The following is a 57,671-nucleotide window of genomic DNA, read 5'->3' as shown; positions in this document are numbered from 1 at the left end:
CAAGCCGGAATCGCTCATTTCGTTCGTTCAAGATCGTTTGGGTCATGATCGCCGATACGCCATCGATGCGGACAAGATCCGAACAGAGCTGGGGTGGACACCTAAGTATGATTACCAATCCGGCATAAAATCCACGATTCAGTGGTATCTGAATCATCAAGCTTGGATTGAACATATTCGCTCAGGCGCTTACTTGGGAGGTCGCTCATGACAGCTGCCAAGCAGGATGAACTGAAGATTCTCGTCACAGGCGCTAACGGTCAGCTGGGAATGGAACTCGTGGAACTGAATGTCCGGCCGGGAATACATATTCTTGGTTATGGGCGAGACAACCTCGATATTACAAACTCGGAGCAATGCGCCGATGTCGTGAACGCCTATCGCCCGGATGTCATTATCCATTGCGCCGCCTACACGGCGGTGGACAAGGCGGAATCCGACGCGGATGAAGCGTACCGAATCAATGCATGGGGCACGCGCAATGTCGCTATGGCCGCGAAAGCATGCGGCGCCAAGTTCTGCTACATCAGCACGGATTATGTGTTTGATGGCAAAGGCAATGAGCCGTACGAGATCGAGGAGCCGACCAATCCGCAAACGGTCTATGGGCAAACGAAGCTCGCCGGCGAGTTGGAAGTTGCGGCGCTGCTCGATCGCTATTACATCGTTCGCACGTCGTGGGTGTATGGGAAATACGGGAATAATTTTGTCCGTACCATTCTCAAGCTGTCGAGTGAGCGAGATCGGCTGAAGGTCGTCCACGATCAAATCGGATCTCCTACCTATACGCTTGATCTGGCTGGTTTTCTGATCGAGCTTGTTCAAACCGACAAGTACGGCGTCTATCATGCCTCCAATACCGGGAGCTGCTCATGGTTTGAATTTGCGCAAGAGATTGTACAGAGCAGGGACATGGCCAGTGCGACCATCACGCTTGTGCCTTGTTCGACAGCGGAATTTCCGAGACCTGCGGCCAGACCGGCATATTCCGTCATGAGCCACTCCGCGATCGAGCGGGCCGGTTTGCAAGACCTAAGACCATGGCGGGATGCATTGGCGCACTATATGAAGCATTCGTAAGGAAAAGTGCCCATGTGGCACTTTTTTTGGGTTGATTGATAGCGTTAATGTTATGAAAACGCTTAAATTAAAGCGTTTTCAATAGAATGATGTAGATTTATTATATTTTTTAAGGATTTTTAAAGATTTTAGAAGGAATTCGAGCGAATTTGTCGTATTATTAATTTTACCTAAAGAAGAAGGGCTGTCGCTGTCTGCTTGAAGCGAAGTTGATTTCTTCCCTAGCTATGCCGTTATTTCCATACTGCGTTTGAAGAGGAGCTTAAAGTTATGGACGTTCGATCCTTCCAATTAGCTGATTATCGGCCCGTTACGGAACTGCTGGAGACTGTGCTGTCAGAAGAATGCTATGAACAAACGATGGAGGCTTTCGGCCGCCAACTATCATGGGACAGTGAGCTGGTACTCGTTGCTGCGGTTGAAGATGAAATCGCAGGCATCATTATCGGGACGATAGACAAGGGCAGAGGTTACTATTACCGTATTGCCGTGCATCCGAATTACCAACGTCAAGGATTGGGCAAAGAGCTGATTCGCTCCCTGCGTGGACGATTTGAGCAGCGGAATGTAACGAAAATCATGGTGACGGCCGACGAACATAACGAGCCGATTCTTTCGCTTTATGAATCATTGGGTTATGCTACAACGGACTTTTTCCGTTCCTTTCAGAAATTAAGCATTGTTGCCGGTTAAGCGACAATTCGATTCAAGCACTTATAAATAAGCAATTATGGACAAGCATATCTAAGGCGTCATTGATTTTGGCGTACAGATATGCTTTTCTTATAGTAAGAAAGTACCTCGCTAGGAGTATTACGCTTATGACAACGTACCGTCCTTGTGTTATCAAGAGTTTCAAGAATAACGGCCATTTGCACCGGATGTGGCTGGAGAATTGGCAGGTGCCGGCAGAGCTGCTGGCAAGCGAGCATGCGGCGGAATCGATGCATGTGTTCATCAACAGACAGACACCTATCCAAGAGGCGGACGGCAAGCAGTGGATTAGCCGAGTGCCTGCGGTATCCTTCTTTATCCCCGGCGAGTGGTTCAATGTGGTTGGTCTGCTCGAGGATCATGGCGTTCGCTACTATTGCAATGTGGCCTCCCCCCTTTTCTTCAAACATGATGTTCTCACTTACATTGATTACGACCTCGATGTTATCGTGCCCCGCGGAGGGAAAGCGCAAGTCGTCGATCAAGAAGAATATGAGCTCCATAAGATTGCCTATCACTATTCGGAAGAAGTTAACCGAAAAGTAATGGAGGGGCTCGGTGCGCTGCTGAAGCGGATCGAGAACGGACAAGCCCCTTTCAACGATGACCTTATTCTTGGTTACTTTGAGGCGTGGAACAAACATATGGGCGAGGTGTAGCAGCTATGAACGTCAATCCCGGTTCGGATACGGAGTCTTCGCAGCGTGCGGAGCAGACAGAATTCGGGCCGCGCAAACGGCCTGGCTCCCCGAAGGTTAAGGTGAAAGCAAAGGCTGCAAGGACTTCCTCTTCTTCTGCGAACAAGGAGTCGAAGGCGCTGTCACCATGGGTTGCTGAATTGCGCAGCTGGTTTATCACACTGGCGATTGCCGCTGTGGTCGTTCTTTGCTTGAATGTATTCGTGTTTAACCTCTCTACGGTCAAAGGGCAGTCCATGGAGCCGACCTTGTATGAGAAGGAATGGCTGTTTGTGAATAAGGCTACTTACTTAATGGGCTCACCTAAGCAAGGTGATGTGGTCATTCTGAAGGACCCATCAAACGGAATCGAACATAAAGAATATTTGGTTAAACGGATTATTGGGATGCCTGGCGATTCGATCGAAATTCGCGAAGGGCAGCTGTATCGCAACGGGAAGCTCGTAGTAGAGTCTTATACAGACATCGAAATCGAAGATTCGGATTATGGACCGGAGACGGTCACAGCCGATCATTATTTTGTGATGGGCGATAATCGCCACAATAAGGCGAGTCGCGACAGCCGGTCGTTTCAGGCTGTGCCGCGGGATATGATTCTTGGCCGTGCAGATTACATTCTGTGGCCGATCAGCAAATTGAACCATTTGTAGGTTTAAAAGGAGACTCCGAGTTGGACGGGAGCAACATGAACAAGATCGACTGGCAACAGTTAAAAGCCGAGATGAAGGACGCTGCGGCGAGTCTTGGCATTGACAAAATCGGAATCGCTTCCGCGGAGCCGTTCACTGAGCTGAAGCAGCGGCTGGTGCGGCATCGGGAGCTAGGCTATGAGTCCGGCTTCGAAGAGCCGGACCTTGATAAACGGACGGAGCCTTCGCTGTTATTCGAAGATCCGAAATCCATTATTGCGATCGCAATCGCGTATCCATCGAAGCTTCAGGATCCACCGAAGTCCGAGCCGGGAGCAAGGCGCGGTTTGTTCTCGAGATCTTCTTGGGGAGATGACTATCACGGCGTCCTGCGCGAGCGGCTGCGACGGCTGGAAGCTTGGCTGCTGGAGCGCGTGCCTGAAGGACGCTTCTTAAGCATGGTGGATACGGGAGCACTCTCTGACCGTGCGGTAGCGGAGCGGGCCGGCATCGGCTGGCTTGGCAGCAACTGCTCGATTATTACGCCGGAGTGGGGCTCCTGGGTGTACTTAGGCGAGATGATTACGAATTTGCCGCTCCCGCCCGATGCACCTGTCACGGAGAGCTGCGGCAGCTGTACGGCTTGTATCGATGCCTGTCCGACGGATGCGCTTGTAGCGCCGGGGCAGCTGAATTCACAGCGCTGTATCTCTTTCGTCACGCAGACGAAAGGTGTCGTGACGGATGAGCTGATGCGCAAGATCGGCAATCGGCTCTATGGCTGCGATACATGCCAGGTTGTATGCCCCGAGAACAAGGGGAAGAATGCCACGCACCATCCGGAGCTTATACCCGATCACGACAAAGTAAAGCCGCTTCTGGTACCGCTGCTCACGATTGGGAATCGGGCATTCAAGGAGCAGTACGGCAACAGCTCCTCAGCTTGGCGCGGGAGGAAGCCGATCCAGCGCAACGCGGTCATCGCGCTCGGCAACTTCAAGGATGCAAGCGCTGTGCCTGCGCTTGCGGATATGCTCCGCAGCGATACGCGCTTTGAGCTGCGAGCAACTGCTGCGTGGTCGCTTGGCCGAATCGGCGGCGAGGATGCGGCGGAGGTGCTTCGAACGGCCGCGCTGCGCGAGCAGGAGGAAACGGTTCAACAAGCGATCAAGGACGCGCTCATGAGCATGACAGCTTCGACGTAAAGATATGGGGAAGAGGTAGACATCATGAAATATGTCGATATCGAAGCGGTTGAACCAGGCGATATTCTCGGCAAGACGATCTACGCCGTCAACGGGGCAGTGCTGCTTTCCTCGAAAGTGCAGCTGACGGTCTTTATGATCAGCACTTTAAGACGCATCGGCGTCACGAATGTCTATATTAAAGATGCCGGCATGGAGATGGAAGAGCAAGAGGAGATTCTGTCGGAAGAAACCAAAGTCGGCATCATTAAGCAAATGTCCGAGACGATGGATTCGATTCGCTCCGGTAAAGATTTGAACTCGCGCGCGATCAGTTTAACGATTGAAGATTTGCTCTTCGATGTGATTCGCAATAAGGATGTGCTCGTTCAATTGAACGACATCCGTACGCGGGATAATGCGGAGTACATTCATGCGATGAATGTCTGCATGCTCTCGGCGCTGCTTGGCGTCAGCTTGCAGCTGAATCAAGTGCAGCTGAAGGAGCTGGCGATCGGTGCGCTGCTGCATGATCTCGGGAAGCCGGACCTTGAGGCGAATGGGGAGAATGACGAGCCCAAGCGTCATACATGGAGAGGCTTCGAGCTGCTGAAGGCCAAACGCGAGTTTAGCCTTCTTATCGCTCATGTTGCGTTTCAGCACCACGAGCATGTCGATGGAACAGGCGAGCCGCGCGGGCTGATAGGGGATCAAATTCACCTGTACTCCCGCATTGTAGCGGTGGCCAACACCTTTGATAACCTGCTTACCAGCGGCGGCGAAGGTGCCGCTGGGCTCCTGCCGCATGAAGCCTGCGAGCAGATGATGGCGATGTCAGGGACGAGCTTGGATCACGAGATCCTGGTTCATTTCATGCGGATCGTCTCGATCTACCCGAACGGCGTATCGGTTAGGCTCACGACGAAGGAGACCGGTATTGTCGTCGGACAGCACCGCGGACTGCCGGGCCGGCCAATCGTACGGGTCCTTCAGCGTGAGTCGAATGACAGCGTCGAGAGCCGCGAGATTGATTTGGCGAAGCATACGACGGTATTTATCGAACAGGTGCTGGGCTGAACTTGGCCGGGCGGTTATAGAGCGACAATGCGAACCTAACCTTGTTTTCTGAAGGTCAGGTTTTTTTGTGTTTGAGGATCGGACAGGCTTGGCGAAAGTAGTTATGCACGTTGAGTGCGGAGGCGAGTGCGTGGGGGCGAATGCGCCGATGTGAGTGAGTTGCGCAATATGGTGGTGGTGTACGGAGAGTATCGGGTGCGTACGAGGTGAGGAATGTCGGATGGGAGTTCAAACGAGGATTGCTCTAACGAATCGTACAGGGCTTATTTGCCTCAAAACGCCATTCAAAAATTTCTAACGAATCGTAGAGGTCTTATTTGACGGTTTGCGGTTATTTGGGTGCCGAATTTGCCCAAATAAGGTTTCCACGATTCGTTAGATTCTCGAAGCCTGAGAAATCGGCCCGATAAGGCTTCTACAATTCGTTAGAATCCCGTTGTACCGAAATTCGGCCTTTACAGATTGTTTGCGAACGCATGGTCCTACATGCTATTATAAGTTGCAATATACTTACAGATAAGGACAAGGTGAGATGACAATGTGGACGGTCATTATTTCGATCATTACGCTCATAGTCGGCGCTGTTGGCGGCTTTTTCGCGGGCGTATACTACTTGCGCAAGCAGCTGGAGAAGATGCAAAACGATCCGGAAATGCTGAAAAAGATGGCAAAGCAAATGGGCTACAATATGAATAACCAGCAAATGCAAAAAGCGCAGCAAATGATGAAGAACCAGCAATTTACGAAGGGGAACAATCGCCCGGGCGGACGGAGATAAGAAGGAAGTACCGGCGATTGGTTCACAGGAAAGGAGACGTTGCAGATATGGCGGGCAGGAAAGATTACGTCAACTCAGCCGTTTCATCGAATCGGGAACAAATTGAGCATCACGTTCGTGAAATATTGAAGCTCATCGGAGAAGACGTGGAGCGCGAAGGTTTGCTGGAAACACCGGCACGCGTAACGCGGATGTATGAGGAGATTTTCGCGGGCTATGAGGTAGATCCGCGCGAAGTGCTGGGCGTTACGTTTGACGAGCAGCATGAAGAACTGGTCATTGTACGCGATATCGTATACTACAGTCAGTGCGAGCACCACATGGCGCCGTTCTTCGGCAAAGCGCATATCGGCTATATTCCAAGCGGCAAGATTGCGGGTTTAAGCAAGCTTGCACGTCTGGTTGAAGCGGTGACGCGCCGTCTTCAAGTGCAAGAGCGTATTACCTCGCAGATTGCGGATATCATGGATGAAGTGCTGCAGCCGCATGGCGTTATGGTCGTCGTTGAAGGCGAGCATCTGTGCATGTGCGCGCGCGGCGTGAAGAAGCCGGGCAGCAAGACGGTGACTTCGGCAGTCCGCGGCGACTTCCGTACAAGCGCGGCGCTCCGTTCGGAGTTCCTGTCGCTGCTCAAGCAGTAAGGGCACATTCTTGTAATTGGATGAAGCATTCGTCCCAAACCGGCACAAGCCCCCAACAGGCATGTGCCGGTTTTTGTTTATGCGGATAGAAATTGCGGTCCGCATGCCGGTAAGCTAAAATGCTCTTTAGATTGTACAAGGGCGGTGATCTTGCTTTGGATGATAGAACTAAGAATGATGAGCACAAGGTATACGCCTCACTGGAAGGCTTGGTATTTAAGCTTCGAGATATCGCTCATATTAAGCAGCACATGAATGACCGGGATCTTAAGCTTCAATTTATCGAGAAACATATGATGCTCGTCATGGCCAGCGGTAAAGGCCGTCTTCATATAGATGGACATTTCGTGGAACTTCGGCAAGGCAGCGTGTATGTACTAAAGCCCGGCCACCTTATTGAAGCCACTTTTGATTCGCTTGATGAACGCGGGATTTATGAATTGGGATTCGATGTTTTCAGTGAAGATCCTACATCTACGCACGCGATACAGAAGGTCAGACGGAACAGTCCATTTCCGCTGCAAGGGGAGGTTAACGTTTCATCGCCGGTATCCGTGCATCATGCATGCCGGACAATTGACGAATACATGAAGAGCGGAGAACCTTTAAAGCGTTTCCGGAGCCAAATTCTGTTCCAAGAATTGATCGAAACCATTCTGGGAGAGGCGCTTCTCGTACAAGAAATCGGCTTGGACGCAGCTTTGGAATATGCCAAAAGCTATATCGAGCAGCATTTTCAACAGGAACTGACAATCGATCATTTGGCCAAATTGGTAGGGATCAGTTCGCGTCATTTTATGCGATTGTTCAAAAAGAGGTATGGCAGCGGCGCGATTGATTATTTGACTTTCTTCCGAATCAAACAGGCGCAGCAGCTCATTCGCAGAAACGGACAAGATCGGCTCCGAGATATTGCACGGCATGTCGGCTATCAGGATGATATTTATTTCCGGCGTAAATTCAAGCAGATCTCAGGGATACCGCCTGCGGCATTTATGAAGAACAGCAGAAAGAAGATCGTCGCTTATCATAATGCGAATATCGGGCAACTGATTGCCCTGCAAATCACGCCTATCGCCGCTCCAGCGGAACATCCATGGACGGATTACTATAGAAGAAAATATGAGACGGATGCCGTAATCCCGCTCAGCTCGGTCGAACGGGTAAAGAAAGAGGAAATTGTTCTTGCCGCCCCTGACTTCATCATCGGGATCGACATCCATGCTTCAGTCGAGGAACAGAACGGGATGAAGAAAATCGCGCCGGCGTTTTTCGTGCCTTGGATGGAGAATGACTGGCGCATGCATTTGCGATTAATCGCGAAGTTTCTTGATATGTCCTCCATTGCTGAGATTTGGCTGAATAATTATGATCGCAAAGCTAGCTTCGTAAGGGACGAAGTCCGGGATACGGTGAAAGATGACCGTCTTCTCATCCTGAGAATTAGCGGAGAGGGCTGCACCGTGCTGGCCGGCCGAAGTCTGGCCACGGTATTTTACGATGATCTGCACCTGCTGCCCGCGCACGGCGTAGACCGCATGAAACCAAACCAACAAGTAAATTCGTCGCAGCTAGCGGTATTCGAGGCTGACCGAATCTTGCTCGTCGTGGACGAGGATTCTCTATCCCAATCAACGTGGCAAACACTAGCCAACTCCGAAGATTGGAACAGGCTGGAGGCGGTTGGGAATAATCGCGTAGCGTTCATTCCCGCTTATCCTTGGATTGAATACACGGCGTTCACGCATGAGCTCATGCTTGACGAAGCGCTCAAACTTTGGCGGAATCGTGCATAAGTTTATGTCGTTATCATCAATATTCCGAAATTGAAAATTCATTTATACTCCTAATAGATGATAATGATAATCAATTCTATTTAGAGATTATCATATTGAAAAAAGTTTTTTCAGGAGGAGCACCAGAGAGATGAAACGAAATGTACGTTGGGTCAGAGGATTAGTTATCGTGTTACTCATTATGGTAAGCACGGCTTGCGGAGCGGCTAACACATCGACCGATAAGACCGATACGGCAGCCGAGAATGCTGGTAATACGAGTAATGCGAGTAATGAGAGTAATACAAGTAACACAAGTAACGCAGGCGATACAGGTAATACGACTGCAGATGAAGCAAATCAACAGCGCGTGGTGAAAACCTTGAAAGGGGACGTCAGCATTCCGGCCGAGCCTAACAAGATCATCGGCCTATCCGTCGTTTATCCGGAGTTCCTGTACGCGCTCGGCGTAACGCCGATTGCCGTTCAAAACTATCATTTGGATTTTCCTTCCTACTTGAAGGATTCCTTTAAAGATACGCTCAAAATGGGCATTGCAAGAACACCTGATTTCGAAGCCATCTTAGCGTCCAAGCCGGATTTGATTATTGCACCTACATGGTGGTCCGATAAAGATTACGGTCAGCTATCCAAAATCGCCCCTACCGTGCTTCTGCCGCAGCGGGATAATTGGCGCGACGAATTACGGGATATTGGCGAAATCCTCGGTAAAAAAGAACAGGCCGAAACGGTCATTAAGGATTTGCAAGTCAAAGAAGAGGAAGCCAAGAAGAAGCTCGATCAATTGGTCGGCGATGAGACCGTGCTCTATATGGAGATTATGGATAAGGAAATCTTCATTTACGGTGAAAAAAGCGATCGCGGCAAGTTTATTCATGTAGGGCTTGGCCTAAGCTCGATTAAAAATTTTCCGCAAAGCGAAAACAGCCTTTCGATTTCACTGGAGAAAATTCCTGAATACAATCCGGATCATATCATCTTGCAAATGAGCGACGATGCGAATCAAGCCGTTCAAGATCGGTATAAAGAAATGATGGACAGCTCGTTATGGAAAAACATGACGGCCGTAAAGAAAAACCAGGTTTATCTGATGGGGAGCAAGGAATGGTTTAACCTTGGCATGTCTCCGCTCGCAGATAGCAACGCCATTGACGAAGTCGTTCATGCTTTCGAAGATAAACAAAAATAAAGGGAGGGTATGCAATGAGTACGATGGACTTGGGACAACTCGAGGAGAAGTTTTTTCTGACATCAAGGGAGGCGGAGAAAACCGTGCTCATCATGCCCGCGGCAGATTTATTAAACGAAGACAAGCTGCTGCATGTATTGAACGCATATGGTCCGCTGCTGCAAGCGCAAGAACGGCCGGAAACGGCAGCGTTCTTCATCAGCTGGTATGCGGGCGTCTGCGGCGCGTTGCAGCATATGCTGTTTCACTGGACTGACGCCGTCTTAGACGTGTCATCCTCCAATTTGACCCTTCAATTAATTGCCGAATCCTCCTATCCTCAGTTTTCATTTCAACTCAACACTATCCGATACACAGAAATGCCAAATGCGGACCGCGACGTTTGGCTGAAGAAAACGTTGGATGCTTTTTACAGGGAACAAGTAACGCCTATGATCCAAACGCTGGCGCGTCTGGCTCGAATGAGACCGATTGAATTATGGGGGCAAATTGTAAACGCCGCTTATGATCAAATGGAGGAGGAACTGAGCGAAGTCACGGACGAGGAACGCAGACAGGCAATTATTCATCACTACCAGACGCGGCTAACCGATATCGATGCCAGCGCATTCGGACTTCCGAGAAATCCATTTGCAGCGAAACGCAGCTATATCGACGATCCTGCGGATGCCAACAAAAAAATGGCATTGAGGACGGTGTGCTGCCTTGCCTATTGCCTTCCTCATCGCCTCGAGCGGACATTCAATTATTGCTATACGTGCCCGCGTCTGAAAGAGAAAGATCGCGCATTAATGAAAGCGAATGGTCAGTACTGACCATTCGCTTTTGATTGTCTATTATGTTCTCGAACCTAAGCGGCGGAGGTGGATTTGCGAGCGGCATCTACTTGGCTAAGGAACAGAGCAGCGCGCTGAATATATTCCTTCGGATGCGTGCGGAAGAGCATCTCATGCATGCCGCCTTCCACGATCCACTCGCGCGAGAGCGAATTGTACTGGCTTGCAGATACCTGCTCCGCGGTGGTCACCGGAGCTATAGCGTCGGCTGTACCATGCATGATGAAGAGCGGCATGTCATAGGTCGTTTGCAGCACTTGCTCGACAGGCAGTTGATTAAAGTTTACGCCCGTGAAGAAAGGGAGCATCCATTCGATGATCGGGATGGACGGGTACTTAGGCAAATCCATGTATTGGCGTACGTTATTGTATAAGGAATCCGAGCTCGGAAGAAACGTGCTGTCGAGGATCATGGCATCGATGCTGTCCGTCGAATCCGTTTGGAGCGCTGCCTGAAGCGCAGTGCCGGCTCCCATCGAGAAGCCCCAGACGACGACCTCGTCAGCGCCCTGCGACCGCGCATAGTTGACTGCCGCCAGCAATTGCTGCGACTCTTCCTTGCCCCCGGTTGCCGGAGAACGTTGTCCGGAGGAGGCGTAGCCGTAATCAAACATGAATACATTATAGTGCAGCCGATTCAGCAGGGCGGCCAATTCATACATGGGCACCCATGTTTCCTCACGGTTCGCGCCATAGCCGTGGCTGAATACAACCGTTCTGTCGGAATGTGTTTCCGCTCCGACTGCAGGGATATACCAGCCGTGAACGGTAGTGCGGCCGCTTTTACTTGGGAAGGAGACATCGCTGTAATCGAGCCCTTGAGCAATCTTCGGGTTAGAATATAACGCAGGTACATAGGGATGTGCGATTACCCATGCGACATAACCATGAAAGGCAAGCGCAGTGAACAGCAGCAGGGCTGCCAGGGCTGAAAGTACGGCAAGCGCAGCGTGTTTGCGTCGTGTGCGTGTTCCGGCAAGCGCCCGTTCGGGAGCTTGCGGCGAAGGCAGCATAGGGGGAAGCAGTCCGGGCGTAAATCCGCCGGCTGCGGGTAGTGCAGGACTCATTGTTGTTGTGCTCATGGTGGAGGCCCCCTTAAGAAGAGTGATTATAATGACAATTGCTTATTGAATTATGAAAGCGCTTAACTAGTTCTATATTCCTATGGTATGGCGCGCCGCCATGGCCTGTCAATGCGTGTCGACGTAATGTTAGCGTCCTGTAACATGGCTGTAAAATAAGTCGATTCGGATGCCAAAGCTTTACCGGGCTGCCATCCTTACGTTATACTGACTGTAACCAAGTTTCACTCAGTGAAACTATAGCGAGGAGCCAACCTACTATGGCCGAGGATGGAAAATCAACGGTTCGTGCTGTCGAACGAGCACTGGATATATTGCTATGCTTTACGGTTAAGAAAGAGTGGGCGATGACGGAGCTTGCCGATAGCGTCGGGCTTCATAAAAGCACCGTACATCGCATGCTCGCCACGCTGGAGGAACGAGGCTTCGTGGCTCGCGATGCGGCTTCGGATCGCTATAAGCTCGGGCTTCGCATCTGGGAACTGTCGGCTAATATGTCGGGGGCGGACGACCCAGCTGTGATTGGACTGCCGGAGATGGAGCGGCTGCGCGATATGCTGGGGGAAACCGTCAGCTTGTATTTGCGCGACGGCAATGAGCGGATCCGCATTCAAGCGGTCCAGAGCATCCAGGCCATACGCAGGGTGGCTCCTATCGGAGCCAGATTGCCGCTGTACGTCGGCGCATCAAGCAAGGTGCTTATCGCCTTCGAGGAGCCTGCCAAACGCGAAGAGCTGCTTGCCGACGCCTCGTGGCCGACTGCCTTCGATCGGCATCAGTATCGGGAGCAGATGGCGGAGTGGCAAAAGCTCGGCTACGCGATGAGCGTGGAGGAGCGCGAGCAGGGGGCGGCAGCGGTAGCTGCGCCGGTCTTCTCTCGCACGGGCAAGCTGGTCGCTGCGTTGTCCGTATCCGGTCCGGCCAATCGGCTCACGACCGAAATCATGCGCAGTCAAGCGCCTGCTGTTATCGAAGCGGCCCGCCGGCTTGGCGTCATGCTGAAATAAACAAAATAAGAGTCGAGCCGAGGGCTTCTGCCTTCGAGCTTGACTCTTTTTTTTGCGCAAGGAACCTATGGAATGACGGTATCTGAGTAACCGGCGAAGATACAGAACGTACCCGGCGACGTATCCATCCATACGCCGATATAGCCGCCCGGAGGAACGCTGACGATGTCGATATAATCGCCGATGAGCGGAACCGGTACAGGACTGCTGGCATTCGGGTTGAACGAAACGTTGGTAATCCGGGTATTCGTGAAGGTTTGACCGCCGTTAATCGACCGGGCTACATACACGTCGAGATCGAAGCCATTCACCTGATTGCTGTAGTAGATGATGTTGACGACCCCTGTCAGTGGATCGACATCAATGGCGGGGAAGAAGTTCTGCGAATTGGCCGGCGCGCCCGTAATGCTGACCGGCGTCGTCCAGTTATTCGTGTCGGGGGCACGTTTAGACATGAAGATATCGGCATAACCAAGACGGTTATCCTGCCATACGGCATAAGCTTGGTTCGTGAAGGGTCCTACTGACCGATCGGTTGAAATATTGGCAAAGGTGAGTACGCGGAAGTTGTAGCCGACAACGGGCAGCGGGGAAGGGACAGGGACGACGTTCGAGACGACAACGGCGTTGGGAAAGGAAGCGCCGCCGTCAAGCGATTGACGAACGATGAAGTTAAAACTTGGGTCAACCGTAACATAGGCGACATCGACAACACCGACCAGATCGACGGTAATATCGGGCCGTTCTACTTGATCGGCTTCGTTCGAGAGCAGCAAAGGCTGATCCCAGGTAGCGCCGTTATCTCTGGAACGATTGAAGAAAGCAACCGAGTTACCGCCGTTATCCACGTTGAACTGACGGTTATAGGTAACATACATATTGCCGATAAACGGACTTGCCTGCGAGGCATCGACCGTGCAGTTCGTTTCATCGTTGTTGATATACGAACCAAAGCCAGGGCTGACAACCACGGGAGCGCTGAAGGTCGCACCGTTGTCAACGGATTTGTAGACGACGGTTGTACCATATTCTTCGCCGGGGAAAACATGTGCCGTTACGATAAAGATATTGGGAAATCCATACGACACAACAGGAGCTTCGGCACCATTAAAGCCCGGTGGCAAAGGGAGCAGGCTGTTGACCCAACTGAATCCCCCGTCTAGCGAACGGTACAGACCAATCAGAGGGGGACCTGAAGACTCGTCGACGGCAACCGATATCATAATGCCCGGGATGAGCAAATTGACAGCGACGCTGGGTTCGAATTTCGGGTTTCCTGATGGCGTGACTTGAAAGTTGAAATTGGCCACGATTTTCCTCCTTTTAATTCGGAATATTTCCATAGTGTATTCTACGAAAATAAATGTACAATGTTCGTTTAACTATCACGATTAATATGAAAATATGCGATTGTCAGTGTATTTTTTCCCAATCATTCTGCATGTCGTACGAATAAAATGTAATTAATTGACATACAGGAGGTGAGGACATGCCGTTTTCATCAGGATTGATTCATAACGATTTACCGACGCCTGCTTCAGGTGTTGTTATAAACGCACGGAATATCACCAGCACGACGGCTCTGGTGTTGATCGAGGTCTATGTTGTACCTCCGACGACGAATACGCTCACGCTTATCTATCTAACCGGCTACATGTTGCCCGGGAAATCGAGCGATTCCCGTCAGTTTAATATTTCAGGCGACATTGCCTATGAAATACAGGTCAATGCGTCCGGGGTACTTTCAGAGGTTGTTTTTACGGCTTTCGGGGTTGACGAATTTGGTACACCCGTCGATGGCCAGCAAATGCTTGCGCTGGATTGGCAGGAAATTTCGGCTTTCTCAACAACGCCATAGTAGAAGGTTCATACAATTAGAGATGGGAATTTAGCGAAATGGCGCTGAATTCCCATTTATTATGAAAAGGCTATCGCCTCAAGGGATAGCCGCACAAGCAAACGGGTGCCATGGAAATACAATAGTACAGAATGGTGCATTGGAAGGAGTGACAGTATGATCGACTTAGGGGTTGTCATGCCACTATACAAACAGAAACCCGCGTTTCTTGCAGCGGCGCTGGGATCTGTGCTTAAGCAGACGTTCCAGCAGTTCAAGCTAATTATTGTCATTGACGGAGCGCCCGAAATGGAACCGCTCGTCCGCATGCTCATTCAAGGCGATAAGCGAGTGCAAATCGTTTCCCATGTTTACAATCAGGGAGTCGCCAAAGCGCTGAACACCGGTTTTCAATATTTTTATGACATGCCCAATATCGCCTATCTAACTTGGGTGTCCAGCGACAACATCTACTATCCGAGATTTCTGGAGACGCTTCGCAATGCCTTAGTGAAAGGACCGCAAGAGCTTGGCCTTGTTTACAGCTCGTTCCAATCGGTCGATAACGACGGCAACACGATCTATGATGAGAAGATGCTTGCCGTCCAGCGCCAATATCAATCGCAGCCGATTGAGAAACTGCTGGATTCCTCTCTCATCGGTGTCTCCTTTATGTATAAATCGATTTATGCCAAACAGATTGACGGTTATGAGCTTGTGCCGGTAGAAGATTATGATTACTGGCTGCGTATCACCGAGCATTGCAACATCAAGTATATTCCTGTGGAGCTTCTCGATTATCGGGTGAACTCCACGTTTAGTGTATCAGCAACGCTGCAATCGACTTCCCAGCACCGCATATGGCGGTACGCGTATCATTTGGCGAGACATCACGCCAGGATGCGCAGGGGGATTGCCCCCTACATGACGATACTATTTCCGGTGAAGGAGTCCAGCCCGGAGGTCATCGCGCGAATCGAGAACCTCTACGAGCAAACCTTCAGTAACTATACATGCTATATCCTGGATCTCTCTCCGGACATGAGGGTAACCGCTGATCTGTCTCATATTTCGCATCCGACGACGGATTTCAAATGGTTCCCGAATGCCAACGTGGCAACAGCTCTGCTTCACGCTATCCAGATGGTTCATACGCCTTACAGCTACATCCTCGGACCGCGCCTGTTTAATGACTTAATGGAGCTTACGGTGCTGCACAATGAGATGGAGAAAGCCGCTCCCGAACTCATGTCCAACTACTACACCGAGGATGGCAGCGCGGTCGGTTATCGGCATTCCAGTACCCATAGCGGTAAAGCCGGGATGTACGACGAGCTGTTCCGCAGGCAAAGTCTGGTCGACTATGTGAAGGCTAACTTTGCTCAAATGAGTGATCCGGGATGAAACTTTTATTTACCTTCTTTAATCCCAGCGGCGGCATGGAAACACTCAATCGGATCCGCTGTCATGCCTTCATGAAAATGGACGTGGAATGCCACTTGCTCTATTCCTTGGATGGCGAGGGGCGCAAAAACATTAAAAACATTCCGACGTTCGTGATGAATGACGAGGCTTCCATCGCCAAGCTGATCCAGAAGCAAAACTACGATGCTATCGTCGTATGCACAGATGTGACAATGTTGCTGGCCATCAAGAAGGCCGGTTTTAAAGGACATCTTATCTTTGAAATTCAAGGGCTCGGAACGCTGCAAACCGCCAGCGCGGTGCTCACAGACATATCGGCCCGCGTGCTGCAGGCGGCAGACGGCGTGCTGTACCCGCAGACGAGTCATCTGCAGGAGCTGATGATGGCGCATCTGCACGGCATCCCTCATTTCTGCTTTGACGACCCGCTGGATACGGAGGGGTTCGGCTACAGCTCTTACCCGCCGAAGCCGTTTCCGATCATTGGCTGGGTTGGCCGAATTGAGGCGAATAAGAATTGGCGGGAGTTTCTTCTCATCGGTTCCCGCATGCTGCAAAACCATCCTGAAGGGTATCTGTGGATCTTTGGCGATACGACACTGGGCGATCCGGTGGAGAAGGAGCATTATGACAGATGGGTTAACGGCCTGCAATTGCAAAACAAACTCATCGCTTATTCGAACATTCCGCACGAGCAAATTGCAGACTATTTCTCGGTCATTGGGGATTCGGGGGGATTTCTCTGCTCGACCTCCATTCTGGAAGGCTTCGGCTATGCGGTAGCGGAAGCGATGCTCTGCCGTTGTCCGGTGCTGACAACGGATTCGGACGGTATCCGCAGATTTCTGATTCATGATGTAACGGGGAAGCTGTATGCGCGCGGCAACGTCAATCAAGCCGTCATCCAAGGCGAATCGCTAATGAAGGACACTACGCTTCGCAATACCATTCGCAAAAATGCCGAGAAGCATATCAAACAGCATTTCTCTTCCGAGAAATACACCACTAACTTTATGAACATGCTAAAGAGCTTATCGCAGCGAAAGCCGAGGTTTTAGCATTATAAATAGATTGAACTACAAAATAAGCGGGTCCGCTCCATGAGGAGCGGACCCGCTTATCGGTTATTGCCGGAATTACTTGTTGTTTGCTGCGATCATTTGACGGAGAACGGTTTGAAGAATACCGCTGTTCCGGTAGTAATCGACATCCACCATGGAGTCGAGACGAACGATAGCCGGGAATTCGAACGTTGTTCCGTCTTCGCGAGTAGCGACTACTTGAACCGTTTGACTTGGCAGCACATCGTTGCTCAGTCCCACGATATCGAATGTTTCGCGGCCTGTGATGTTCAATGTTTTCCAGCTCGTTCCAGCTTGGAATTGCAACGGCAGTACGCCCATGCCTACCAAGTTGGAGCGGTGGATACGCTCGAAGCTTTCTGCGATAACGGCTTTCACGCCGAGCAGGAACGTACCTTTTGCCGCCCAGTCACGGGAGCTTCCTGTTCCGTACTCTTTACCAGCGATAACGACAAGGTTCTTGTTGTTCTTCTGGTACAGCATGGAAGCATCGTAGATCGACATGACTTCTTCGGTTGGCAGGTAAGTCGTTACGCCGCCCTCTGTGCCCGGAGCCACTTGGTTACGAATACGAATGTTGGCGAATGTGCCGCGCATCATAACTTCATGGTTACCGCGACGGGAACCGTAGGAGTTGAAATCGACTCTGTCTACGCCGTGTTTGATCAGGTATTCGCCTGCAGGGCTGTCAGCTTTGATGTTACCAGCCGGCGAAATATGGTCAGTCGTAACGGAATCGCCAAGAAGCGCGAGTACGCTCGAACCTTTGATATCTTCAATGTCGCCGATGTCAGCGCCAAGGCCTTCGAAGAACGGCGGGTTCTGGATATAAGTGGATTTATCATCCCACTCATAGCTTTCGCCAGTCGGTACATCGATTGCGTTCCAACGCTCATTCTGCGTAAATACGTTCGCGTATTTGTCGCGGAACATGTCAGGGCTCATCGCTGCGGCAATGGTATCCGCGATTTCTTTGGATGTTGGCCAGATGTCTTTCAAGTATACAGGCTCGTTCTTGCTGTCGTAACCGATTGGATCGGAGGACAGGTCGATGTTCACAGTACCTGCAAGAGCGTAAGCAACAACAAGCGGCGGAGATGCCAGGTAGTTGGCTTTCACTTGTGCGTGAACGCGGCCTTCAAAGTTACGGTTACCGGAAAGAACAGCCGCAACCGTCATATCGTTATCCGCGATCGCTTTGCTTACTTCATCCGGAAGCGGACCGGAGTTACCGATACAAGTTGCGCAGCCATAGCCTGCAACGTGGAAGCCAAGTGCTTCAAGGGACTCAAGCAGGTTCGCTCTCTTCAGGTACTCGGTAACAACCAGGGAACCCGGTGTTAGGGAGCTCTTCACGTAAGCCGGTTTCTTCAAACCGCGCTCAACGGCTTTCTTCGCTACGAGTGCAGCACCGAGCATAACACTTGGGTTGGACGTATTCGTACAGCTGGTGATCGCTGCGATTACAACTGCGCCCGTACCCATTTTGCTAACTTGGCCGTTCGTGTGTTTCACTTCAACGAACTCTTCGATCTTGTTGTCGCTCAGACCGTAGCCGCCTTTGTCGATCGGTGTGCGGATAATGCTGTTGAACGCTTCTTTCATGTTCGTCAGCTCAACGCGGTCTTGCGGACGCTTAGGACCTGCAAGGGAAGGTACGATTGTGGACAAGTCCAGCTCTACGATGTCGGAGAATGCAGGCTCCGGCGTATCGTCTGTACGGAACATGCCTTGTGCTTTGTAGTAAGCTTCAACGAGTGCGATTTGTTCTTCTTCACGGCCGGTAGCACGCAGGAAGTTAAGCGTTTCGCTGTCAACCGGGAAGAAACCGACTGTAGCGCCATACTCAGGAGCCATGTTGGCAACTGTTGCGCGGTCAGCGAGGCTGATGTTGGACAAACCAGGGCCGAAGAACTCGACGAATTTGCCAACTACGCCTTTCTTACGAAGGATTTGCGTAACTGTCAGGGCAAGGTCAGTCGCTGTAGCGCCTTCTGCCAAGCTGCCTGTCAGACGGAAGCCGATAACTTCCGGTGTAACGAAGTAAAGCGGTTGGCCAAGCATACCTGCTTCTGCCTCGATACCGCCAACGCCCCAGCCGACTACGCCAAGGCCGTTGATCATCGTAGTATGGGAATCCGTACCTACAAGGGAATCCGGGTAAACGACAGTTTCGCCGTCAATGGATTTCGTTGCTGCAACGGAAGCCAAGTACTCTAGGTTAACTTGGTGAACGATACCCGTGCCCGGTGGCACTGCGCGGAAGTTCTCGAATGCCGTTTGCGCCCAACGCAAGAAGCGGTAACGCTCTCCGTTACGTTTGAACTCGATGTCTGTATTGTATTCAAGTGCTTCAGGAGTACCGAAAGCATCAACCATAACCGAGTGGTCGATTACAAGGTCAACCGGAACGAGCGGGTTGATTTGTTTCGGGTCGCCGCCTGATTTCTTCACGGTATCGCGCATTGCTGCCAGATCGACTACAACCGGTACGCCGGTGAAGTCCTGCAGTACGATACGTGCGGGGATGAAAGGAATTTCTTTGTCTTCGCGGCCATCAGCCCAAGTTGCAAGCTGCTTGACATGTTCTTTCGTGATTGCGCGGCCGTCGAATTGACGGACAGCTGCCTCAAGAAGCACTTTGATGGAGAAAGGGAGCTTCGAGATTTTTCCCAGGCCTTGCTCTTCCAGACCGCCCAAACGGTAGTAAGCATAAGGCTTACCGCCGACTTCAAGCGATTCGCGAACGGAGTATTCGTTTTGATGTGTCATTTGCAATTCGCGCCTCCTTGGCATCCATAATCATTTTGTGGTTTCACTGTGTGAAACACAATTTCAAAAAACATTTGATACCCTAAGTATAGCGTTTTTTATTCCATTTAGAAAGTCCAAATATCACCTTCCGGTGAAGATGTTTCGCCCGTTTTTACATGAATTCGCCCGCCTGCACATATAATGAACCAACTTTATCGGTCCAAGGAAAAATACGGCTATAGTTATGCATGAACCGTTCACGCACGCATCCGGTGTTCGGTTCCGTGCTGTCCTAATGGCAGAACAAGGAGGGGAACCAGCGTGCCGCGAACGCGAATATGGGTCGGAAGCAACAAACCTGCAGCTCCCGCAAAAAGCACGGTGCAGAGCCGGGCGACTCTACTGGGAGCGGAACCGAGAAGCAGCGGCAAGCCGAGCCGCAGCCGCGAGCCTAAGTCGGAGTCGCCATCCCGGGTGTCAGCGCAGCAGTCTCAGCCGGAAGGCTGGAAGGCTGCTGTTCATCGCTACGTCAAGCTGTACAATCAGGCCGAGATCGACCGCTATGCGCCGCCGTTCGAAGAGATCATCCGCGACGAGGATCACTTGCATCGGTTTACGCAGCGGCTGGACCGGCTGCGTGAGCAGGAGCTGCTTCGCGGCGTTCTTCCTTCGCGCAGCGAAACGAGCGCCGAGCTTATCCGGATCAGCGAGTCCAGCTCGCGGTCGGAGGTGGTGGTGCTTATTGAGCTGCGCATCAAACGAACAATTGATCATAATGGACGTACGTATCAGGAGGAACGCTGTGATCGTGAACGGCTGTGGCTGAGCGCCGAGGGAGACGAATACGTAATCTCCCGTATTGAACCAATCGTCTCGGAGCGGCGGCCGCGCTACAGCTCGTCCGATGCTATCCTTGCCGCTGAGCTGATGCAGGAGCGGGAAGCTACTGCCGGCAGTCAGCAGCAATCCATACCTTATATAAATTATGATGTTTTGCCGTTTTTCAAACATACTCGGGCAGGTGTCAGATATAGGAGGGATTTGGCGGCCGCTTATGCCGATCGTTGGTGGAACGAACCTAATCCCGCGTACGAGAATTTTGAGGTGAATTGCACGAATTACGTGTCCCAATGCCTCTTTGCAGGCAGCGCACCGATGAACTATACTGGTAAAAGGGATTCCGGCTGGTGGTACCGCGGCTTCAGCGGCGGCCGAGAAAATTGGAGCTACAGCTGGGCTGTATCCAATGCGCTGAAGACTTATTTGTCGGCTCCTCACAGCTCTGCTTTGCGAGCGACTGTCGTCGATTCCGCCGATCAGCTTGCCCTTGGCGATATTATCACGTATGACTGGAGCGGCGATAACCGTTTCCAGCATAGTACGGTTGTGACTGCATTCGATGCAGCCGGCATGCCGCTTGTGAACGCCAACACGGTTGCAAGCCGTCACCGATATTGGGATTATCAGGATTCCTATGCATGGACGGAGCAGACGAAATACCGTTTTTTTCATATTGCGGATGAGTTTTAACCTGCGCATTAACCCAGGAGAGTATGACAACCCATAAGCATGGGAATTTTAACATAACCGGAGGACTGAATCATGGGGGAGAAAGTGCGCGTAGGACTTGTTTACGGAGGGCGCTCAGGCGAGCACGAGGTCTCTCTACAAACCGCTCTTGCGGTCATGAAAGCTTTTGACTACAGCAAATACGAAATTAAACCTTTCTATATCGGAAAAGACGGCGAATGGCGCGCAGGGGATACACTGCTGGCTCCGCCAAGCGCTCTGGAGCAGCTGCGACTTGCCGGAGGCGACGCGATCATCGGTACCGGAGCACTTATGCCGGTATTCGGAGGTCAGTCTCCGGAGATTCCGGATGCTTCGATCGACATCTCCTCGGTAGCCGGGGCAGTGAAGATATCTTCCGTGGGCCAACAAGTCGATGCGGTTGAAACGGCTGACGAGGGTCAGATCGACGTCGTATTCCCGCTGCTGCACGGTACCTTCGGGGAGGACGGCACGATTCAAGGTTTGTTCGAGATGGCGAACATTCCATATGTCGGCGCGGGCGTTCTGGCATCGGCAGTGGGCATGGACAAAATCACGATGAAGAAAGTTTTCGCGCAAGAAGGCTTGCCCCAGTGCGTGTACCGCTACTTCAACCGAACGCAGTGGCAGAAGGATTCGGACTTTTACATTATGGAAATTGAAGTTGCACTCGGCTATCCTTGCTTCGTGAAGCCGGCGAACCTTGGTTCCAGCGTGGGCATTTCCAAAGCCCGCAACCGCGAAGAGCTGATCGCGGCCGTGGAGTACGCGCTTCGTTTTGACCGTAAAATCATCGTCGAAGAGTTTGTAGATGCGCGTGAAATTGAAGTGAGCGTGCTTGGCAACGATGAGCCGCGTGCTTCCGTCGTCGGCGAAATTACGTCTTCAAGCGAGTTCTACGACTATAAAGCGAAATACATCGATGGAAAATCGATGATGCATATTCCGGCCAACATTCCGGCTGAAGTATCGGATTCCGTACGCGAAATGGCGCTTCGTGCGTTCCTTGCGATTGACGGCTCCGGATTGTCGCGCGTCGACTTCTTCCTGCGCAAGGAAGACGGCCAGCTGTTTATCAATGAAGTGAATACGATGCCGGGCTTTACGCCATACAGCATGTATCCACTGATGTGGAAGGAAAGCGGCGTTCCGTATACGGAACTTCTCGATACCCTGATCGCGCTTGCGATCGAGCGTCATGCAGAAAAGCAACTGATCGATTATAGCGGAGGAACGCCGGCTTAAGGGCTGGTTTTCCCCGTTTTTTTGTAGTCATTACATAGGTAGGCTCGCGTTGGCGAGGCTAGTGTGAAGCGACCGCCGGGCTCGCTGGGCTGCAGCCTACGTACAAGCTCACAGCGACCGAGGATTATACCACACTTTATTAACTATTGGAGGTTTGTTCATGGGATTCCAAACCGAGTTTAACTCCGTATGCAAATTCAAATCCAAGCAAGAGCTGTACGAGCTGCTGGAGTACGGCCGGGGCAAAATGGTAAAGAGCGGCTTCCGCGTATACCCAACCGGTCAGAAGGTTATTGCTTACACGCCGGAGAACGAAGCGATCGCAATCGTGAAAATCCGCGTGTCCATTGCCGAAATTAATTTTCAAGGCGAGGAAGTTACGGAAGTGGAGATGGAGCTTGTTCGTAAGCTGACGGAGGAAGAAGCGCGCGTGCAGACGGCGCTGGCTTATGAAATGTTCTTCGGGGATCAGGCATGATTGTTCGCTTCGGCTTCGTTGCCATGAGCGTATTGCTCGATAACGCTTCTCCTTCGCGGACCATGACGTATGCGACATTTTCCAAGCTGGATGATCGCGAGGCTGCGCTTCGCAGACTGGAGCGGATCGCGGAGGATAATCTTCGCACCACGCTACGCTTAATGAGGCACTGCGTCGGTCATGATGTGTTTGTGTACCGCATGACCTCGAAGATCATTCCGCTTGCTACCCATGATGCGCTGAAAGATTGGAACCCGTATCCGCCGCTGGAGCAAGCTTTTGCCGAAATCGGGCAGTATGCGAAGGAGAAGGGGATGCGGCTTTCCTTTCATCCGGACCACTTCTGCGTATTCAGCACGCCTAGACCGGAGGTGCTGGCGAAGTCCAAGGAGGATTTGGAGTATCACGTTCGGATGCTGGAGCATATGGGACTCGACGAGTCCGCCAAGTGCAACATCCATGTCGGCGGTGCATACGGGGACAAGCCTGCGTCTGCGGAGCGGTTCGTGCAGCAGTTCGGTCAGTTGGACAATCGGATCCGCAACCGGGTCACGCTTGAAAATGACGACAAAACGTTTACCGTCCGTGAAACGCTCGGCGCTGCCGAAGCGGTCGGAACGCCGATGGTGCTGGATATCCATCATCATGCGGTCAACGACGGGGGCGAAACGGACAGTACGCTGTATGGCGAGTTGTGGCCGCGCATTCTGCGGACATGGACGGGGCCGGACGGACAGCCGTTGGCATTGCCGCCAAAGCTGCATGTATCCAGTCCGAAGAGCGAGCGCGATCCGCGCGGCCATGCCGACAATGTCGACGTGGGCCCGCTGCTGCGATTTCTGCGTGAAACGGCCGGCTCGATCGATCAGCTGGACGTCATGATCGAAGCGAAGCAGAAGGATGCGGCGCTGCTGCAGCTCATGGCGGATATGCGCCAGCTGGAAGCCGAAGGGGCAGGCATTCGTGTCATCAACGGCGGAAGTATCGAGATAACCTAAGGGACAGGAAAAGCTTGATCTTTTCAGTGCCTTAGGTTATTTTTGGTTAAGGAAGCGCTATCATTTCTGGAGAATTTCCTAAGGTGCAATCACACCCTGGTCAATCATCATGGACTCACAAATATTCTCGAGAGGATTGTGAAACGATGAATGGATTATTAGCAGGGAAAAATGTGCTTGTTATGGGTGTGGCGAATGACCGCAGTATTGCCTGGGCGATCGCTCAGTCGCTTGCTGCGCAGGGGGCTCGCCTAGCTTTTACATACGAGAATGAGCGCGTAGAGGAGCGGGTACGCAAGCTGGCGGAGACCATTCCGGGTTCTTTGTTCCTCCAATGCAATGTTACGGTGGATGAAGAAATCGAATCGCTTGCGGTTCAACTGAAAGAGTCGTTCGGCGTGCTGCATGGCTTGGTTCACAGCATCGCATTCGCGAAAACAGAGGAGCTTGACGGCATGTTCGTCGACACTTCGCGTGCCGGCTTCGCGCTGGCGCATGACATCAGTGCTTACTCGCTTGCGGCTGTAGCTCAGCGCGTATATCCGCTGATGACCGAAGGCGGCAGCATCATGACGATGACGTACCTCGGTGCCGAACGCGCGCTTCGCAACTACAATGTCATGGGCGTGGCGAAGGCGGCTTTGGAAGCTTCCGTTCGTTATCTCGCTGCAGATTTGGGGCCGCACAACATTCGAGTCAACGCGGTTTCGGCAGGTCCAATCCGGACGCTGGCTGCCAAAGGGATCAAGGATTTCAACTCGATCCTTCGCCAAGTGGAGGAGAAATCCCCTCTTCGCAAAACGACGGAAGCAGCAGAAGTCGGCGATACGGCAATGTTCCTGCTCAGCCATCTGTCCCGCGGCATTACAGGCGAAATCATTTATGTGGATAACGGATACAATATCGTCGGGGTATAAGGTAGGCGCGTAATAGAGAGGCGATTCTTGAGGGAAGTCGGCGGATGCCGAGTTCTTTTCGGGGGTCGTCTTTTCTTGTTTTATGTGAGGATTGCGATACAAAATGTATTTTATTAGGTGCTACTAATGGCTGAATAAGAGAAATTATTAACATAGACTGCCAATGTTCGTGTTGTAACGACATGAAAATGCTACTATTCCTCGAGAAAATGCTGTGAATATGAGGATTTATGGATCAATATAAAATATTTTTACGTAAAACACCTTTCGACATCCTTTTATGTGTGAAAATTGTATGATTATGGAAGAGAGATCTTATTGGCTTTCGGGCAATTAGCCCTAGTTTCCTTGCTGTAGTGAATATAAATGACATAATGGAGGGGTCGAACGGTTATGTTATACGCTGCAAAAGACGAAGCCAAAGAAATAGAATGGGTAATCATATTGCTCCAATCCCAAGCTCTAGGTGAAACCATTGAAAAGGTGAAACAGTGTATGGAGAAATGTAATAGTAATCGTGTGAACGACTCCGATAAGCAGGCAAATTAGCGGTGGAAGTCGAGTTTGCGATTTCTAAGTCTGGGGGATAACAGAAAGCCGCTGTTATTCGTGATTATTCGACATTTTAAGTCTGGTAAGCTCGGTGAGTAGTAGCAAACAAGCAGTTGAATTGGAGAATTTGAATTCAGTTGCAAAAAAGCATCATTCGACACATTCTTGTATACAACTTGTATCTTTTCCCTGGGAGAAAATATGAACTGCTCTTAAGTGAAATTATGGATGAATACGAAATGCGATTATTCAAACGCAGAGCGACTGTAGACGCTAAAACCTCGTATTGCCATGGCTTTGGCAGTAGGGGGTTTTCTTTATGGGATCACTGCTGGCATTTGTAATGTTAATTAGAGTAAAATAGGTAAGATGTTGAACTTGACTTTGAACGAAACTTTGCACAAACACTAACGTATAGTAGTAAAGCATTTATGAACTCATAGGAAAGTAGCGTGGTTTAACCATGAGTGAGCAGGTTGTCGGAGGTAAGAGCTTTACCGCTGTCGCGATTAACTGTGCAGCGAAGGCCGGAGAATGGATTAAGACGAAGCTTGGCAATCATACAAGCCTTTCGCTAAAATATTCAGCACAAGACTTGGTTACGGAAGTGGACAAAGGCGCGGAGACGATGATCCGCAATTTGGTGATGACGCATTTCCCTCAGCATTCTTTTCTGGGTGAGGAAGGCGTGCAGCCGGGACCGGAGGCATCGACTAAGGCGCTGCAAAGCGTACGAGATGCAGAGTATCTGTGGATCGTAGATCCGCTGGACGGAACGACGAATTTCGTACATAGCTTCCCGTTCTTCTCGGTATCGATTGCGCTTGCGCATAAAGGCGAAGTTATCGTTGGCGTGGTGTATGATCCCATTCGAGACGAGTTGTTCGTGGCCGAGAAGGGCAAGGGCGCTTATGTGCGCGGTCGCCGCATGGGGGTTTCCGCGGAGGAAACGCTGCGTGACAGCTTGATCGCGACAGGCTTCCCGGCGGATCAGCAGTATGCGCTTCCGCTCAATATGAAAGGGCTTCAAGCGTTGGTACCGCAGGTGCGGAATATTCGTTCCGGCGGCTCGGCGGCGCTGCATATGGCTTATGTTGCATCCGGGCGCCTCAGCGGTTTCTGGGAGATCGGCCTGAATTCATGGGATTTGGCGGCGGGCTCGCTGCTGATTACAGAATCCGGCGGACGGGTAACAGATGTAAAAGGCAGTCCATATGATCTGGGTGTACGCCATGTGGCAGCTTCAAACGGACATATTCACGACGAGTTTGTGCAAGCGCTCCAGCAAGCGGAATCAGGCAGCTAAGTTTCGAGAACGTCTCTGCAACCGTCAAGTATGACGGGAGAAGAGGCGTTCTTTTGCATATGATAGCGTAGGGAGCTTTCATGAGGGGAGGCGGGCAGGATGTTTATTGAGCTCGATGTGCACGGAGACGTGCCGCTTCAGGAGCAAATTGCGCACCAAATCATAGCGGGCATTGCCTCCGGAACACTGAAGCCCGGCAAAACCTTGCCTTCGGCAAGGCGGCTGGCTTCGGATCTAAGGGTAAAATCAACGGTTGTTCATAAAGCTTATCATACGCTGATGGAGGAAGGCTTTCTGCAGGAGCGGTATGATGGCAAATTAGGCGTACTCATCCCTGCACTTAACGAAATGCCGCGCGTGACGGACGGCTACAAGGAACGGCTTGCAAAGCAGCTGCGTGCATTAGCGGCGGAAGGCCGGGCCAGAGGGATGACGGAAGCTGAATTCAGCAAAGCTTGTCTGAACATATATCGAAGCGATTTGACGAGGATGGGAGATTCACTGGAATGAGCACGAATCACAAACAGTCGGTTGCACCCGGCTGGTATTTGCTTCAAGTGGCCTTAATTGCGGTATCGGCCATATCCGCTGTATTGCTGTGGGATCAAATTCCCGATAAGCTCGCGGTGCATTACAATATTACCTTTCACCCCGACCGCTATGCTGCGAAGGGTTTCGGTCCGGTGTTCCTGTTTAACATCGTGCAGCTGTTTCTGCTCGCCATCATGATGGGAGCGGATTACGCTGTAAAGCATGCGAAGCAGCAAACGGGACCGGAGATGACGAACGAGAAAAGCCGGCAATTTCGGTATGCGAACAGTGTTTTTCTGTATGGACTGTCGCTCTTGCTCGTCTTGTACTTCAGTTATGTACAAGCCACTACGCTGTACGGCTGGTCGAGACCGCTTCTTCTCATTGGAACGATAGCCTTGTTTCTGCTGATTATTGGGGGCTTAGCTTTTCTGATCATCTATATCAGGAGGCTGCGGTTATCGCAGCAGAGTGAGGGCGATCTGGGAGAAGAGGGACGCTGGATGGCAGGCGGCATCTATTATAATCCCCAGGACCCGTCCATATTTGTGCCTAAGAAATATGGCATCGGTTGGACATTGAATTTCGGGAGGCCGATGGGATGGCTGGTGATCGCGACGTTGTTCGCGATTCCGTTCCTTATAGCCGGCGTGGTGGCGCTGATGGAATAACGGTTCATTGGCACGAAGGTTTTTTTGTGAAAATGATTATGACTTATTGCGCTCGCTTATACTTAGGATGGCGTGAACGTGATGGAGAAGCTTTTTTTCTCAAGTGTTCATGACCAACTTGTATGGCTTGCCCTTTTTTCTTTCTTGCCGTGATTATCGTGCTGCGTCGACGCCGCCTTTACATCAACAGCTCTAAGCCGGTGCTTTGTTCGCTAACTTCACGTTTGCCAATCGCACTTTCGATACTCTAACGAATCGTAGAAGCCTTATTTGAGGGAAAATGGCTCAATAATTATTCTAACGAATCACAGAGGTCTTATTTGGCCGAAATGGGCTGAGATACATTGGTTTTGGAGCAAATAAGACCTGTAGGATTCGTTAGAATTTCAAATCGCTGCTTTTTGATGAAATAAGGCTCGTACGATTCGTTAAAATTTCGGGCATCGTAAAGTGAACGTGCGCGATCCCATTTGACCGTTTGCCATGAAGCGAAGCCCTGCCGCCGCGTTTCAAAGTCCGGTCGGACATGAGAAGAAGGCGAAGGGCCCGCCCGGCCCCAAGCCAATTCATACAAAAAAGGCTGAGCAGGAGATCCACTCCTGTTCAGCCTTTTTCATTTACTTCGCCATCGCGGCAAAAGCTTGCTCCGCAGCGGCTATTGTCGCTGCAATATCTTCGTCCGTATGGGCGGTGGTCAGGAACCACGCTTCATACTTGGATGGGGCAAGGCAGATGCCTTGATCCAGCATGAAGCGGAAGAATGCCGCGAACTTCTCGCCGTCCGTATCCTGCGCCTCATCGTAATTGGTAACGGGATGATCGCAGAAATGAGCGGAGAACGAGCCGCGAATACGGTTGATCGTAAGCGCGATACCATGCTTATCCGCTGACGCTTGAAGCGCATCCGCGAGCTGCGCGGCCAAAGCATCCATGCGCTCGTAGGCGCCGGGCTGCTGCAGCACTTCCAAGCAGGCAATCCCGGCGGAGATGGATGCCGGATTGCCGGCCATCGTACCCGCTTGATAAGCAGGTCCGAGCGGCGCGACCTGCTCCATCACATGCTTGCGGCCGCCGTAGGCGCCGATCGGCAAGCCGCCGCCGATGATTTTGCCAAGCGCCGTAAGGTCCGGCTCGATGGCAGCATGATCCGGGAAGGCGTGGTACGTTTGCGCGCTGCCGTAGTGGAAGCGGAAGGCGCTGATGACTTCGTCGTAAATGACAAGCGCGCCGGCATCGCGGGTTATTTTGCACAGCCCCTCAAGGAAGCCCGGCTTAGGCATAACCATGCCGAAGTTGCCGACGATGGGCTCGACCATAACGGCTGCGACCTCGTCGCCGAAGGTGTCGAGCGCGACACGAAGGCCGTCGAGATCATTGAACGGCACCGTGATGACTTCGCTGGCGATGCTGGTTGGTACGCCTGCGCTGTCGGGAATGCCGAGCGTGGAAGGACCGGAGCCTGCCGCAACGAGCACCAGGTCGGAATGGCCGTGATAGCAGCCGGCGAACTTGATGATTTTGCTGCGTTTCGTGTAGGCGCGCGCGACGCGGATGGTCGTCATCACGGCTTCCGTGCCGGAGTTGACGAATCGCACTTTATCCATGGAAGGGATCGCTTCCTTCAGCATGCGCGCCAGTTGAATCTCCAGCTCCGTTGGCGTTCCATAGAGCGTGCCGTTCGTGGCGGCAGTAGTGATCGCCTCCGTGATATGCGGGTGGGCATGACCCGTAATAATCGGTCCGTAGGCACACAAATAATCGATATAGCGATTGTCGTCGACATCCCAGAAATGCGCGCCTTGCGCGCGTTTCATGAAGACAGGCGCACCGCCGCCTACCGCTTTAAACGAGCGGGATGGACTGTTGACGCCGCCGACAATATGCTCAAGCGCTTCGGCATAAAGCTGCTCCGAGCGCGGTCGTTGAATGGACATGGTGAAACCTCCTAACTATTTTACGAGTACGATACACGCGATACGCACGATACTCCTTGCAGGTGTACAACTCCGTACAACCTATACAATACCTTATTGTAACGCTAGAAACTGCAGCAGTACAACCAAAGAGAGGGTGAACGGACCGCCATCGGCCCATTCACCCTCATATTCCTGCGTTTATTTGCTTCCGTTTGCCGTATTCCCGTTCGAGCCGGCATTCGTGCCATTGCTCTCGGTAGCATTGCCGCTGCCGGCAACTGCCGGTGGCGTTGCGGCTGTATCCTTCGTCAGCTCGTCTTGCACGAACTGCAGCAGTTCGTTGTCATCACGTACGGACAGTACGGAAGCGCCGCCGACTTTCTTGTCGCCGATAAGCTCCATAGGAGGCACCTGCGCTTGACCCGCAATGTGGGTTTGAACACCCAGCTGCGAAAGCTTGATCATGTCGGAAACTTCAATGTTGGATTCTACGTAAGGCTGAATGCTGTCCACGATCTTCTTCATCTTCAGCAGGTTCCAGCCGTTCTTCATCTTATCCGCAACCGCGTTGAGCAGCTTGCGCTGGCGTTCGGTACGGGTGAAATCACTCATGGCATCATGACGGAAGCGAACATATTGCAGCGCTGTCGTACCGTCCAGATCCTGAATGCCTTTCTTCAAATGAATGTCGTACCGGTTGCCGTCTGCATTATCGACGTAGTTCATATTCTTCTCAACCTCGAAATTCTGAATGCCGCCGATCGCATCGATCAGAGATTTGAATCCTTCGAAGTCCGTATACACATAATATTGAATATCCAGTCCAAGCAAGCCGCCGATGGTCTTCATGGCCAGGTTAGGACCGCCAAGCGCCAGTGCCGTATTAATCCGGCCATCTTCATGTCCCTCGATATCGACGTACGTATCGCGAAGCACGGAGAACAGATGAGCTTTCTTCGTCACCGGATCCACCGAAACGACCATCATGGAGTCAGAACGAGCGGTTTCGCTTTTCTTCAAGCCGCGGTTGTCGCCGCCCATAATGAGAATGTTGACGCGTTCCGTGCCTTCCCATTCAGGAGGCTTCTCCTCAGCAACCTCTTCGAATTGGCCGAAGCGGGATTCTTCCTTAGGTTTGCTGAAGTTTTCGAGTCCGTTGTAGACGCCGACACCTTGATAAACGAAATAGCCGACTACCAAAGCAACTGCGACGAGTCCGCCAAACAGTGCCCATTTCCAGGGCTTTTTCTTCTTATTTTTCTGGGAGCGTGACATTAAAGTTCTGTTCCTCCTTGTAATAGGTCCGTGTACGGTGGAGAATCCGAAGCCGACGCGGAGCAGGGGTAATGAGTCCTAGTGAGCAGCTATAATTTAGGGTTAGTTGTCCGGTGCCGATAAATTCACTATAGCATTACATATCATAAAATTATAAAATGGTTTGTCGTAGAGAAGCAAGTTTTATCTGATAGAATCGAAAAAGCCAGATATTTCCCAGGAAATGTCGAAGGCGAAGAAGAGAGGAGCTTAGCATCCTATGCTGGCAATAGATGTAAGAGATTTGCGGAAACAGTTCCAGGTTCAGAAGAACCGCGAAGGGCTCGGCGGTGCGCTGAAGGATCTGTTCAAGCGGGAATACAACGATATCACGGCGGTAAAAGACATCACCTTTCAAATCCCTCAAGGGGAGATTTGCGGCTACATAGGCGAGAACGGGGCGGGCAAATCCACGACGATCAAGATGCTGACAGGCATTCTTGTGCCGACCTCCGGCCACCTCAAAGTGAACGGCTACGTTCCATATAAGGAACGGGAAAAATTCGTGCGCGAGATCGGGGTTGTTTTCGGTCAGCGCAGCCAGCTCTGGTGGGATATCGGCGTGATCGAGTCGTTCCAGCTGCTGCGCAAGGTGTATCGCGTACCGGAAGCGGAGTTCCGCGTGCGGCTTGATGAACTCGTGGAACGGCTGCACCTTGGCGATCTTCTTAACCGTCCTGTTCGGAAGCTGAGCCTCGGTCAACGGATGCGCTGTGAGCTTGTTGCTTCACTGCTGCACAACCCATCGATCGTGTTCCTTGATGAGCCGACGATCGGACTGGATATCGTAGTGAAAACGGAGATTCGGGAGTTTCTCAAAAAAATCAACCGCGAGCACGGCACGACCATTCTGCTGACCACCCATGACCTGCAGGATATCGAAGCCCTGTGTTCACGCGTTATCATGCTTGACGATGGACGGATCATCTATGACGGCAGCTTGGAGGAGCTGAAGTCGAGATGGAGCAAAGGCCGCGAGCTGCAATTCCAATTCGGCGAGATGCCTCCGCACGATGTGCTGAAACAGCTGACGGAAGGTTTGGAAGGCGTGCACTGGACGATCGACAACGAGCTGACCGCAACGATGTGGCTGCCGCATGAAGTCAATGTGTCGGACGCCCTTGCCCGCGTAGTCGGCAGCAGGGCGGATATCCGCGATATTAAGATCACGGAGACGAATACCGACGATATCGTTCGCGAGATTTACCAATCCGGCTCCGCATCCACGGAAGCGACAGAGAAGCTGAGCCAAAGCTCCGTAACGGCGGATGCCGTCAATGAAGCTGTCAAAGTGCCGGTCGCTGCCGCTTCGGATAGGGAGAAGGAGCCGCAATCATGAACAGCGCCTACTTAGACCTTATCCGTATTCGGTTTCTTATGATGCTGGCTTATCGCGTCAATTATTACAGCGGTATTGTCATCTACACGATCAATATCGGCGCTTATTATTTCTTGTGGGAAGCGATCTTCGGCGAGCAGAAGGTGCTGGCCGGATTCACGCTGGCCCAAATGACGACCTATGTAGCGGTTTCCTGGATGGCGAGGGCGTTCTACTTCAATAACCTGGACCGTGAAATCGCCAATGAAATCCGTGATGGCAGCGTGGCGGTTCAATTCATCCGGCCCTATAACTATTTGTTCGTGAAGCTCATGCAGGGCTTCGGCGAAGGTTTGTTCCGTTTGCTGCTGTTCATGGGACCCGGACTTGCCATCGTTTGTCTTATTTTCCCGGTGAAGCTGCCGACGGATCCCGGCGTATGGGGCATCTATGTGGTGATGCTGCTGTTCAGCTTCTTAATCAATACGCAAATCAATATGCTCGTGGGTTTGTTTGCTTTCTTCGTTGAGAATAACGAGGGAATGCTGCGGATGAAGCGCGTCGTTGTCGACTTGTTCTCCGGCGTGATCGTGCCGATTTCCTTCTTCCCGGGCTGGCTTGCCGTCACGATGAAATGGCTGCCGTTCCAAGCGATCACTTACCTGCCAAGCTCCGTCTTCACCGGCCGTACGGCAGGCGACGATGTGCTGCGAGTGTTCGGAATTCAACTGATCTGGTTCGTCGTCTTAATCATTCCCATCGCATGGGTGTGGCGTCAGGCGCGGTCCCGATTGTTCGTGCAGGGAGGTTGAGGACATGTTTTATTGGTCGCTTGCAGTGGAGTACATGAAGAACTATGCCAAAACAAAACTAACCTACCGGATGGACTTCTGGGTGGAGCTCTTATCCGACCTGTTGTTCCAAGGGGTCAATCTGATCTTTATCCTGATCGTATTTCAACATACGCCTTCGCTTGGAGGCTGGTCCGAGGCGGAAGTGATTTTCGTCTATGGTTATTTCATGGTGCCGGCAGGCATTTTCGGTGCCGTCTTCAACATCTGGAACTTCAGCGAACGGTATATTGTCAAAGGGGAAATGGACCGCGTCCTAACGCGGCCGGCTTATAATCTGTATCAGGTGCTGCTGGAAAATCTCGATCCGCCGTCCTTGTTCGGTTCGCTTGTCGGCCTTATAATTATGGTGCTTAGCTGGGGAGATTTGGGGCTCGCGTTTTCTTTTACCGACATTATCATGCTTGCCGTGTTTACGATTGGTTCGGTGATGATCTACGCAGGGCTGTTCACCTCGCTGACGGCCATCTCATTCTATTCGGATGCGCCAACGGGTATACTGCCGCTGATGTACAATATTTCGAACTATGGCCGATATCCGGTTAACATTTATAACAAAATCATTCGATTCCTGCTGACGTGGCTGCTTCCGTTTGCCTTCGTCGGCGTCATCCCGGCTTCTTATTTCCTGGAGAAGGATCATGAAGGACTATCGTCGCTTGCGCTCCTTACGCCGGTTGTGGGGATTGTCGTATTCGCGATTGGCCTGACGATCTGGAATCATGGCGTGAAGCGTTACCGGGGTGCGGGATCTTAAGTAGTGGGGGAGAAGTCCGATGGCAAGAGCGATTAAAGCAAAAGCATTCGTAGGGAAAAAAGCACCCGATTTCACGCTGCCCGCCCTGGGCGGACGTGAAATCAGCTTAAGTCAATTTGCGGGCAAGAAGGTGGTCTTGTTCTTCTATCCGAAGGATTTGACGCCGGCTTGCACGCAAGAGTCATGCGATTACCGGGATTCCTATGCAGCCTTCGGCGAATGTAATACGGTTGTGCTCGGCATTAGCATCGACGATGTTCAGACGCATGAGCGGTTTGCGGAGAAATACGAGCTGCCTTACGAGCTGCTGGCAGACCCGGAGCATCGCGTATGCGAGCTGTACGGCGTGTGGCAGATGAAGAAGCTGTACGGCAGAGAGTATATGGGACTCGTTCGCTCGACCTTCCTCATCAATGAGAAAGGCAAGCTGGTACGAGAGTGGCGCAATCTGCGCGTGAAGGGGCATGTGCAAGAGGTGCTCGAGGCAGCGCAGGCGCTGTAGCTTGCCGTAGAAAAGGGTTGTTCGGAAGCCGATTGGCTTCCGGACAACCCTTTTTTGGTAGGTCGGTATGCTTCGGGGGGCGGGGCGACTGGGCGGATAGATGACGCCCCTGCGCATCCGCGTTGCGTTAGACTCTCGGGGAATGCGCTAGCGAACCGAATGGATCGGTAGCTTCTCGTGAGTAAGACATCCGCCCGAATAACGCGCCTCTTGCGGTACTTTAGCTAATCGCGGCATGCAGGCGTCATGGGCTAACGAACCGTACAGCGCTTATTTGTCTGGTTCGTTAGATTTTTTCATACGGTCATTAGTGACCGTTAACATCGATTAATTGTAATTTTAGTTTTCTTGCGGTCATTAGTATCCATAAGCGAGGAAAAAGACAGTTAAAACCGTGAAGTATGCATTCTAATGGTCATTGGTGACCCTAAAAACAGTGAATGTACGTTATTTTTGTTCTAATGGACAAATTTGACCACTTGATAGGTCCGATACGTTGTTGTCCGCGTCTCATCTGTCTAGCGGATCCATTCAAGTACAAGGAACGCTCAGCACCAACCCATCGGAAATAGAAGCCGAGAGTCACAAATGCGAACTCTCAGCCCCTAAACTCCTACAATTGGGCCGCATCCTCAGCCGAAAGTCTCACCAAAACAGACCAATTAGCCGAGTACAACCATGCCATGTAAAAAGAAAACAAGCGAAAACAAATGAATATAAGGATAACTAAGACAGCAGGTACTTCCTCTGGTAACTCTCCGGAATTAGGAAGTCGAACGCAAAGGCATCGCTCACCTCTAGTCGAGCTGTGACCGGAGGTTGGCCGCTAGAGTGTGACCGAGCACCGGGTGCCGCGATGGCACCGCGTGCCGGGAGGCGCGTGCGGTGCGGTATAGTTTACCTTATCTTCGCAAAAATACACGTGTCCCGCCACTCGCTGCCATCAGCAGAGAGGTCCTCGTTCCGCATGATGCCTTCTAGCTCAAAGCCGAGCCGCTGCGGAATCAGCATGCTCCTGGTGTTGAGGGTGTCACAGCGAATCTCCAACCTCCGTGCTTGCAGCTGCTCGAAGGCAAAGCTGCAGATTCCCTCGACGGCTTCGATCATATACCCTTGCCCGCCGTACCGGCTATCGATCCAATACCCGACCTCGAACTTGCGCACATCCCAGTCCAAGCCATGCAAACTTGCCGATGCGATGAAGGTTCCGCATTCTTTAAGAAACACATGCAGGCGAAGATTGTCCCGCTGCAAGAACTTCACGTGAGCCTCGCGAATACCTCGTTCAGCCTCATACTCCGAATGCTCCTCTTGTGCCCATTTCATCCATGGCTTCAGCTCGTTCATCGAGGCATTCAGAGCTTCAAGAACAGCCTTGCCGTCTCCCGGCAATGGCATGCGAATGAACAAACGGTCCGTCGTAAATTCGTTCGGAAAATCAATCATAATGGGATCCATGGCAAACCCTCCATCACATCATCTTACGGAAAGCGTCACGTATGTAAAAATCATCCTACAGCCTGCCCTGTTCCGTGTAAATAGAAACCTGAGGGAAGGTGTAAAGAGAGCGCAGTCTGGCGAAACTATCAACTAGAGGAATTCATAGGTTGGAAGAGTAGGAGATGAAGCTCAAATGATACCGAAACAAATGTCGGAGCAGCCGTATGGCAGCAGAGTGGCGGAGTCGGGGGATAAGGGTTTGCAGCAGGATGCGTGGCCGGAGGCAGCCCAGCAATCCTTGCAGCTGATGATGGCTAGAGTGAATAGTGTGCTGCTTGGCAAGAAAGAAGTCGTCACGCAGGTGTTTAGCAGTCTGCTGGCCGGTGGGCATGTGCTGCTGGAGGATGTCCCGGGAGTCGGCAAAACCCTTCTCGTGCGGGCCATTGCCCGCGTGATGGGAGGCGAGTTCCGCCGCATTCAGTTTACTTCAGATATGCAGCCTGCCGATGTGGTCGGCGGTATGATTTGGGATGGCAAACGAGGCGAGCTCGTATTCCGGCAGGGGCCGCTGATGGCGAACGTCGTGCTTGCCGACGAAATCAACCGGACACCGCCGCGCACGCAGTCCGCGCTGCTTGAAGCGATGGAAGAGCGGAGCGTATCGGCAGATGGCGAGACGCGATTGCTGCCGCAGCCTTTTATGCTGCTCGCTACGCAAAATCCGCTGCGCGACGACGGCACGTACCCGCTGCCTGAGGCGCAGCTTGATCGGTTCATGATGCGGTTGTCGATCGGCTACCCGGCAGCAGAGGATGAGATCGCGATGCTGGAGGGGAAAACCGCGCAGCGGCTGCAGCCGGAATCGCTGCGTCCGGTCATCATCCCGGAGGAATGGCTGCGGATGCAGCGGGATGCGCTGTCCGTTCATGTTCATCCGGCGCTGATGGCCTATGCGGTTCACATTGTCAGTGCGACCAGAACGTCGCAGGATCTGCTGCTTGGCGCCAGTCCGCGGGCAACGCTGGACTGGGTGCGAGCAGCTCAGGCCACGGCTTATATCAGCGGGCGGCGGTTTGTCGTGCCGGATGACTTGAAGCAAACGGCGGAGCATGTGCTTGCGCATCGTCTGCTCGTGCGCGATGAAGCGTTGGTGCGAGGGAAAACCGCCGCCGCGGTGCTTAGCGCCATTATGTCTGCGCAGCCGATTCCGATTCCGTCCGGCGATGGCGGGCGGCGGCGATGAAACGGGCGGAGCAATCGGGGCTGGCTGAGACAGGGCAAGGTCAAGGACAAGGACAAGGACAAGGGCAAGGACCAGTGCAAGGACAAGGACAAGGGCAAAGACCGGTGCAAAGTCAGACAGGACCTGGCCAGGCAGGGCTTGAAAATGCAGCGCCCCTAGAATGGGGCGAAGGGGTGAGGCTGCGCAGTCGCTTCGTGGCGCGCGCAGTGTTGATTCTGCTGCTTGGCGCCAGCATGGCGGCGCTTCATGCGCGAGGGGGCGCAGTGGAGTGGCTGCTTGCTACGGTTACGGCGGCGGTGGCGTTTTGCTGTATTATTTTGCCGTATATGGCGGTAGGGAAAATTACGGTCGAACGCTCCATAGTCGATGCTGAGGGACTATACGACGGAGGAGATATGCAGGTGCTGCTGACGCTGCGGCTTAGCAGGCCCGTGCCTTTCATGTGGCTGGGGATGAGCGAAGCTATCGTACCGGGTACTGCCCAGTCCGGGAAGGGACTGAAGGTGGAGTATGCTTTTCTGCCCGGATTTAAACGCGTATTCCACATTCGTTACTCGGTCCGAGGACTGCGCAGGGGGGAGTTCAAATTCAACCCGCTGCAAGTATCGGCCGGGGATATGCTGGGTTTGACGGTTCGCAAAATCGAAGTGGAGTGTCCGGGAAGTCTGCTTGTTCATGCAATGGCGCCGGCTGGGGAAGCTTTTGCAGACCTGCCGGGTTTCCGGCCAAGTGCGAAGAGCAGCGAGCGCCAGCCTATCGCGTCGCTTGGCGGCCAGATGATAACGGCTGCTGCGCGTGCAAGCCGCGGCGGAGCGGGACCGGATGTGCGCAGCTATATCCCCGGCGATTCGCCTAGGCGAATCGATTGGCGAGCGATGGCCAGAGGGCTCGGGATGCAGACGAGGATCAGCAATGCAGAAGAGGCTGGTCAGCTCATTGTGCTGCTCGATACATCGAAATCCGCATACGGCGCAGACATGAGGCTGTTCGATGCGCATGTCGGACGTGCGGTGCTTGTGATGAGGCAGGCGGTACGGGAAGGCAAAAGCGTTGTCGTGCTGACCACCGATGAATTGGAGCTTGTCGTGCGCGCGGGAGAGAGAAGTACGCTGCTGGCTGCGGAAGAGAAGCTTGCCCGCTTACAGTGGGGAACTTCGCCTCGGAAGCCGATGTCCCAGTGTCTCTCTGACGTTGTGGCGGGAATGCCTCGGGGCTCTGCACTGATTTGCCTGACTGCGGGTACAAAAGGTGCCGGTGCTGTAGCGAGGGAATCCAATGCCTCGGAAAATGTCTTCTACGGCGCCAAGCTCGCGGCTGTGCGGGGCGTGAAGCTGGTGCTGCTGCTTTCTTTTGCAGAGACCGAGGCGGCCCCGGCGGAAGTGAATTGGCGCGCGCGGCTTCAAGGCACGGACTGCAGCGTGAAGGCGCTGCCTGTACCGCTGTCCTACCGGAAACAAGCGCCGGCGATGGCGGAACTCAGTATGACTGCGAACAAGGAAGGAGGCGCCTTGGATGTCAGCACAGCAAGCAGCTAACAGCGGGAACGGCGGGAACGGCGGGAACGGCGGTGCGCAGCTGTCGAGGCGGCAGCGAGAGCGGACGGGGCTGGATTTTTTTCAAATGGGATCGCGCCGACTCGTAACGAGCTTGCTGCTGTTTGGGCTGATCGTGGAATGGCTTCTCCCGCTTGCGCAGCTGAAGGAATATACGGAGCTGTATCAGGTTGAGCCGCTGCTGGCGACCGTCGGTCTGTTTCTCGCTGTCGGTCTTTTTGTGCCTCCGACGTGGTTATCGATTGTGCTCAATAGCATCATTACGATGGGGACGGTGCTTATTCTGTTTCAGGGGCAGTATGCTTCGGGGCTGGATGCGCTGACGGGGTTAGTGCATGCGTTCACCCATGATGTAGGCCAATTGCTCCAGGGGAAAATCGTGCTGAGCGGAGAAATGCGAACGGTGCTGCTAGTCAGCGGGCTTGGGATGATGGCGCTGGCGCTGCAGTCCTTAGTATGGCTAAGGCAGTGGGGGCTTGGGCTTGCCGCGCTGACGGTCGTGTATTTGCTGATGCTGTATGGTTTCTTGGGTCTGCAGGTGTTTCCGAATCTGATGCGCGCGCTTGCGGAAGGATTGCTGCTCGGCGCGCTGGTTACGGTGCCGCGGATGGAGCGTTTAATCGGATCCAATCTGTTCATCCGCGCGAGGGAGGATGGCAACAATCAGATGGCAGGCTGGTCGCTCCCTTGGTGGAACGGCTCAGCATGGATGGTCGTTCTCATACTGGCAGTAGGCATTGGCGCCGTATGGAGCTTAGCGAGACAAACGCCAAACGAGCCTGCCCTGTGGGCTGCGGAAGCCGTAGATTGGGGACAGCAGAAGCTGCTGGAGCATCAGAGCGGGGGAGCGGGGCGACAAAGTCACGTTACTACAGCGGAGGAAGCGATGGCTGCCGAGGGATTAGGCGACTCGGGCATAACCGGGTATGGGATCGATGATCAGGTGCTTGGCGGATCGTTAACACCGGACCGTTCGGTCTTATTCACCGTAGCTTCGAAGGAAGCGACCTACTTGCGTGCCGAAAGCAAATCCGACTATACCGGCAAAGGCTGGGTGCAAAATGTCCACGATTGGCTCACGCTGAACGTCTCGACCTACGAAGCGGAGGAAGACGCGCGTCTGTTGGTGCAAACGATAACCGCCGTTCATCCGACAGCCGGATGGCCGCTGCTGGCAGGCGGAGCGGAGGCGAAGATTACCGCTATCCGGATGCTGGACGGCGAAACGGCTGGCTACCGGCGCGATGCGGCAACGGGAGCGCTCTATCCGATCGATGAGAAGGATCGAGTGGTCAGTTATACGGTGGCGGCTGAGCTGCCCGAACTGGCGCTGGACGAGCTGAGAAAGCTGTCGGCGAGTGTGGAGCCGGTGGCGGGTGGCGCGGGGAGTGCCGGAGAGCAAGTGGGAAGTGATGAAGAGGGTAGTGCGGGGGCAGCAGGAAAAGGTACGGAGGCAGGTGCAGGAGTAGGTGAAAGTGCAAGTGCAGGTGCAGGGGGAAATGCGAGTAGTGCGGAGAACAATGCGGTTAGCGAAGACGGAAAAGGTACGGAGGCAGCGGGGACCCGTGCTTTTGTTGAGACGGTAGCCCTGGAGGATGCGTATACGCAGCTTCCTAAGGAATTGCCTGCGCAGGTTGGCGAGCTGGCTTCGCAGGTTATTGCGGATGCCGGGAATCCGGCGAGCCGCTACGATCAGGTGGAGGCGATCGCGACGTATTTGCGCAGCCGGTACGCGTACACGCTGCAGTCGACGATTCCGGCTGAGGGAGCCGACTTTGTCGATGATTTTCTGTTTCGGCAGCAGCAAGGGTACTGCGTTCATTTTGCATCGGCGATGACCGTCATGCTGCGGACGCAAGGCATCCCCGCGCGTTATGTGAAGGGGTTTGCCCCTGGCGAGCCCGCCCAGCGCGCCGCCGGCGGTGCAGCGGGGCTGTACACCGTGCGTGCGAGTGATGCGCACGCTTGGGTGGAGGTGTTTTTCCCGGGTGTCGGCTGGCTGCCGTTTGAGCCGACGCCGGGTTTTGCGGCACCGGGCAGCGGTGCCGCCGGCGAAGCCCTGTTGCCTGCCGGGGAGGCAGGCAATGGGGCGCAGCCTGACGCGGCCGCTGGCGCAGCCGGGGCTGCGTCCGGCGGCGAAGCCGCAAGCAGCGCCGCCCGCGCAGCGGCGGGGCGCTTGGCAGCGCAGCTGCAGGCGGCGGCGCAGCATGCCGCCGATGCCGCGCAGCGCGGGGCGCATGCCCTCGCGCAGGCGGCGCAAGGCGCCATGGCGGCGAAGCCGTGGGCCATGGCCGCGCTAGCCGCGAGCGCCGCCGGCGCAGCCGGGCTCGCCTTGGCGGCCGCGCGGCGGCGCAAGAGCGAACGCTTCGCGTTCGGAAGCGCGCTGCGCCGCTACGGCAGCGCGCTTCAAGCGGGCCGGCAAACCGCGGCCCGCGGGCACTTCCTCCAGCTCGCGGACGCCTGCTGGCGCGAGCTGTATAGCAGGTGCGGTGCGAAGCCGCTGCACCGAACCACGCGCGAATTCGCGGCGGAGGCGCTGACAGGCCTGCCGCCGGAAACCGCGAAGCTGGTCGCTGAATTTGTGCGCTGGGATGAAGCGGCGCGTTATGACGCGCATTGGCATAACCAGCCAACGCTGCAGCAGATGACCGTGCTTGTCGCCGGCTTACAAGCGCGACAGCCCTAATGAAACAGAAGAAGGCTGGCTCACAAGTGTACGAATACACATGTGAGCCAGCCTTCCGTTTTTTTGCATAACAAAGGTAAGCGAGTTTCGAACAGTGAAATCCCCTCCGCGAACCGCGTGGTTGGTTGGAGCCCTCTTTTTCTGACCTCCCGCTAGAAATGTTGCATAATATGCAACAAATTCCTACACCCGATGCTTCAAACAGCAAATTATTGTCCGAAATGCAGCATTTTGGGCAGGAATGACTCCCAACGGGCTGGTTAAGCTGAAAATGTTGCATATAGCGCAACATCTGACCAACTAATGGCTTTAACACCTCAATATGTTGCAGAATCTGCAACATTTCGCTACCTCGCCCGCCAGTGCGCGCCGGCTTACCAGTTCTTCAGCAAAGCCGCTGCTTCCTCCGCACTGCGTTGTGCAGGCTCGTTAGTCGAAGCATTGCCATTCGCTCGTTCCTCGAAGCCATAGCTATACACGTTATCAGAAGGTTTAATTGGCTCCGAACTGTTTTTAACATTCATAGCCGCAGCCGCCGGTACATCTCTAGTTGCAGCAGCAATAGCTGCATTCTCCTTGGCCGGAGAATCAGCCACTACGCTAGGTTGAGCTGTACTACCTTCATCCACGTTTGCGGCATCTGCCGCAGCTTCCGCTTGAGCGACTGCCTCTTCAACGCCAACCTGAGCACCGTCCACGTTCACATCCACGATCACACGATCACTCAAGTCTCCACTAACATCGTCCGCCTCGAAGCTCTCCATACTTACACGATCCATCTCAGAGCCCTCCGTACGTACACGATCAGCCTCGAAGCGCTCCACACTGGCTTTCTCACTTGCCGTCTCCATCGAAGTATTCACGCTGATCGCCTCGAAGCACTCCGCACTCACTTGATCTGCCTGTACCTCTTCAACCGTACCGACACTATCACTCACGAAGCTCCCGGCATCGAGCACCAAATCGACCGCACTCACCGAGTTCTCATCCATCAGCTCCGAGTGCTCACTCACGAATTCCGATCCGGCCGCGACCTCACTTTGACCCAGAGTAACGGCAACTTTGACGGCTTCCGGCAAAATCACACCGCTCAAAGCAGCACGCTCCGCCTCATTTACACCTTGAGTGATTCGGCTAATGACTTGATTAAACACTTCTTTGTCTTTCTGCGCATCCCGATTTGTCCGGTCATCGCCTCTACCCGCATCCCTGTCTGCCAACGACGTATCAACAGCCGCACTTGTCGGTTTGCTGCCCCCACTGATGCTGCTGATAAAAGCTTTTCCGCTTTCCCGAAGCGGATCGCGATTCAAGGAATCATTGCTTGAGGCAGCACGCTCTTCTCCTAATTTACCTTCAATCCCGCTGCTATCGTTACCAGATGTCTCATCCGTTTCGCTGGTCTTATCGATCGCACGGTAGCTGATTTTCTTCGGAGCGGCCCATACAACAGCGCCGTCTTCACCAACCACCATATCTCTGCGGTCATATCCGCTGCGGCGCTCGACGCCCGTGTAGTTGCCGCTGTTTCCGCTGCGACGTTCGATTCCGCTTCTTCGATCTACAGGGTTGACTGCAGGCTCGTCGTGATCCATGGTACTTTTTCCTTGGAACAGACCGCCGTCTTCAATCGTCAACGTAGCGGCAGTCATATCGCCATATAGTTTGCCCGTTGCGGAGATGGTCAGTTTGCCCGTGATATGAACATTGCCCGTAACTTGTCCTGCTAGAATAACATTGCGGGCCGTAATATTGGATATGGCAAAACCGCTTTCGCCCACGACGACATCGCCATCGCAGGATATATCTCCGCGCAGCTGTCCTTCCAAACGGACGCCGCCCGCAGATCGGATCGTGCCTTCAACAATCGTACCTTCCCCGATGAACGTATCGGTCAGCTTGGCGCTAATCTTGTCTCTTTTCCAATTGAACATCAGTTGGTATCCCCTTTATCCCCATTTTTAAATATGGTTTTGGATCGACAGACACCCCATACTTCATCACTTCAAAATGAAGATGCGGTCCTGTGCTGCGGCCCGTTGAGCCCAGCAAACCGATAAGATCACCTTGCTCTACGCGCTCTCCTTCTTGCGCCAGTACCTTGTTCAAATGCATATATTTTGTAGCAATGCCGTTCTTGTGGGAGACGACAATGTAATTCCCGCGTTCCGTCATATATCCGGTATCTTGCACGTAGCCATCTGCTGCCGCGAAGATAGAGTCGCCTGTTTTGCCGGCAATGTCCATGCCTTTATGTACGCCCGGATGATTCGTGAAAGGATCAATTCGGACCCCGAACAAAGAGGTAATGCGCTCCGACTCCGTTGGCCAATAGGTAGGCGTCAATCGGAGGACTTGCTTCTTTTTTTGCACCTCTTTGCGGGTGGAGGTCAGTCTGTTCTTCAATTCGCTGATTTCGCCGCCGATAGAAGTATAGAACGATTTGGTCTGCTCTGCGAGCTCCCGGATATCCGCATCGGTTGCATCCAACTGCTCGCCCCCAACGCCGTCACCGTCTGTTTCTTTAGCTGTCTTGTCCGACGAGAGCCCTACGAGCGATTTCATATCGGATTCCAGCTTGCTCAGCTCTTCCATTCGGGCATCTACGGCATCGGCCTGTTGGGCCAATTGAACCAGATCGGTTTGCAGCTTAACAATGATTGCTTCTTTGTCTGCCAGTTGATCTTGATGGGCGTCGGATTCCGAAGCGAGCTGCAGTTGAAGCAGTTCCAGCTGATGGCTGTTACGTTCATGAAGTAGGTATAGCGTTGATGCTATAACAATCAGCAAGGAGATAAGGATGGGGATCACCAGTAATAGGGCGGTAGAAACCCGAAACCGCAGCGCTGGCTTGCTGCCGTCTGGTAAGACAAGAAAGGTGAAATGGGTGTTGCGCGGTAAAAGTTTCATGCTTACCTCCTACAGTTTTTTGTTGGACTTTCCGTTTCTATGCGTCCTAAGACACAGCAAAAAACATACACACCGAACTATTTCGGCAGATTGATAGCAAAAACTTATACATGGGGAAAAAAGAGTGATAAAAAAGGATTTTGTCGCAATATAGCGAATTGGTTCACCTTAAACAGCGGAAATAGGCTATGACAATGAACGGAGGCACTCTTGTGATTAAAATTGCAGGTATTGACGTAGGAAACGATAGTGTAAAACTGGTAATTGATGGAGCGTCAGAGCCGATTGTAGTGCCAAGCATTCTCTCCCCGGGCTATGAGCGCCATATTTTTCAAGACGAGGATTCACCGCTAAAAGCACTGGACGTACGGGTATACAGCCCTAAACTCAAGAAAAACAACCAGCGCTACTTCGTAGGCTTGCTGGCGATGGAAGATCAGGATATTTCGGAGCTCGAAGAGACCGATAACAAAGCAACCAGCGATCAAGCGTTGATCGTGGCGCTGACGGCGCTGGCCTATGCGGGGCTGACTAGTCAAACTTATGAGCCGGTAGAGGGACAAACGACGCAAGCGGTAGAGTATATCGTGGGAACGGGTTTGCCGGTACGTACATATGCAGGTTTTCACAAAACGTTCGAGGAGCGCCTTGTAGGCGAACATGAGGTGACATTCCTTTCCACGCCGAAGCTTCGCGGCCGTTCCATTCGCGTCATTATCAAGCGTGCGGTTGTTTCCATTGAAGGCGCTGCAGCGCTGTTCCACATGGCGACACACGACAACCTAACGGTGAAGAACGAAGAGCTGTACTACGGCTGCATCGGGATTTGCGAAATGGGCGCGCTCACGACGGATTTCCCGGTCATTAAACGGATGAGCATCGACAACCAGTTCAGCACAGGCGAGCAATTCGGCCTTGCGGGCTACCTCGACAATATAATCCGTGACGTCGAAGACCAGTTTGGCCACCGGTTCCCAAGCCGCACGAAGCTGATTCAGCGCATCAAGAACCGGGACTACACCATCCAGCGCATTGGCGAAGGTCAGGCGGATATTCAGCCGATCGTGGACAACTACTTCAACCGTGCTGCTAATAAGGTGCTTGATCTGATTCTGAAGCGGTGGAAAAAGAACCCGGACATCCAGTGCTTCTATGTCCTCGGCGGCGGAGCTTCCGCACTGCGCGAGTACATTAACGAGGAGGCTGGGTCCGTTCGCCTTCGTTTCGTGAACGACAGCGAATTCCAGAACGTCTACGGCTACCTGAAGCTGGCCAAAAACAAAACAAACCAATCCATCGCAGCCGCAACAACAGCAGTTGCAGCAACGACGGAGCAAGAGTAGATCCATCGTGTGAAGAAAGCAGAACCGAGCCGCCTGTGAGGCGGCTCGGTTTTTTTAGTTGGACGCTGCTCATGTAGCTCACCTTGAGATCCACAGTGGCGGGAAACGCACGTTTTCTCTTAAAGTAGCTCTCCCAGTGATCCACATTCGCCGAACGCGGGATTTCGCTTAAAGTAGCTCGCCTAGAGATCTACATCGCCACACAACGCACGCATTTCCCTTAAAGTAGCTCACCCAGAGACCTACATTCGCCGAAAACGCGGGATTTCGCAGAAAGTAGCTCTCCTCCCAGAGATCAGCATTGGCGGGAACCGTTCAATGTTGTACAAAGTAGCTCACTTAGAGACCTACTGGCTGTCGAGAAGCCACTTCCGAATTCTAACGGTTGCCAGCGCGTCTAATCCCCCATTTTATGGCGTTCCGAAATTCTAACGGTTGCCAGAGAGGCTATTTCGCGATTTAGGTGTGTTTTCCACTCATATAGGCCAAATAAGGTCTCCTGGCAACCGTTAGAGAAAATAGGAGGCTAAAAAAGACCGAATAAGCGCTATGGCAACCGTTAGAATACAACCCACCGCGCTTATAAAGGTAATTTTACCCATTATTTCACCCGGCTACTGTAGAGGTGGACAATTGAGCTGAAGAGAGGTGAAGTTAGTAAGTTACATTACAAGCTCTGGCCCTCCCCGAGATCTACCTCGCCACACATCGTTCAATTCCGCATAAAGAAGCTCCCTCGCCACATCGCTCAATTCCATATAAAGAAGCTCCCTAACCACATATCGCTCAATTCCGCATAAAGAAGCTCCCTCGCCGCACATCGCTCAATACCGCACCAAGAAGCTCCACGACCGCACTTCATGCCTTATAAACCGCACCCAATTTCCGCCAACTAAGCCGACTTCGCTCGCTCGTCTCGTGCTCCGCCCATACGGCGGCGCAACTGTTCACCATATCCTCATCGCATTGCCCCCATTCGCCTTGACTGTCACTAAGCGCCTATATATAATTGACACAATGATTTGAGGGAGGCTTTAAAAAAGTGGACAAGCCAAATGAAATGATCGTCGTCCTCGATTTCGGCGGACAGTACAACCAGTTAATTGCAAGACGTATCCGGGATTTAGGCGTGTACAGCGAATTGCTGCCATACAATACTTCGGTGGAACGGATCCGCGAGCTGCAGCCGAAAGGCATCGTGTTCTCGGGAGGACCCGCTAGTGTGTATGAAGAGAAATCGCCGCTTGTAGATCCTGCGATTTATGATCTGGGATTGCCGATCTTCGGTATCTGCTACGGCATGCAGCTGATCGCGCACCAACTTGACGGTAAAGTTGAGCGTGCAGGCAAACGCGAATACGGTAAAGCTGATGTGGAATTCATCGCGGGCAGCGAGCTCGTGAAGGATCTGGACAGCAATCAGACGGTATGGATGAGCCACGGCGACCACGTTGTGGAATTGCCGACAGGCTTCCGCGTTGATGCGAGCACGGACCATGCGCCAATCGCGGCGATGAGTAACCCGGATCGCAAAATTTTTGCCGTACAGTTCCACCCGGAAGTACGTCACTCCGTACAAGGGAACGAAATGATTCGCAACTTCCTCTACAACGTGTGCGGCTGCGAAGGCAACTGGAGCATGACTACGTTTATTGATGACACGATCCGCGATATCCGTGCACAAGTGGGCAATGGCAAAGTGCTTTGCGCATTGTCCGGCGGCGTGGATTCCTCCGTTGTAGCGATCCTGCTGCACAAAGCAATCGGCGACCAGTTAACTTGTATGTTCATCGATCACGGCTTGCTGCGTAAAGACGAAGCGGAAGGCGTTATGGAAACGTTCGTAGGCAAGTTCGATATGAAGGTTGTCAAAATCGATGCCAAAGAGCGTTTCATGGGCAAGCTGAAAGGCGTAGACGATCCGGAGCAGAAGCGTAAAATCATCGGCAACGAGTTCATTTACGTGTTCCAAGAGGAGTCCGCGAAATTCGACGATTTCGAATTCTTGGCACAAGGCACGCTGTACACGGATATCGTGGAGAGCGGTACGGCTACTGCACAAACCATCAAGTCGCATCACAATGTCGGCGGCTTGCCTGAAGATATTAAATTCAAGCTCGTTGAACCGCTTAAAACGTTGTTCAAGGACGAGGTTCGTAAAGTCGGCGAAGAATGCGGTCTGCCCGAAGCAATCGTATGGCGTCAGCCGTTCCCGGGTCCGGGTCTTGCGATCCGCGTGCTTGGCGAAGTAACGGAAGAAAAGCTGAAGATCGTTCGCGATTCCGATGCGATTCTGCGTGATGAGATTGCCAAAGCAGGTCTTGACCGCGAAATTTGGCAGTATTTCACAGCATTGCCGAACATGAAGAGCGTTGGCGTTATGGGCGATGCGCGTACGTATTCGTACACGGTCGGTATCCGCGCCGTAACTTCCATCGACGGCATGACAGCAGACTGGGCACGTATCCCTTGGGACGTACTTGAGAAAATCTCGGTTCGTATCGTCAACGAAGTCGACAACGTAAACCGTATCGTTTACGACGTAACTTCGAAGCCGCCGGCTACGATCGAGTGGGAATAGGATAGAACTACAAAGGGCTCCCTTCTATTTGCGATATTTCGCGGATAGAAGGGAGTTTTTGTAATGACTAAAGTAGTCTTCTGATCGGAATGGTTTATATATCCAAAGCAATGATATAGAATCCTAGTATGCAATCCATTCAAAGTTATCGGAATTATTCCGGCGGGAGGTTTATTCGGTGAGCAAAACGAAAAGCAGCATCCTATCTCGTAGAGTGGGAATCACAGCACTGATCGTAGTGGGTATGACGTTAGCGGCTGGTGCGGGAGCGTACGCAGCAACAAAAATGAGTTTGGTCGTAAATGGTAAGAAATCAACGGTAGAACCGGTATCCATTAAGGGGGTTACTTACGTACCTATTCGGTCCGCGGCTGAAATGCTGGGTGCCACGGTCAACTACAATGCCTCATCGAATTCAGTCATGATTACGAGCAAGCCCGAGAAGTCTCCATTAGGCGATGCCGGCAATGAAGCGATTGGTTCCGTTAATGGCGTATCGATTACGAGGAACCAGCTGTACACAGCGATGATTGCAGTAGGCGGGGCGCAAACGTTGGACAACCTGATTCAAGACGAGCTTATTAAGCAAGAGGCGGCTAAAAAAGGGATCGTAATCAGCGACAAGGATGTGGATGCGGAAATAGCCAAAATCAAGAAGCGTTTCCCGTCTGAAGCGGAATTTGAAAATGCCCTGCAGCAAGCGGGCATGACCCTCGAAGATTTGAAGAAGCAAACACCGATGCAGCTTCGCATTCGGAAGATCATTGAACCGAGCGTGAAAGTGACTGACGCGGATGTAAAACAATTTTTCGAAGCAAATAGAGCTGAATTCGATGTACCTGAGCAGGTCAAAGCATCGCATATCTTAGTCGCAACGAAAGCAGAAGCTGATGAAATCCTAAAGCAGTTGAAGGCAGGGGCGGATTTTGCGAAGCTGGCGAAAGAAAAATCAACTGACGTAGGCAGTGGTGCCGCTGGCGGCGATCTTGGCTACTTCAGCAAGGGCACCATGGTCCCTGCGTTTGAAAATGCAGCGTTCTCGCTTAAAGTTGGCGAGCTTAGTGAACCGATCAAGTCGGAGTATGGTTATCATATCATCAAAGTAACCGACCATAAGGCAGCGAAGGCAGCGACACTTGCAGAGAAACAAGATGAAATTAAGGAACAGCTCATCAGTCAGAAGGTTCAAGAACTATCCTTTACATGGCTGACAGAGCTGAAGGCCAAGGCGAAGATTACGAATTCGCTAAAAGGAAAGTAATCAAGAACATAACCTGTACGATTCGATTACAACTACATGTAAAGGGGTTGTCTGTTAGCATGATTCCCAGATCTGAAGTGGTAAGAGAAGATGTCAGAAGATCCAACAAAGCGTACTATTCGTTGAGGGACAAGGCCATCCATTATTATCATATCCCCCAGATGCAATACTTGATTGCTTCGGGATACGGAAATCGTGATATCTACAAGATGCATGAGTATAAAGAAGTTTGGACGATAGGCCGGTTCATCAATCGGGTCAAGTATCACACGGTGCGGGAGCTGGGGAAAAATTTCAGTAGAATGCCGATCGAAATGGCGTGGGGAACAGCGCGAGAAGAGGAAACGGACTTTACAGCAATGATGTGGGTTCCGGATTATATCAGCTACGATTTATTTCACGTCACCGTCCGGGAGCTGAAGAATAAGCTTGAACGTTTCGACTTTGAACTTTCTTTGACGGCTGCACCCAAGCGCTATTGCGCGCAGTTATTACATACGGGAAGCTACGATCAAATCGAATCTTCGGTACGCGCATTAGTGGATGGAGTTGCTGAAGAAGGGTATCAAGTCAAAGGGAAAATCCATGAGATTTTCATGAATCATCCGCATTGCAATCCCCCGGAGAAGCTTAACATTCTTCTAAGACAAGAGCTCTGTGTGAATGGGGAATAGCCGGTTTGTCACGTGATCAAAAAAGCCTCAATTTCCGCCCAATGCGGGGATTGAGGCTTTTTATGTTGTGTTGTGTACGAATCAACTCCCATCCTGCTCCTCCGAGCTCTGCCGATACCCGCTCGGCGTTAGCGCGGTAATTTGTTTAAAAGCTTTGGAGAAATGCGAGGCGTTGGCGAAGCCGCAATATTCGGCGATGACCTCGAGATGCAGTTCGGTGGTGCTCAGCAGCTCTTTTGCTTTGCCGATTCGCAATCCGATGAGGTAGCTGTGCGGCGGTTCGCCGAAGATCTGCTTGAACATAAGGCAGAAATGGGATTCGGAATAGCCGATATGCTGTGCCATTGCAGCGATGCTTAGAGGTGCCGACAGGTTGGAGGATAAATAAGCTTCCATGCGCGCTCGGAAACGATGCTCGTAATAATCGGTGGACGGACTTTGGCGTCCGCTGCTGCCGATAAGTTGTACCAGCAGTTCCAATGCCAATTGCTGCACCTTGATCGTACTCACGATGTCGTGATTTTTGTAGCAGTCAATCATCTGCTGAAGGGTTTGCTTCAGTTTCTTCGGGTTCTCGGGAGCGATGATCGGCGGAAGTTGGGACAGTCCCAGCTCGTCAAGCCGTGGCTGCAACAGGTCGGCGTAGTGGCTCAAGTTCGTCAATCCGGGCGTGGTGACGAAGCTCTGCTCGCGCAGCGAATTGTAGAAGAAATCCAGATGAGCATTCGGGACAACGCACTCGCCGTAACCGCGTGTTGTAAACAGCAAACCGGGTTGGATTAGTGCAAATTCCCCCTCAAGCAGCTCGTACTCCTTCCCCTCGATCGTCAGCACGTAGCGCCCCTTTTCCAAATACAGAAACAGATAGTCGAGCAGCCGACGCGGCCCTTGAAAGAAGTCAGAACGTTCGAACGTGTAGCAAAGCCGAACATGAGGAGAGATGTGGTTCCTCATGAGATTGTCCATTATTGCCATCTTGGTTATCCTTTCATCCTTTCATCTGCTTGTAGGAATAAGTGTTTTTGACAAGAAGATCATTGATTCCTGTCAGGCAAATCTCGTTCGTTATTATATCATTATTCGTATATACACGATAACTTTTGCGGCCTAGAGGAGGAGATTTGACAATGGAAAACACAAGCGCAATTGGCACGATGACGGTCCCTATCTTTGCAGGTGGAGGACGAATCGAATACGGGAAAAAAGAAATTCCGGTGCCCGGTCCCGGGCAATTGCTCCTGAAGGTGAAAGCGAACGCCTTGTGCGGGTCAGACCGCGGACAGTTCGAGCATGGAACACGCGTCGTGCCGGGTCATGAGGCAGCCGGCATCGTTATTGCCGCGGGAGAGGGGACAGCGGTGCGCGAAGGCGCGCATGGCGTTGTTTTCCTGATGGATTTCTGCGGATCATGCCGGAATTGCAAGTCCGGCTTCTCCAACTTGTGTCTGAGCAAACGTGCGGATTACGGGTTCTCGCATGATGGCGGTTATGCACCTTACATGCTGGTGAACGAAAATGTCTTTTTTGAAATGGATCCCTCCATCCCGATGGCCGAAGCGACAATGCTGCTGGATATTATGGGAACGGGCGGACATGCCGTCAACCGCGGCCTTCAAGTGCTTCCGCACATTGGATCAGCCGTTATAGCCGGCGCCGGCCCAATCGGACTTGGCGTTCTGGCGATGATCAAATTGCTGCTTGGTGCGGAAACGCCAGTATTTATCATGGATTTCAACGAATACCGCCTTCAATTGGCTGAGCGGATGGGGGCGATTCCGGTATATCTTGGCCGTGAGAGCGTTCGTGAGCGGCTCGATGCGATGCAGTTCGAGGGTGTCGATCTGGCCGTTGATACAAGCGGCCGAACAGTGGCGCGCCAAACTGCACTAAACTGTCTGAACAAGCCCGGTGCACTCGTATGTGTAGGGCATGGTGAAGAGTTGCATTTGAACGTTTCCGGCGACCTGATCGCGACGGAGCGGACAGTGCTTGGCAGCGAGTATTTCCAGTACAAGGATTTGCAGGATAATCATGAACGGCTCTTGGCGAATTTGCCTTACCTCCAGCAAATCATCACGCATCGATTCCCGCAGAGCAGAATCCAAGAAGCCTATGAACTGTTCTTCCAGGGCGATACCGGAAAGGTGATTATCGAGCAATGAGTGCTAAGCGAAAGGTAAAAGTAGCATTAGTGGGCACAGGCGGTTGGGGAAGGCAGCATGCCAGAATTTTCGACGCGCATGAGAACGTTGATTTCTGCGCGCTGGTTGGGCGAAATTCGGAGAAAACGAGGGAGCGTGCTGAGCAGTTTCACACTACGGCTTACACGGATCTTGCCCTTATGCTGGAGAAGGAGCAGCCTGATTTGGTCAGCCTATGTTTGCCGAATCAGGGGCATTTCGAGACGACGCTTCAGATCATTCAGGCAGGTGTGCCGCTATTTGTGGAAAAGCCCTTGGTTTTTTCCTTGCGAGAAGCGGATATTCTGTTGAACGAAGCGGACAAGCGAGGATTGTTCTTTGCGATTAACTTTAATCATCGGTATGCTAAGCCGGTTCAACTGGCACGCGAAGCGATCGACGCGGGACGGCTCGGGCAATTGACTTTCGCATCCTGGCGCTTCGGCGGAGAGGGAGCAAGCACTCACCCGCATGCCAATCTCATCGAGACGCAGTGCCATGGCTTCGATATGCTGGAGTATCTGTGCGGCCCGATTGAAGCGGTGTCAGCGGAGATGTCCGACTTAACCCAAGCGGGCTTTCGAACCCTTGCCCTTGCATTGAAATTCAGCAGCGGCGCGGTTGGCACTCTCATTGGAACTTACGATTCGTCCTACGCGTATCCGGACGCGCATCGGCTGGAACTCGACGGTACCAAAGGACGTGTCGTCATTCACGATACGGTCAAGAAGTATACGTTCCATCCTTCGGGAAGCGAGCTCGGGGAAACCTGGGAAGCGGGATACTTCAATGACGCCGATCGTCAGTTCCATCTAACGATGGATAAACATGTGGATGCCATGCTGGCGGCGTTCATGGCCGGGCACCAGCCTCCGATTCATGCCGCTGCCGGATATCGCGCGTTAGCGATCGCGGATGCGGTAATTAGATCGTTCGAGAGCGGCAGACGAGTGAAGGTGGATGCGGCTCGTTAATCGCGGATGGGTAGTCGCCTCACAAAATTTCGCCCCCCAAGGCAGCAGCCTACGCGGCTAATGCCCTTAGCGCATAGGCTACTAGCAGTTAACGAAACAAGGGGTAATCCAAATGGCGAGAGCAACAACGACCAAAGATGAGTGGAACGAATTATCTGCTGACGACCTTGCTTTGTGGGCGGCGATCATTCTGGTTGTCGGGGATCTAGTCGGGTTGCTTGCAGTGTTGAAAGCGAGAACCGAGAAACAGGAATTATAAGAATCATCCGGAAAGAAGGAGCGTTGCGCTAATGCCGGAGCAAAAGAAGATAACAGCTGACGATCTCGCGAAAATTTCCTCTTCTCTTGGTATTCTTGGATACAGCATAGGGCTGCTTGCACTTGAAAAAGCGGATTTGGAAAAACGAAATAAAGAGAAAATGTCGGCAGCGATCAAGCAGTTGATGAGACGATTTCATTAGTATCGCAGTGGACGAGCAGAATCATGTGGGAAAGCGCCGAGGAAGGCGCTTTTTCACTTTATAAGGACAATTACCTAATTTGCAAACGTTTCCCATTGACAGGCTCAGGATTTCCTCGCTAAAATGTTCACAGATCAATACAAACAGAAACAGCATATCTTTTCGTATAATCTCAAGAATCGGCTTGAGAGTCTCTACGAGGTCACCGTAAATGACCTGTCTACGAGAAGCAAGACAGAAGCAAGGCGCTGATGGGTCAAGTCGCGCCTTCTTGTCTTGTTTTGCGTGGAACCTAGGGAGAAATGCCGACAACATCGGCATTTTTTTTCTGGGTTCTTGTTTGTTCTGAAACATTTTTTGGGGAGGGTTTTTGAAAAATGGGTAGTTTCTTTCGGTTGAAGGAACACGGAACAAATGTAAGGACAGAGATTATGGCGGGCCTTACGACTTTCATGACGATGGCTTACATTTTGGCCGTCAATCCGGGTATTCTCGGAACTGCAGGACTTGATGGGTATTCGGTATTTTTGGCAACGGCATTAGCCGGCGGTATTTTCACGATTGCGATGGGATTGTTTGCGAACTTCCCGGTTGCGCTCGCGCCGGGTATGGGTCTTAACGCGTACTTCGCGGCAACGGTGCTTGCTTCCAAAGCGACAGACACACCGATTTCGCCTTCAATGGCACTAACGGCTGTATTTATCTCGGGTATCGTATTCTTCATCCTGACGATTACGCAAGTTCGTCAGCTGCTGATTGTAGCGATTCCTGACAGCTTGAAGCATGCGATTACAGTAGGTATTGGACTCTTCATCACGATCATCGGCTTGAAAAACAGCGGAATTATGACGATCGGCGTTGAGAACACGGTTACGGATATTCCGAAAGGCGTATTCACAGATGTTCTGGGCTTCGAGTCCGTGTTCCACATGGGCAGCCTGGAGAATTCCAGCGTGTACCTGACGTTGATCGGCGTATTGCTGATCGCGATTCTGATGGTGCTGCGCGTACCGGGCGCGATTCTGTTCGGTATTCTGGGCGTTACGATCATCGCGATTCTGACCGGTGACGTGAACGTATCGGAAGGCCTCAAAGGTCAATCGTGGAGCCCTGATTTCAGCAAAGGCAACTTCTGGGACTTCGACTTCAAAGGTGTTATGGATACCGGCTTGATCTCCATTATCGCAACGTTCACATTCGTGGAATTGTTCGATACATTCGGAACGCTTGTTGGCACGGCGAACCGCGCAGGCTACATGAAAGACCCTGAGAAGGGCAAGAAGCTTGTCGGTAAAGCAATGCTTGTGGATGCGGTCGGAGTAAGCGGCGGCGCAATGCTCGGTACGAGTACGGTAACGGCATTCGTTGAAAGCTCCGCGGGTATCGCGCAAGGCGGACGTACGGGTCTTACTGCGGTAACAACGGGTGTTGCCTTCTTGGCAGCCTTGTTCCTGTGGCCGCTCATCTCGTTGATCCCGGGCTCTGCAACGGCAGCGGCACTGATCATCGTAGGCGTACTGATGGTGCAATCGATCAAAGAAATCGACTTCCAAGACATGGTTTACGCGATTCCATCCTTCTTGACAGTCGCAATGATGCCTTTCACGTACAACATCGCGAACGGGATTTCCTTCGGTATCGTGTCGTACGTCGTACTTGCAACAACAGCTAATCTTGCCGGCAAAAAAGGCGGCTACAAAGTGCACTGGCTCATGTGGGTGCTTGCGATTCTTATCGTTGCACGCTACGCGTTTATCGGAAGCCAAGGCTAATAGAAATCAAGAAGAGGACAGCGCCAATCTGCGCTGTCCTCTTTTTGTTGTCCTCATTATGAAGATTGTCGGTAAACCCCGAATTTAATCATATCGATAAACGTATCAATTTCTTCAATAAGCTTCTTCTCAATAATAACGGGAGCGAGAGAGTGGGTCTTATGAAGCTGCAAATATTTGTTCGACAGGGCATTCAAGACGAAGGTGACGTGGTTGAAAACCGCATCGGCGTCCAGCCCATCCCGCAGCGGCGCGGCGTCCAGAAGCTCGGCTTTATAGATGGACCTTAGCATGGCAGGCGTCGTGAACGTCTTCTGATACGCTTCGATCAGCTTCTCGATCTCGGCCTCCACGGTCTTCGGGGGATGGCTGATGACACGCTGCACAAGCTCGGTTTCGTGAAAATAGTGCAAGGTCACGCGCTGCTTCGCCAGCACGATCTCCTTGATATGCTCGAAGAAATCGACTGCGCCGATCGCTTCCACCGCGGTAACGGTTTTCTCCACCAACACATCCATCGCATGCTGGACCACGGCGAGGTAGAGATTCTTTTTGCTTTTGAAATAATGAAATAAAATCCCTTTCGAAATACCGGCTCTCGCCGTAATCGTATCCGTGGAGGTGTTTGTGTAGCCGTTCTTGGCAAACTCCTCGATACAAATCGTCATGATGAGCTCCTGTTTCTCTTCAGGAAGCTTCGCGAATGCGGGGTACACGGCATAACACCTCAGTTCTGTTCAAGACCGCTAAACGGTGATGTCTTTTCTACTATAATACCAATAAGCGGACAAGGCGCAACAGACGATAACGACGGCCATAATGGTGATGTACAGCGGATCGAAATGCCGATCGGTAATGATGGCTGCTGCTTCGGCATACTTAAAGGGACTCATGTATTTGAACCAAGTGAAATGGTCGGAGACGCCCGAGATAATGCTGAAGAAATACGTAATGAACACAAGCCCGAGCGACAGGGACACGACAGAACGGTTCCTTCTCAATATCGTCGAGAACAAGAAGGAGACGCTTGCGAAAGTCAGATGCATGAGCAGGACGGCCGATTCCAGCAGGAAGAATGTAGACAGTTCAACATCGTTGTCCTTCGAGAATTGAAATCCAAGCAGGCTGGCAGCGACAATGACTACGTTAAAGAGCAGGATGTTGATGGCAACGGTAGCAAGCTTCTGCGTGATGATCTGCGATCTCGTAATCGGCCTTGAGAGCAGAAATTCGATCGTCTTCTCATGCTGCTCCTTCACTACAATATTGGAAGCCAATAAGGATGCGAAAATACTGCCCAGCAAGGTCGTCATCAAGTGGATCTCGATGCCATAAAATCCGAGCAAGGAGCTCAAATTCAGCCGATCCATGCCAAAAGCTTTCTTCATCGCGTCGGGAAGGGTGCTCATCATATCGTCCAGCCCTTCTTGCTGTTTCGCGAATTCCGGGTAAATGCTTAAATATAAGAGGATGATACCGGCCATAATAATACTCCATATGATCAATCCCCGAAGATTCCGTTTGAATTCTCTTCTGAGAAGCATAATTCGGCCTCCTTATTCTTTCTCATAATAATGAATGAATACTTCCTCAAGCGAAGGCTCCTCAATCAAAATATCCGTGAAGGCGCAATCCGCCAAGGCTTGAATGAGTGCTTTCATATCGCCGCCATACAGCAGCTTCACATGGGATCCGCTCGTTTCTTGCTTAATGATGCCGCTTAATTGCGGCAGGCCGATGGATTCAGGGTGGTTTGCAGTCAGGGTAATATTCTTCAGGTTGTTCTTCAGCAGCTGCTCGACGGATTCCACTTTAATAAGCGCTCCCTCTTTGATAATGGCGACCCGGTCGCACATCTTCTGCACCTCGCTCAGAAT

General features: G+C 52.3%; 52 protein-coding genes and 1 riboswitch (2 of these 53 cut by a window edge). Of the genes, 40 read left to right on the top strand and 12 right to left on the bottom strand.

Features of this window, described 5'->3' with window-relative positions; all coding sequences use genetic code 11:
- From rfbB to BM412_RS24315, 12 genes are all read left to right on the top strand, one after another.
- Positions 1 to 211 carry the final stretch of a dTDP-glucose 4,6-dehydratase gene (rfbB, locus tag BM412_RS24370; protein ID WP_091224132.1) on the top strand. Its footprint begins 779 nt before the window's first position, so only the last 211 of its 990 coding nucleotides appear in the window; the start codon falls outside the window, past its left edge; its stop codon occupies positions 209 to 211.
- 20 nt (positions 212 to 231) lie between these two features.
- Positions 232 to 1,080 carry a dTDP-4-dehydrorhamnose reductase gene (gene rfbD, locus BM412_RS24365; RefSeq protein ID WP_091224626.1) on the top strand — a complete coding sequence of 283 codons (849 nt, stop codon included), beginning with the start codon at positions 232 to 234 and terminating at the stop codon, positions 1,078 to 1,080.
- Positions 1,081 to 1,350: 270 nt separating this feature from the next.
- The gene (locus tag BM412_RS24360) at positions 1,351 to 1,773 is read left to right on the top strand and encodes a GNAT family N-acetyltransferase (protein ID WP_091224131.1); all 423 of its coding nucleotides are present in this window, start codon (positions 1,351 to 1,353) and stop codon (positions 1,771 to 1,773) included.
- Between the two features lie 128 nt (positions 1,774 to 1,901).
- On the top strand, positions 1,902 to 2,453 hold the full coding sequence (locus BM412_RS24355; protein WP_091224130.1) for a DUF402 domain-containing protein: 552 nt from the start codon (positions 1,902 to 1,904) through the stop codon (positions 2,451 to 2,453).
- A gap of 5 nt (positions 2,454 to 2,458) precedes the next feature.
- Positions 2,459 to 3,142, top strand: coding sequence for a signal peptidase I (gene lepB / locus BM412_RS24350; protein WP_091224129.1), 684 nt, complete (start codon positions 2,459 to 2,461; stop codon positions 3,140 to 3,142).
- Positions 3,143 to 3,177: 35 nt separating this feature from the next.
- Entirely contained in the window at positions 3,178 to 4,326 is a 1,149-nt protein-coding gene (gene queG / locus BM412_RS24345) for a tRNA epoxyqueuosine(34) reductase QueG (protein ID WP_091224625.1), read from the top strand.
- Between the two features lie 24 nt (positions 4,327 to 4,350).
- Positions 4,351 to 5,382 (top strand): HD-GYP domain-containing protein, encoded by a 1,032-nt coding sequence (locus BM412_RS24340; RefSeq protein WP_091224128.1) that lies wholly within the window; start codon positions 4,351 to 4,353, stop codon positions 5,380 to 5,382.
- Positions 5,383 to 5,920: 538 nt separating this feature from the next.
- Positions 5,921 to 6,160, top strand: coding sequence for a YneF family protein (locus BM412_RS24335; protein WP_091224127.1), 240 nt, complete (start codon positions 5,921 to 5,923; stop codon positions 6,158 to 6,160).
- A gap of 47 nt (positions 6,161 to 6,207) precedes the next feature.
- A complete protein-coding gene (gene folE / locus BM412_RS24330) occupies positions 6,208 to 6,801 on the top strand; it encodes a GTP cyclohydrolase I FolE (RefSeq protein WP_091224126.1) in 594 nt (197 codons plus the stop codon).
- 155 nt (positions 6,802 to 6,956) lie between these two features.
- A complete protein-coding gene (locus BM412_RS24325) occupies positions 6,957 to 8,597 on the top strand; it encodes a helix-turn-helix domain-containing protein (RefSeq protein WP_177246061.1) in 1,641 nt (546 codons plus the stop codon).
- Between the two features lie 130 nt (positions 8,598 to 8,727).
- A complete protein-coding gene (locus BM412_RS24320) occupies positions 8,728 to 9,786 on the top strand; it encodes an ABC transporter substrate-binding protein (protein WP_091224124.1) in 1,059 nt (352 codons plus the stop codon).
- A gap of 14 nt (positions 9,787 to 9,800) precedes the next feature.
- On the top strand, positions 9,801 to 10,601 hold the full coding sequence (locus BM412_RS24315) for a hypothetical protein (RefSeq protein ID WP_091224123.1): 801 nt from the start codon (positions 9,801 to 9,803) through the stop codon (positions 10,599 to 10,601).
- 35 nt (positions 10,602 to 10,636) lie between these two features.
- Here BM412_RS24315 and BM412_RS24310 read toward each other — a convergent pair whose 3' ends face one another.
- A complete protein-coding gene (locus tag BM412_RS24310) occupies positions 10,637 to 11,704 on the bottom strand; it encodes an alpha/beta hydrolase (RefSeq protein WP_091224122.1) in 1,068 nt (355 codons plus the stop codon).
- 260 nt (positions 11,705 to 11,964) lie between these two features.
- On the opposite strand from BM412_RS24310, the gene BM412_RS24305 reads away from it, so the two are divergent.
- Positions 11,965 to 12,711: an IclR family transcriptional regulator gene (locus tag BM412_RS24305; protein ID WP_091224121.1), complete on the top strand. Its 747-nt coding sequence runs from the start codon at positions 11,965 to 11,967 to the stop codon at positions 12,709 to 12,711.
- A 65-nt stretch (positions 12,712 to 12,776) separates the two neighbouring features.
- Here the strand turns inward: BM412_RS24305 and BM412_RS24300 are convergent, their stop codons facing one another.
- Positions 12,777 to 14,021 carry an exo-alpha-sialidase gene (locus BM412_RS24300; protein ID WP_256256569.1) on the bottom strand — a complete coding sequence of 415 codons (1,245 nt, stop codon included), beginning with the start codon at positions 14,019 to 14,021 and terminating at the stop codon, positions 12,777 to 12,779.
- A gap of 179 nt (positions 14,022 to 14,200) precedes the next feature.
- Between BM412_RS24300 and BM412_RS24295 the strand changes: the two genes are divergently transcribed.
- The 3 genes from BM412_RS24295 (at position 14,201) to BM412_RS24285 (ending at position 17,031) form a co-directional block, all read left to right on the top strand.
- Positions 14,201 to 14,569 carry a hypothetical protein gene (locus BM412_RS24295; RefSeq protein WP_091224119.1) on the top strand — a complete coding sequence of 123 codons (369 nt, stop codon included), beginning with the start codon at positions 14,201 to 14,203 and terminating at the stop codon, positions 14,567 to 14,569.
- Between the two features lie 156 nt (positions 14,570 to 14,725).
- Positions 14,726 to 15,952, top strand: coding sequence for a glycosyltransferase family 2 protein (locus BM412_RS24290; protein WP_091224118.1), 1,227 nt, complete (start codon positions 14,726 to 14,728; stop codon positions 15,950 to 15,952).
- Positions 15,949 to 17,031 (top strand): glycosyltransferase family 4 protein, encoded by a 1,083-nt coding sequence (locus BM412_RS24285; protein WP_091224117.1) that lies wholly within the window; start codon positions 15,949 to 15,951, stop codon positions 17,029 to 17,031. Before BM412_RS24290 ends, BM412_RS24285 begins: the two co-directional genes overlap by 4 nt.
- A 78-nt stretch (positions 17,032 to 17,109) precedes the next feature.
- On the opposite strand, the gene acnA is transcribed toward BM412_RS24285, so the two are convergent.
- Entirely contained in the window at positions 17,110 to 19,827 is a 2,718-nt protein-coding gene (gene acnA, locus BM412_RS24280; RefSeq protein WP_091224116.1) for an aconitate hydratase AcnA, read from the bottom strand.
- Positions 19,828 to 20,130: 303 nt separating this feature from the next.
- Between acnA and BM412_RS24275 the strand changes: the two genes are divergently transcribed.
- The 8 genes from BM412_RS24275 to BM412_RS24240 all read left to right on the top strand — a co-directional run bounded on the left by BM412_RS24275 (position 20,131) and on the right by BM412_RS24240 (position 28,058).
- The gene (locus tag BM412_RS24275; RefSeq protein ID WP_256256568.1) at positions 20,131 to 21,339 is read left to right on the top strand and encodes an amidase domain-containing protein; all 1,209 of its coding nucleotides are present in this window, start codon (positions 20,131 to 20,133) and stop codon (positions 21,337 to 21,339) included.
- A 72-nt stretch (positions 21,340 to 21,411) separates the two neighbouring features.
- Entirely contained in the window at positions 21,412 to 22,605 is a 1,194-nt protein-coding gene (locus BM412_RS24270) for a D-alanine--D-alanine ligase (RefSeq protein ID WP_091224115.1), read from the top strand.
- A 160-nt stretch (positions 22,606 to 22,765) separates the two neighbouring features.
- Positions 22,766 to 23,083 (top strand): hypothetical protein, encoded by a 318-nt coding sequence (locus BM412_RS24265; protein ID WP_090978819.1) that lies wholly within the window; start codon positions 22,766 to 22,768, stop codon positions 23,081 to 23,083.
- Positions 23,080 to 24,081: a UV DNA damage repair endonuclease UvsE gene (gene uvsE, locus BM412_RS24260; RefSeq protein ID WP_091224114.1), complete on the top strand. Its 1,002-nt coding sequence runs from the start codon at positions 23,080 to 23,082 to the stop codon at positions 24,079 to 24,081. Before BM412_RS24265 ends, uvsE begins: the two co-directional genes overlap by 4 nt.
- Before the next feature lie 146 nt (positions 24,082 to 24,227).
- Positions 24,228 to 24,998: an enoyl-ACP reductase FabI gene (fabI, locus tag BM412_RS24255; RefSeq protein WP_090978824.1), complete on the top strand. Its 771-nt coding sequence runs from the start codon at positions 24,228 to 24,230 to the stop codon at positions 24,996 to 24,998.
- Between the two features lie 1,015 nt (positions 24,999 to 26,013).
- Positions 26,014 to 26,856: an inositol monophosphatase family protein gene (locus BM412_RS24250; RefSeq protein WP_091224113.1), complete on the top strand. Its 843-nt coding sequence runs from the start codon at positions 26,014 to 26,016 to the stop codon at positions 26,854 to 26,856.
- Between the two features lie 99 nt (positions 26,857 to 26,955).
- Positions 26,956 to 27,366, top strand: a complete 411-nt coding sequence (locus BM412_RS24245) for a GntR family transcriptional regulator (RefSeq protein ID WP_091224112.1) — start codon at positions 26,956 to 26,958, stop codon at positions 27,364 to 27,366.
- Positions 27,363 to 28,058: a DUF5808 domain-containing protein gene (locus BM412_RS24240; protein ID WP_091224111.1), complete on the top strand. Its 696-nt coding sequence runs from the start codon at positions 27,363 to 27,365 to the stop codon at positions 28,056 to 28,058. The genes BM412_RS24245 and BM412_RS24240 overlap by 4 nt, the downstream gene beginning before the upstream one ends.
- Before the next feature lie 617 nt (positions 28,059 to 28,675).
- Here BM412_RS24240 and BM412_RS24230 read toward each other — a convergent pair.
- Positions 28,676 to 29,992, bottom strand: a complete 1,317-nt coding sequence (locus BM412_RS24230; protein ID WP_091224109.1) for a glutamate-1-semialdehyde 2,1-aminomutase — start codon at positions 29,990 to 29,992, stop codon at positions 28,676 to 28,678.
- 180 nt (positions 29,993 to 30,172) lie between these two features.
- Positions 30,173 to 31,249, bottom strand: coding sequence for an LCP family protein (locus BM412_RS24225; protein ID WP_091224108.1), 1,077 nt, complete (start codon positions 31,247 to 31,249; stop codon positions 30,173 to 30,175).
- 259 nt (positions 31,250 to 31,508) lie between these two features.
- Here BM412_RS24225 and BM412_RS24220 point away from each other — a divergent pair, with 259 nt between their 5' ends.
- From BM412_RS24220 to bcp, 4 genes are read left to right on the top strand one after another with little or no spacing between them, the layout of a single operon-like run.
- Positions 31,509 to 32,627, top strand: a complete 1,119-nt coding sequence (locus tag BM412_RS24220) for an ABC transporter ATP-binding protein (protein WP_091224107.1) — start codon at positions 31,509 to 31,511, stop codon at positions 32,625 to 32,627.
- A complete protein-coding gene (locus tag BM412_RS24215) occupies positions 32,624 to 33,418 on the top strand; it encodes an ABC transporter permease (RefSeq protein WP_091224106.1) in 795 nt (264 codons plus the stop codon). The genes BM412_RS24220 and BM412_RS24215 overlap by 4 nt, the downstream gene beginning before the upstream one ends.
- Positions 33,419 to 33,422: 4 nt before the next feature.
- Positions 33,423 to 34,214: an ABC transporter permease gene (locus tag BM412_RS24210; protein WP_091224105.1), complete on the top strand. Its 792-nt coding sequence runs from the start codon at positions 33,423 to 33,425 to the stop codon at positions 34,212 to 34,214.
- 19 nt (positions 34,215 to 34,233) lie between these two features.
- On the top strand, positions 34,234 to 34,716 hold the full coding sequence (gene bcp, locus BM412_RS24205; RefSeq protein ID WP_091224104.1) for a thioredoxin-dependent thiol peroxidase: 483 nt from the start codon (positions 34,234 to 34,236) through the stop codon (positions 34,714 to 34,716).
- A gap of 897 nt (positions 34,717 to 35,613) precedes the next feature.
- On the opposite strand, the gene BM412_RS24200 is transcribed toward bcp, so the two are convergent.
- Positions 35,614 to 36,174: a GNAT family N-acetyltransferase gene (locus tag BM412_RS24200; RefSeq protein WP_091224103.1), complete on the bottom strand. Its 561-nt coding sequence runs from the start codon at positions 36,172 to 36,174 to the stop codon at positions 35,614 to 35,616.
- 175 nt (positions 36,175 to 36,349) lie between these two features.
- Between BM412_RS24200 and BM412_RS24195 the strand changes: the two genes are divergently transcribed.
- The 3 genes from BM412_RS24195 to BM412_RS24185 are packed head-to-tail and all read left to right on the top strand — an operon-like array spanning position 36,350 to position 41,638.
- A complete protein-coding gene (locus BM412_RS24195; RefSeq protein WP_256256567.1) occupies positions 36,350 to 37,399 on the top strand; it encodes an AAA family ATPase in 1,050 nt (349 codons plus the stop codon).
- Positions 37,396 to 38,934, top strand: coding sequence for a DUF58 domain-containing protein (locus BM412_RS24190; RefSeq protein ID WP_091224102.1), 1,539 nt, complete (start codon positions 37,396 to 37,398; stop codon positions 38,932 to 38,934). Before BM412_RS24195 ends, BM412_RS24190 begins: the two co-directional genes overlap by 4 nt.
- Positions 38,912 to 41,638, top strand: coding sequence for a transglutaminase-like domain-containing protein (locus BM412_RS24185; RefSeq protein WP_256256566.1), 2,727 nt, complete (start codon positions 38,912 to 38,914; stop codon positions 41,636 to 41,638). The genes BM412_RS24190 and BM412_RS24185 overlap by 23 nt, the downstream gene beginning before the upstream one ends.
- A gap of 374 nt (positions 41,639 to 42,012) precedes the next feature.
- Here the strand turns inward: BM412_RS24185 and BM412_RS24180 are convergent, their stop codons facing one another.
- Complete coding sequence (locus tag BM412_RS24180; RefSeq protein ID WP_091224101.1) at positions 42,013 to 43,572, bottom strand: bactofilin family protein; 1,560 nt, start codon at positions 43,570 to 43,572, stop codon at positions 42,013 to 42,015.
- Positions 43,544 to 44,548, bottom strand: a complete 1,005-nt coding sequence (locus tag BM412_RS24175) for a M23 family metallopeptidase (protein WP_091224100.1) — start codon at positions 44,546 to 44,548, stop codon at positions 43,544 to 43,546. Before BM412_RS24175 ends, BM412_RS24180 begins: the two co-directional genes overlap by 29 nt.
- A gap of 212 nt (positions 44,549 to 44,760) precedes the next feature.
- Between BM412_RS24175 and BM412_RS24170 the strand changes: the two genes are divergently transcribed.
- The 4 genes from BM412_RS24170 (at position 44,761) to BM412_RS24155 (ending at position 50,407) form a co-directional block, all read left to right on the top strand.
- On the top strand, positions 44,761 to 45,891 hold the full coding sequence (locus BM412_RS24170) for a ParM/StbA family protein (RefSeq protein WP_256256565.1): 1,131 nt from the start codon (positions 44,761 to 44,763) through the stop codon (positions 45,889 to 45,891).
- Positions 45,892 to 46,933: 1,042 nt separating this feature from the next.
- Positions 46,934 to 48,472: a glutamine-hydrolyzing GMP synthase gene (gene guaA / locus BM412_RS24165; protein WP_091224098.1), complete on the top strand. Its 1,539-nt coding sequence runs from the start codon at positions 46,934 to 46,936 to the stop codon at positions 48,470 to 48,472.
- 178 nt (positions 48,473 to 48,650) lie between these two features.
- Positions 48,651 to 49,733 carry a peptidylprolyl isomerase gene (locus BM412_RS24160; RefSeq protein ID WP_091224097.1) on the top strand — a complete coding sequence of 361 codons (1,083 nt, stop codon included), beginning with the start codon at positions 48,651 to 48,653 and terminating at the stop codon, positions 49,731 to 49,733.
- Between the two features lie 59 nt (positions 49,734 to 49,792).
- Positions 49,793 to 50,407, top strand: coding sequence for a GyrI-like domain-containing protein (locus BM412_RS24155; RefSeq protein ID WP_091224096.1), 615 nt, complete (start codon positions 49,793 to 49,795; stop codon positions 50,405 to 50,407).
- Positions 50,408 to 50,488: 81 nt separating this feature from the next.
- Here BM412_RS24155 and BM412_RS24150 read toward each other — a convergent pair whose 3' ends face one another.
- A complete protein-coding gene (locus BM412_RS24150) occupies positions 50,489 to 51,382 on the bottom strand; it encodes a helix-turn-helix domain-containing protein (protein ID WP_091224095.1) in 894 nt (297 codons plus the stop codon).
- Positions 51,383 to 51,534: 152 nt separating this feature from the next.
- Here BM412_RS24150 and BM412_RS24145 point away from each other — a divergent pair, with 152 nt between their 5' ends.
- From BM412_RS24145 to BM412_RS24135, 5 genes are all read left to right on the top strand, one after another.
- Positions 51,535 to 52,569, top strand: a complete 1,035-nt coding sequence (locus tag BM412_RS24145) for an alcohol dehydrogenase catalytic domain-containing protein (protein ID WP_091224094.1) — start codon at positions 51,535 to 51,537, stop codon at positions 52,567 to 52,569.
- A complete protein-coding gene (locus tag BM412_RS24140; RefSeq protein WP_091224093.1) occupies positions 52,566 to 53,561 on the top strand; it encodes a Gfo/Idh/MocA family protein in 996 nt (331 codons plus the stop codon). Before BM412_RS24145 ends, BM412_RS24140 begins: the two co-directional genes overlap by 4 nt.
- A gap of 112 nt (positions 53,562 to 53,673) precedes the next feature.
- A complete protein-coding gene (locus BM412_RS32230; protein WP_177246060.1) occupies positions 53,674 to 53,820 on the top strand; it encodes a hypothetical protein in 147 nt (48 codons plus the stop codon).
- A 31-nt stretch (positions 53,821 to 53,851) separates the two neighbouring features.
- The gene (locus BM412_RS32225; RefSeq protein WP_177246059.1) at positions 53,852 to 54,022 is read left to right on the top strand and encodes a hypothetical protein; all 171 of its coding nucleotides are present in this window, start codon (positions 53,852 to 53,854) and stop codon (positions 54,020 to 54,022) included.
- 142 nt (positions 54,023 to 54,164) lie between these two features.
- A riboswitch (purine riboswitch) is annotated at positions 54,165 to 54,265 on the top strand.
- Positions 54,266 to 54,399: 134 nt separating this feature from the next.
- Positions 54,400 to 55,794 carry an NCS2 family permease gene (locus tag BM412_RS24135; protein WP_091224092.1) on the top strand — a complete coding sequence of 465 codons (1,395 nt, stop codon included), beginning with the start codon at positions 54,400 to 54,402 and terminating at the stop codon, positions 55,792 to 55,794.
- Positions 55,795 to 55,850: 56 nt separating this feature from the next.
- Here the strand turns inward: BM412_RS24135 and BM412_RS24130 are convergent, their stop codons facing one another.
- The 3 genes in view from BM412_RS24130 to BM412_RS24120 are tightly spaced (at most 30 nt apart) and all read right to left on the bottom strand, a layout consistent with a single transcriptional unit that may run on beyond the window.
- Positions 55,851 to 56,510: a TetR/AcrR family transcriptional regulator gene (locus BM412_RS24130; RefSeq protein WP_091224091.1), complete on the bottom strand. Its 660-nt coding sequence runs from the start codon at positions 56,508 to 56,510 to the stop codon at positions 55,851 to 55,853.
- Between the two features lie 30 nt (positions 56,511 to 56,540).
- Positions 56,541 to 57,338, bottom strand: a complete 798-nt coding sequence (locus tag BM412_RS24125; protein ID WP_091224090.1) for an ABC transporter permease subunit — start codon at positions 57,336 to 57,338, stop codon at positions 56,541 to 56,543.
- Positions 57,339 to 57,350: 12 nt separating this feature from the next.
- A protein-coding gene (locus BM412_RS24120; RefSeq protein WP_091224089.1) for an ABC transporter ATP-binding protein crosses the window boundary here: on the bottom strand, positions 57,351 to 57,671 show its 3' portion. It continues 564 nt past the right edge of the window; 321 of the gene's 885 nt are visible here — the last part of the coding sequence; its start codon lies beyond the right edge, outside the window; its stop codon occupies positions 57,351 to 57,353.

It is taken from the genome of Paenibacillus sp. BC26 (assembly GCF_900116125.1).
Classification (GTDB): domain Bacteria; phylum Bacillota; class Bacilli; order Paenibacillales; family Paenibacillaceae; genus Paenibacillus_Z; species Paenibacillus_Z lignilyticus.
This window is presented reverse-complemented; position numbering and strand designations above follow the sequence as displayed.

What these genes read in the sequence shown, in the direction of transcription:
- BM412_RS24150 (WP_091224095.1), bottom strand. Translation starts at nt 51,382, where the DNA reads ATGGCAATAATGGACAATCTCATGAGGAACCACATCTCTCCTCATGTT.
- BM412_RS24335 (WP_091224127.1), top strand. Translation starts at nt 5,921, where the DNA reads ATGTGGACGGTCATTATTTCGATCATTACGCTCATAGTCGGCGCTGTT.
- bcp (WP_091224104.1), top strand. Translation starts at nt 34,234, where the DNA reads ATGGCAAGAGCGATTAAAGCAAAAGCATTCGTAGGGAAAAAAGCACCC.
- BM412_RS24230 (WP_091224109.1), bottom strand. Translation starts at nt 29,992, where the DNA reads ATGTCCATTCAACGACCGCGCTCGGAGCAGCTTTATGCCGAAGCGCTT.
- queG (WP_091224625.1), top strand. Translation starts at nt 3,178, where the DNA reads ATGAACAAGATCGACTGGCAACAGTTAAAAGCCGAGATGAAGGACGCT.
- BM412_RS24310 (WP_091224122.1), bottom strand. Translation starts at nt 11,704, where the DNA reads ATGAGCACAACAACAATGAGTCCTGCACTACCCGCAGCCGGCGGATTT.
- fabI (WP_090978824.1), top strand. Translation starts at nt 24,228, where the DNA reads ATGAATGGATTATTAGCAGGGAAAAATGTGCTTGTTATGGGTGTGGCG.
- BM412_RS24340 (WP_091224128.1), top strand. Translation starts at nt 4,351, where the DNA reads ATGAAATATGTCGATATCGAAGCGGTTGAACCAGGCGATATTCTCGGC.
- BM412_RS24200 (WP_091224103.1), bottom strand. Translation starts at nt 36,174, where the DNA reads ATGGATCCCATTATGATTGATTTTCCGAACGAATTTACGACGGACCGT.
- BM412_RS24210 (WP_091224105.1), top strand. Translation starts at nt 33,423, where the DNA reads ATGTTTTATTGGTCGCTTGCAGTGGAGTACATGAAGAACTATGCCAAA.
- BM412_RS32230 (WP_177246060.1), top strand. Translation starts at nt 53,674, where the DNA reads ATGGCGAGAGCAACAACGACCAAAGATGAGTGGAACGAATTATCTGCT.
- BM412_RS24355 (WP_091224130.1), top strand. Translation starts at nt 1,902, where the DNA reads ATGACAACGTACCGTCCTTGTGTTATCAAGAGTTTCAAGAATAACGGC.
- BM412_RS32225 (WP_177246059.1), top strand. Translation starts at nt 53,852, where the DNA reads ATGCCGGAGCAAAAGAAGATAACAGCTGACGATCTCGCGAAAATTTCC.
- BM412_RS24360 (WP_091224131.1), top strand. Translation starts at nt 1,351, where the DNA reads ATGGACGTTCGATCCTTCCAATTAGCTGATTATCGGCCCGTTACGGAA.
- BM412_RS24195 (WP_256256567.1), top strand. Translation starts at nt 36,350, where the DNA reads ATGATACCGAAACAAATGTCGGAGCAGCCGTATGGCAGCAGAGTGGCG.
- BM412_RS24140 (WP_091224093.1), top strand. Translation starts at nt 52,566, where the DNA reads ATGAGTGCTAAGCGAAAGGTAAAAGTAGCATTAGTGGGCACAGGCGGT.
- BM412_RS24125 (WP_091224090.1), bottom strand. Translation starts at nt 57,338, where the DNA reads ATGCTTCTCAGAAGAGAATTCAAACGGAATCTTCGGGGATTGATCATA.
- BM412_RS24250 (WP_091224113.1), top strand. Translation starts at nt 26,014, where the DNA reads ATGAGTGAGCAGGTTGTCGGAGGTAAGAGCTTTACCGCTGTCGCGATT.
- BM412_RS24305 (WP_091224121.1), top strand. Translation starts at nt 11,965, where the DNA reads ATGGCCGAGGATGGAAAATCAACGGTTCGTGCTGTCGAACGAGCACTG.
- BM412_RS24180 (WP_091224101.1), bottom strand. Translation starts at nt 43,572, where the DNA reads ATGTTCAATTGGAAAAGAGACAAGATTAGCGCCAAGCTGACCGATACG.
- folE (WP_091224126.1), top strand. Translation starts at nt 6,208, where the DNA reads ATGGCGGGCAGGAAAGATTACGTCAACTCAGCCGTTTCATCGAATCGG.
- BM412_RS24245 (WP_091224112.1), top strand. Translation starts at nt 26,956, where the DNA reads ATGTTTATTGAGCTCGATGTGCACGGAGACGTGCCGCTTCAGGAGCAA.
- BM412_RS24320 (WP_091224124.1), top strand. Translation starts at nt 8,728, where the DNA reads ATGAAACGAAATGTACGTTGGGTCAGAGGATTAGTTATCGTGTTACTC.
- BM412_RS24240 (WP_091224111.1), top strand. Translation starts at nt 27,363, where the DNA reads ATGAGCACGAATCACAAACAGTCGGTTGCACCCGGCTGGTATTTGCTT.
- BM412_RS24215 (WP_091224106.1), top strand. Translation starts at nt 32,624, where the DNA reads ATGAACAGCGCCTACTTAGACCTTATCCGTATTCGGTTTCTTATGATG.
- acnA (WP_091224116.1), bottom strand. Translation starts at nt 19,827, where the DNA reads ATGACACATCAAAACGAATACTCCGTTCGCGAATCGCTTGAAGTCGGC.
- BM412_RS24135 (WP_091224092.1), top strand. Translation starts at nt 54,400, where the DNA reads ATGGGTAGTTTCTTTCGGTTGAAGGAACACGGAACAAATGTAAGGACA.
- BM412_RS24155 (WP_091224096.1), top strand. Translation starts at nt 49,793, where the DNA reads ATGATTCCCAGATCTGAAGTGGTAAGAGAAGATGTCAGAAGATCCAAC.
- BM412_RS24145 (WP_091224094.1), top strand. Translation starts at nt 51,535, where the DNA reads ATGGAAAACACAAGCGCAATTGGCACGATGACGGTCCCTATCTTTGCA.
- BM412_RS24225 (WP_091224108.1), bottom strand. Translation starts at nt 31,249, where the DNA reads ATGTCACGCTCCCAGAAAAATAAGAAGAAAAAGCCCTGGAAATGGGCA.
- BM412_RS24185 (WP_256256566.1), top strand. Translation starts at nt 38,912, where the DNA reads ATGTCAGCACAGCAAGCAGCTAACAGCGGGAACGGCGGGAACGGCGGG.
- BM412_RS24220 (WP_091224107.1), top strand. Translation starts at nt 31,509, where the DNA reads ATGCTGGCAATAGATGTAAGAGATTTGCGGAAACAGTTCCAGGTTCAG.
- uvsE (WP_091224114.1), top strand. Translation starts at nt 23,080, where the DNA reads ATGATTGTTCGCTTCGGCTTCGTTGCCATGAGCGTATTGCTCGATAAC.
- BM412_RS24290 (WP_091224118.1), top strand. Translation starts at nt 14,726, where the DNA reads ATGATCGACTTAGGGGTTGTCATGCCACTATACAAACAGAAACCCGCG.
- BM412_RS24190 (WP_091224102.1), top strand. Translation starts at nt 37,396, where the DNA reads ATGAAACGGGCGGAGCAATCGGGGCTGGCTGAGACAGGGCAAGGTCAA.
- BM412_RS24175 (WP_091224100.1), bottom strand. Translation starts at nt 44,548, where the DNA reads ATGAAACTTTTACCGCGCAACACCCATTTCACCTTTCTTGTCTTACCA.
- BM412_RS24270 (WP_091224115.1), top strand. Translation starts at nt 21,412, where the DNA reads ATGGGGGAGAAAGTGCGCGTAGGACTTGTTTACGGAGGGCGCTCAGGC.
- BM412_RS24295 (WP_091224119.1), top strand. Translation starts at nt 14,201, where the DNA reads ATGCCGTTTTCATCAGGATTGATTCATAACGATTTACCGACGCCTGCT.
- lepB (WP_091224129.1), top strand. Translation starts at nt 2,459, where the DNA reads ATGAACGTCAATCCCGGTTCGGATACGGAGTCTTCGCAGCGTGCGGAG.
- BM412_RS24315 (WP_091224123.1), top strand. Translation starts at nt 9,801, where the DNA reads ATGAGTACGATGGACTTGGGACAACTCGAGGAGAAGTTTTTTCTGACA.
- BM412_RS24265 (WP_090978819.1), top strand. Translation starts at nt 22,766, where the DNA reads ATGGGATTCCAAACCGAGTTTAACTCCGTATGCAAATTCAAATCCAAG.
- BM412_RS24285 (WP_091224117.1), top strand. Translation starts at nt 15,949, where the DNA reads ATGAAACTTTTATTTACCTTCTTTAATCCCAGCGGCGGCATGGAAACA.